47 protein-coding genes and 2 pseudogenes (2 of these 49 only partly in view) are annotated in these 57,490 nt (G+C 68.9%); 31 read left to right on the forward strand and 18 right to left on the reverse strand.

All coding sequences use genetic code 11. The features are described 5' to 3' along the window. A pseudogene (locus DZG09_RS16855) lies at positions 1-1,142 on the forward strand (polysaccharide lyase family 8 super-sandwich domain-containing protein) (its annotated part extends 1,747 nt beyond the left edge of the window); the annotation flags it as partial. A gap of 8 nt (positions 1,143-1,150) precedes the next feature. Then, entirely contained in the window at positions 1,151-2,800 is a 1,650-nt protein-coding gene (locus DZG09_RS04085) for a discoidin domain-containing protein (RefSeq protein WP_119696404.1), read from the forward strand. Between the two features lie 132 nt (positions 2,801-2,932). Here the strand turns inward: DZG09_RS04085 and DZG09_RS04090 are convergent, their stop codons facing one another. From DZG09_RS04090 to DZG09_RS04100, 3 genes are read right to left on the reverse strand one after another with little or no spacing between them, the layout of a single operon-like run. Further along, on the reverse strand, positions 2,933-4,015 hold the full coding sequence (locus tag DZG09_RS04090; protein WP_119696405.1) for a glycoside hydrolase family 130 protein: 1,083 nt from the start codon (positions 4,013-4,015) through the stop codon (positions 2,933-2,935). Positions 4,016-4,069: 54 nt separating this feature from the next. Then, positions 4,070-4,963 (reverse strand): carbohydrate ABC transporter permease, encoded by an 894-nt coding sequence (locus DZG09_RS04095; protein ID WP_119696406.1) that lies wholly within the window; start codon positions 4,961-4,963, stop codon positions 4,070-4,072. Then, the gene (locus DZG09_RS04100) at positions 4,960-5,805 is read right to left on the reverse strand and encodes a carbohydrate ABC transporter permease (RefSeq protein ID WP_240423677.1); all 846 of its coding nucleotides are present in this window, start codon (positions 5,803-5,805) and stop codon (positions 4,960-4,962) included. Before DZG09_RS04100 ends, DZG09_RS04095 begins: the two co-directional genes overlap by 4 nt. A 326-nt stretch (positions 5,806-6,131) precedes the next feature. Here DZG09_RS04100 and DZG09_RS04105 point away from each other — a divergent pair, with 326 nt between their 5' ends. Together DZG09_RS04105 and DZG09_RS04110 are read left to right on the forward strand one after the other, a co-directional pair. Continuing rightward, positions 6,132-7,229, forward strand: a complete 1,098-nt coding sequence (locus DZG09_RS04105) for a LacI family DNA-binding transcriptional regulator (RefSeq protein ID WP_119696408.1) — start codon at positions 6,132-6,134, stop codon at positions 7,227-7,229. Positions 7,230-7,260: 31 nt separating this feature from the next. Beyond that, positions 7,261-8,043 (forward strand): HAD-IIB family hydrolase, encoded by a 783-nt coding sequence (locus DZG09_RS04110; RefSeq protein ID WP_119696409.1) that lies wholly within the window; start codon positions 7,261-7,263, stop codon positions 8,041-8,043. Positions 8,044-8,276: 233 nt separating this feature from the next. On the opposite strand, the gene DZG09_RS04115 is transcribed toward DZG09_RS04110, so the two are convergent. Continuing rightward, complete coding sequence (locus tag DZG09_RS04115) at positions 8,277-9,557, reverse strand: glutamyl-tRNA reductase (RefSeq protein ID WP_119696410.1); 1,281 nt, start codon at positions 9,555-9,557, stop codon at positions 8,277-8,279. Between the two features lie 111 nt (positions 9,558-9,668). On the opposite strand from DZG09_RS04115, the gene hemE reads away from it, so the two are divergent. The 9 genes from hemE to hemB all read left to right on the forward strand — a co-directional run bounded on the left by hemE (position 9,669) and on the right by hemB (position 17,040). Beyond that, positions 9,669-10,700, forward strand: coding sequence for a uroporphyrinogen decarboxylase (hemE, locus tag DZG09_RS04120; RefSeq protein WP_119696411.1), 1,032 nt, complete (start codon positions 9,669-9,671; stop codon positions 10,698-10,700). Beyond that, on the forward strand, positions 10,700-12,259 hold the full coding sequence (locus DZG09_RS04125) for a protoporphyrinogen/coproporphyrinogen oxidase (RefSeq protein WP_119696412.1): 1,560 nt from the start codon (positions 10,700-10,702) through the stop codon (positions 12,257-12,259). The genes hemE and DZG09_RS04125 overlap by 1 nt, the downstream gene beginning before the upstream one ends. A 121-nt stretch (positions 12,260-12,380) precedes the next feature. Then, positions 12,381-12,701, forward strand: a complete 321-nt coding sequence (locus tag DZG09_RS04130; protein WP_119696413.1) for a hypothetical protein — start codon at positions 12,381-12,383, stop codon at positions 12,699-12,701. Next, complete coding sequence (locus DZG09_RS04135) at positions 12,701-13,126, forward strand: phage holin family protein (protein ID WP_119696414.1); 426 nt, start codon at positions 12,701-12,703, stop codon at positions 13,124-13,126. The genes DZG09_RS04130 and DZG09_RS04135 overlap by 1 nt, the downstream gene beginning before the upstream one ends. Then, complete coding sequence (locus DZG09_RS04140; RefSeq protein WP_119696415.1) at positions 13,116-13,382, forward strand: hypothetical protein; 267 nt, start codon at positions 13,116-13,118, stop codon at positions 13,380-13,382. The genes DZG09_RS04135 and DZG09_RS04140 overlap by 11 nt, the downstream gene beginning before the upstream one ends. 103 nt (positions 13,383-13,485) lie before the next feature. Then, entirely contained in the window at positions 13,486-14,175 is a 690-nt protein-coding gene (hemQ, locus tag DZG09_RS04145) for a hydrogen peroxide-dependent heme synthase (RefSeq protein ID WP_119696416.1), read from the forward strand. After that, positions 14,172-15,167 (forward strand): hydroxymethylbilane synthase, encoded by a 996-nt coding sequence (hemC, locus tag DZG09_RS04150; RefSeq protein ID WP_119696417.1) that lies wholly within the window; start codon positions 14,172-14,174, stop codon positions 15,165-15,167. Before hemQ ends, hemC begins: the two co-directional genes overlap by 4 nt. Before the next feature lie 5 nt (positions 15,168-15,172). Next, entirely contained in the window at positions 15,173-16,060 is an 888-nt protein-coding gene (locus DZG09_RS04155) for a uroporphyrinogen-III synthase (RefSeq protein WP_119696418.1), read from the forward strand. Continuing rightward, positions 16,057-17,040: a porphobilinogen synthase gene (gene hemB / locus DZG09_RS04160; protein WP_119696419.1), complete on the forward strand. Its 984-nt coding sequence runs from the start codon at positions 16,057-16,059 to the stop codon at positions 17,038-17,040. Before DZG09_RS04155 ends, hemB begins: the two co-directional genes overlap by 4 nt. A 223-nt stretch (positions 17,041-17,263) precedes the next feature. Here hemB and soxR read toward each other — a convergent pair whose 3' ends face one another. After that, the gene (gene soxR, locus DZG09_RS04165; RefSeq protein WP_119696420.1) at positions 17,264-17,713 is read right to left on the reverse strand and encodes a redox-sensitive transcriptional activator SoxR; all 450 of its coding nucleotides are present in this window, start codon (positions 17,711-17,713) and stop codon (positions 17,264-17,266) included. A 126-nt stretch (positions 17,714-17,839) separates the two neighbouring features. Here soxR and fdxA (DZG09_RS04170) point away from each other — a divergent pair, with 126 nt between their 5' ends. The 5 genes and pseudogenes from fdxA (DZG09_RS04170) to DZG09_RS04190 all read left to right on the forward strand — a co-directional run. After that, the gene (gene fdxA / locus DZG09_RS04170) at positions 17,840-18,166 is read left to right on the forward strand and encodes a ferredoxin (RefSeq protein WP_119696421.1); all 327 of its coding nucleotides are present in this window, start codon (positions 17,840-17,842) and stop codon (positions 18,164-18,166) included. Then, positions 18,163-19,521, forward strand: a complete 1,359-nt coding sequence (locus DZG09_RS04175; protein ID WP_119696422.1) for an FAD-dependent oxidoreductase — start codon at positions 18,163-18,165, stop codon at positions 19,519-19,521. The genes fdxA (DZG09_RS04170) and DZG09_RS04175 overlap by 4 nt, the downstream gene beginning before the upstream one ends. Continuing rightward, positions 19,518-20,027, forward strand: coding sequence for a flavin reductase family protein (locus tag DZG09_RS04180; RefSeq protein WP_119696423.1), 510 nt, complete (start codon positions 19,518-19,520; stop codon positions 20,025-20,027). Before DZG09_RS04175 ends, DZG09_RS04180 begins: the two co-directional genes overlap by 4 nt. A 23-nt stretch (positions 20,028-20,050) precedes the next feature. Then, positions 20,051-20,677, forward strand: a complete 627-nt coding sequence (locus DZG09_RS04185) for a superoxide dismutase (RefSeq protein WP_119696424.1) — start codon at positions 20,051-20,053, stop codon at positions 20,675-20,677. A gap of 246 nt (positions 20,678-20,923) precedes the next feature. Next, a pseudogene (locus tag DZG09_RS04190) lies at positions 20,924-21,169 on the forward strand (porphobilinogen synthase); the annotation flags it as partial. A 3-nt stretch (positions 21,170-21,172) separates the two neighbouring features. Here DZG09_RS04190 and DZG09_RS04195 read toward each other — a convergent pair. Continuing rightward, the gene (locus DZG09_RS04195; RefSeq protein ID WP_119696425.1) at positions 21,173-22,753 is read right to left on the reverse strand and encodes a molybdopterin-dependent oxidoreductase; all 1,581 of its coding nucleotides are present in this window, start codon (positions 22,751-22,753) and stop codon (positions 21,173-21,175) included. A 212-nt stretch (positions 22,754-22,965) separates the two neighbouring features. Here DZG09_RS04195 and DZG09_RS04200 point away from each other — a divergent pair, with 212 nt between their 5' ends. From DZG09_RS04200 to DZG09_RS04230, 7 genes are all read left to right on the forward strand, one after another. Then, positions 22,966-25,491: a GcvT family protein gene (locus DZG09_RS04200; RefSeq protein ID WP_119697381.1), complete on the forward strand. Its 2,526-nt coding sequence runs from the start codon at positions 22,966-22,968 to the stop codon at positions 25,489-25,491. 104 nt (positions 25,492-25,595) lie between these two features. Beyond that, the gene (locus DZG09_RS04205; protein ID WP_119697382.1) at positions 25,596-26,795 is read left to right on the forward strand and encodes a glycine cleavage T C-terminal barrel domain-containing protein; all 1,200 of its coding nucleotides are present in this window, start codon (positions 25,596-25,598) and stop codon (positions 26,793-26,795) included. A gap of 25 nt (positions 26,796-26,820) precedes the next feature. Continuing rightward, positions 26,821-28,518 carry a formate--tetrahydrofolate ligase gene (locus DZG09_RS04210; protein WP_119696426.1) on the forward strand — a complete coding sequence of 566 codons (1,698 nt, stop codon included), beginning with the start codon at positions 26,821-26,823 and terminating at the stop codon, positions 28,516-28,518. A gap of 47 nt (positions 28,519-28,565) precedes the next feature. Continuing rightward, positions 28,566-28,874 carry a BrnT family toxin gene (locus tag DZG09_RS04215; protein WP_119696427.1) on the forward strand — a complete coding sequence of 103 codons (309 nt, stop codon included), beginning with the start codon at positions 28,566-28,568 and terminating at the stop codon, positions 28,872-28,874. Next, the gene (locus DZG09_RS04220) at positions 28,861-29,148 is read left to right on the forward strand and encodes a hypothetical protein (RefSeq protein WP_205529052.1); all 288 of its coding nucleotides are present in this window, start codon (positions 28,861-28,863) and stop codon (positions 29,146-29,148) included. Before DZG09_RS04215 ends, DZG09_RS04220 begins: the two co-directional genes overlap by 14 nt. Positions 29,149-29,228: 80 nt before the next feature. Beyond that, positions 29,229-30,551, forward strand: coding sequence for a glutamate-1-semialdehyde 2,1-aminomutase (hemL, locus tag DZG09_RS04225; RefSeq protein ID WP_119696429.1), 1,323 nt, complete (start codon positions 29,229-29,231; stop codon positions 30,549-30,551). A gap of 44 nt (positions 30,552-30,595) precedes the next feature. Further along, positions 30,596-31,462: an LLM class flavin-dependent oxidoreductase gene (locus DZG09_RS04230; protein WP_119696430.1), complete on the forward strand. Its 867-nt coding sequence runs from the start codon at positions 30,596-30,598 to the stop codon at positions 31,460-31,462. A gap of 8 nt (positions 31,463-31,470) precedes the next feature. On the opposite strand, the gene DZG09_RS04235 is transcribed toward DZG09_RS04230, so the two are convergent. The 4 genes from DZG09_RS04235 to cofG all read right to left on the reverse strand — a co-directional run bounded on the left by DZG09_RS04235 (position 31,471) and on the right by cofG (position 37,395). After that, positions 31,471-32,190, reverse strand: coding sequence for a glycosyltransferase family protein (locus DZG09_RS04235; RefSeq protein ID WP_119696431.1), 720 nt, complete (start codon positions 32,188-32,190; stop codon positions 31,471-31,473). Further along, positions 32,187-33,200, reverse strand: coding sequence for a glucose-6-phosphate dehydrogenase (coenzyme-F420) (gene fgd, locus DZG09_RS04240; RefSeq protein WP_119696432.1), 1,014 nt, complete (start codon positions 33,198-33,200; stop codon positions 32,187-32,189). Before fgd ends, DZG09_RS04235 begins: the two co-directional genes overlap by 4 nt. A gap of 101 nt (positions 33,201-33,301) precedes the next feature. Further along, positions 33,302-34,861, reverse strand: coding sequence for a flavin-containing monooxygenase (locus DZG09_RS04245; RefSeq protein ID WP_119696433.1), 1,560 nt, complete (start codon positions 34,859-34,861; stop codon positions 33,302-33,304). Then, positions 34,858-37,395, reverse strand: coding sequence for a 7,8-didemethyl-8-hydroxy-5-deazariboflavin synthase CofG (gene cofG, locus DZG09_RS04250; protein WP_119696434.1), 2,538 nt, complete (start codon positions 37,393-37,395; stop codon positions 34,858-34,860). Before cofG ends, DZG09_RS04245 begins: the two co-directional genes overlap by 4 nt. Positions 37,396-37,504: 109 nt before the next feature. On the opposite strand from cofG, the gene DZG09_RS04255 reads away from it, so the two are divergent. Beyond that, complete coding sequence (locus tag DZG09_RS04255) at positions 37,505-37,906, forward strand: hypothetical protein (RefSeq protein WP_119696435.1); 402 nt, start codon at positions 37,505-37,507, stop codon at positions 37,904-37,906. Here DZG09_RS04255 and DZG09_RS16505 read toward each other — a convergent pair whose 3' ends face one another. From DZG09_RS16505 to DZG09_RS04285, 7 genes are all read right to left on the reverse strand, one after another. Then, a complete protein-coding gene (locus DZG09_RS16505; protein ID WP_162893145.1) occupies positions 37,907-38,044 on the reverse strand; it encodes a hypothetical protein in 138 nt (45 codons plus the stop codon). Positions 38,045-38,051: 7 nt separating this feature from the next. Beyond that, positions 38,052-40,025, reverse strand: a complete 1,974-nt coding sequence (locus DZG09_RS16730; protein ID WP_205529053.1) for an ATP-binding cassette domain-containing protein — start codon at positions 40,023-40,025, stop codon at positions 38,052-38,054. Positions 40,026-40,227: 202 nt separating this feature from the next. Beyond that, positions 40,228-40,545 (reverse strand): ferredoxin, encoded by a 318-nt coding sequence (gene fdxA, locus DZG09_RS04265; protein ID WP_119696436.1) that lies wholly within the window; start codon positions 40,543-40,545, stop codon positions 40,228-40,230. Next, positions 40,542-41,912: an FAD-dependent oxidoreductase gene (locus DZG09_RS04270; RefSeq protein WP_119696437.1), complete on the reverse strand. Its 1,371-nt coding sequence runs from the start codon at positions 41,910-41,912 to the stop codon at positions 40,542-40,544. The genes fdxA (DZG09_RS04265) and DZG09_RS04270 overlap by 4 nt, the downstream gene beginning before the upstream one ends. 15 nt (positions 41,913-41,927) lie before the next feature. Beyond that, positions 41,928-42,785 carry a uroporphyrinogen-III C-methyltransferase gene (cobA, locus tag DZG09_RS04275; RefSeq protein ID WP_119696438.1) on the reverse strand — a complete coding sequence of 286 codons (858 nt, stop codon included), beginning with the start codon at positions 42,783-42,785 and terminating at the stop codon, positions 41,928-41,930. Further along, positions 42,782-43,522, reverse strand: coding sequence for a phosphoadenylyl-sulfate reductase (locus tag DZG09_RS04280; RefSeq protein ID WP_240423680.1), 741 nt, complete (start codon positions 43,520-43,522; stop codon positions 42,782-42,784). Before DZG09_RS04280 ends, cobA begins: the two co-directional genes overlap by 4 nt. After that, the gene (locus tag DZG09_RS04285) at positions 43,519-45,240 is read right to left on the reverse strand and encodes a nitrite/sulfite reductase (protein ID WP_162893146.1); all 1,722 of its coding nucleotides are present in this window, start codon (positions 45,238-45,240) and stop codon (positions 43,519-43,521) included. Before DZG09_RS04285 ends, DZG09_RS04280 begins: the two co-directional genes overlap by 4 nt. 163 nt (positions 45,241-45,403) lie before the next feature. On the opposite strand from DZG09_RS04285, the gene DZG09_RS04290 reads away from it, so the two are divergent. The 3 genes from DZG09_RS04290 to DZG09_RS04300 all read left to right on the forward strand — a co-directional run bounded on the left by DZG09_RS04290 (position 45,404) and on the right by DZG09_RS04300 (position 47,764). Then, positions 45,404-46,465 carry an enoyl-CoA hydratase/isomerase family protein gene (locus DZG09_RS04290; RefSeq protein WP_240423682.1) on the forward strand — a complete coding sequence of 354 codons (1,062 nt, stop codon included), beginning with the start codon at positions 45,404-45,406 and terminating at the stop codon, positions 46,463-46,465. Between the two features lie 83 nt (positions 46,466-46,548). Continuing rightward, positions 46,549-47,376, forward strand: coding sequence for a TIGR03620 family F420-dependent LLM class oxidoreductase (locus DZG09_RS04295; protein ID WP_119696441.1), 828 nt, complete (start codon positions 46,549-46,551; stop codon positions 47,374-47,376). A gap of 130 nt (positions 47,377-47,506) precedes the next feature. Continuing rightward, positions 47,507-47,764 carry a hypothetical protein gene (locus DZG09_RS04300; protein WP_205529054.1) on the forward strand — a complete coding sequence of 86 codons (258 nt, stop codon included), beginning with the start codon at positions 47,507-47,509 and terminating at the stop codon, positions 47,762-47,764. 3 nt (positions 47,765-47,767) lie between these two features. Here the strand turns inward: DZG09_RS04300 and DZG09_RS04305 are convergent, their stop codons facing one another. Next, positions 47,768-50,323: a LuxR C-terminal-related transcriptional regulator gene (locus DZG09_RS04305; protein WP_119696443.1), complete on the reverse strand. Its 2,556-nt coding sequence runs from the start codon at positions 50,321-50,323 to the stop codon at positions 47,768-47,770. A gap of 271 nt (positions 50,324-50,594) precedes the next feature. Here DZG09_RS04305 and DZG09_RS04310 point away from each other — a divergent pair, with 271 nt between their 5' ends. Next, positions 50,595-55,574: a DUF7927 domain-containing protein gene (locus tag DZG09_RS04310; RefSeq protein ID WP_119696444.1), complete on the forward strand. Its 4,980-nt coding sequence runs from the start codon at positions 50,595-50,597 to the stop codon at positions 55,572-55,574. A gap of 362 nt (positions 55,575-55,936) precedes the next feature. Continuing rightward, positions 55,937-57,490, forward strand: partial view of an ABC transporter ATP-binding protein gene (locus tag DZG09_RS04315; protein WP_119696445.1) — the 5' portion only. 183 nt of this gene lie beyond the right edge of the window; only the first 1,554 of its 1,737 coding nucleotides appear in the window; it begins with the start codon at positions 55,937-55,939; its stop codon lies off the right edge, out of view.

The raw sequence follows: 57,490 nt of genomic DNA on the forward strand, positions 1-57,490 counted from the left end.
ACATCGACCACGGTGAGAAGCCGACCTCCGGTTCTTACGAGTACACGGTGCTCCCCGCGGCTGAGCCCGAGCAGGTCGAAGCGTACGTCGCGGCGCCCGCGGTGCGCACGCTGAGCAACGACTCCGACGTGCAGGCCGTGCGACACGACGATCTCGCACTCACGATGGCGACCTTCTACGGCGCGGGTTCGGTCGATCTCGGCGGTGGGCGTGCGCTCACCGTGGATGAGCCGGCTCTCGTCCTCGTCGACGAGAGCGGGGCCCGTCCTGTCGTCAGCGTCGCCAACCCCGACCGACCGGGCTTGTCGGTGTCCGTCTCTCTCGAGGGGGCCGGCGACGACTGGTCGGGTGTCTTCGGTCTCGGATCCGGTGCGAACGTCGGCAAGACGGTGACCGCTCCTCTCGTCGAGGACGCTCCGGCTGAAGCGTCGGATCACTCCGCCAGCACGACCGCCGACGGCAGTTCGGTGCAGGCTCTTGGCGACGGCGACCGGGACACGGTCTGGAGCGCGGGCGCGCCCGCTCCCGCCTGGGTCGCCACCCGTCTCGAGCGCGGCTCATGGGTGACGAAGGTCACGATCGACTGGGCGGATGCCTTCGCCACCGACTTCCTCGTGCAGACCTCGAACGACGGCGAGGAATGGACGGATCATGCGCGCGTCTCGGACGCCGAGGGCGGCACCAGCGAGGTGGAGATCACGCCGACCCCCGCGGAACACGTGCGGGTGGTCATGCTCGATGGTGAGCAGGAGGATGTCGCTGTTCGAGAGCTCCGAGTGGACTCCGGCGTCAATCTGGCGATCGACGCCGAGACGCGTGCGTCCGGGTATGCGGGGTACAACCTCGTGCACCTCATGAACGACGGCGACGGGGAGACGCGGTGGCGAGGGAACAACTCCGACAGCGCCTGGGCACAGGTGGACCTGGGCAGCAGCCAGCCCGTGTCGACCGTGCGGTTGCATTGGGAGGCGGCGTTCGCCAAGGCGTACCGGATCCAGCTCTCGGACGACGGCGCGAGCTGGCGGGACGCGTACACCACGCCTTCGGGCGGAAGCGACGGCGGCACGGACGTCATCGACCTCGGAGACGAGAGCGCTCGGTTCGTGCGTATGCAGACCGACATGCGCGCGCTCAACTATGGTCCGTCGCTGTGGGAGTTCGAGGTCTTCGCCGACAGCTCGGTCGCGGATGCACCGGTCATCGCCGCCGAGCAGGACAACCTGGCTCTCGGCAAGCCGACGACGGCGGACAGTGTGCACAACGACAATGCGACCATCGTCGCATCGAAGGCCACCGACGGTCGGAGTCGACCAAGTGGTCCTCGGCCCGCGCACGCGAGGAGCACTGGATCCAGGTCGATCTGGAGCGCGTCCAGCCGATCTCCCGCGCGATCGTCAGGTGGGAGGCGGGAACGTCGAACGAGTACCGGATCGAAGGGTCCGTCGACGGCGAGACGTGGAGCCCGATCGTCGAGGTGGACGAAACGCAGTCCTCGTTGACGCATGTCCACGACTTCGCCTTCACCGAGGTGCGCTATGTGCGGCTGACCGGAATGCCGGCCACGCAGTACGGACTGAACATTTGGGAGCTGGAGTTGTACGGATACACGCTCGACTGCGAGGGAGCGGTGGAGGCGGGACGCGACGGTTCCGCGACGGTGGCGGCCACGTTGGCTCCGGCCGACGCGGAGACATCGTTCTCGGTGGCCTCGATGGACGAGTCAGTCGTGACGATCGCGGGCGAAGCTCGCGTCGATGCGGATGGCCGGGTGGAGGCCGACCTCGATACGCACGAGCCGGGAGCGACGCAGGTGCTGCTGCACCATTCGCGCGGCGACGAGGTCGCCTCGTGCGATGTGGTCGTCTCCGCGGACACGGCGCGGATCGATGAACTCGTGGAGCGCGCGAACGGCTTGGACAGCACCCTCTACACGTCCGACAGCTGGCGTCCCGTGCTCCCCGCGCTCGAGGCGGCGAAGATCGTCCTCGCGACACCGGGTGCTGCTCAGCAGAGCGTGGACGACGCGGCCGAGCGGCTCGCGGCTGCCCTCGACGGACTTGCGAAGCGCGACGACGAGCCGGGCGCCGAGGCGCCGTCAGCACCGCGCGATGTGACCGCGTCGGCGACGGCGGGTGCAGTTCACGTCGAATGGTCCGCTCCCGAAGACGACGGTGGCGCGACGGTGACGGCCTACGAGGTCACGGCCGGTGACCGTGTCGTCGAGGTCGATGGCGGAGTTCTCTCCGCGGACGCTGCCGGATTCGAGCCGGGAACGTATGCGGTGAGTGTGCGAGCGCGCAATGCCGCTGGCTGGTCGGATCCCTCCGAGGAGGTCACAGTGGACGTCTCCGAGGACGGGCAGGTCGCACCGACCATCACGGTCAAAGGATCGCTGCGCGTTGGCGGTGCGATCGTCGTGACGGGCGCGGGGTTCGAACCGGACACCGAGTACACGCTGGAGCTGCGGTCCACACCGCAGCGCCTCGGCGCCGTCGCGACGGACGGCGAAGGTCGTTTCGCTCTCTCGACGACCATCGCTGACGGCGCCGAACCCGGCGAGCACACAATCGTGGCGATCCTCGATGGTGAGGACATCGCGTCTGCTCGGATCCAGATCGCCGCGGCGCAGCCCGGTGATGGCTCCGGCGACGGGGATGGCGGCGACGCGGGCGGCGACGGATGGCTGCCGTCCACCGGTGGCGACACCGCGTGGGTTCCGTGGGCGGTCGGGGGAGCAGTGCTGTTGCTGCTCGCCGGAACCGCGGCCATGTTGATCCGACGCCGACGCGCGACGGACTGACCCTTCCGCGAAGGGCGGGTGGATGAGCACATCCACCCGCCCTTCTGCTGCGCGGAGCTCGGCACGAGGAAACGGGTATGCCCACCGCCTGGAGCGGTGGGCATACCCGTTTCGGACGCGCCGGAAGCGGACTCAGTCGGTTCGCTCGAGTTCGGCGACGCCGATGGAGGAATCGGCCATGCCGTAGAAGACGAAGTGGCGCCCGCCGATCTCCTCGATCGCGGTCGGGAAGACGACGTTACCGAGAGTCCCCTGCAACTCCTCGGCGGTCTCAGGCTCCAGGAGAGGCTCGGCGGTGCGTCCGATGACGCGACGCGGGTCCTGCGCATCGAGCAGGATGGCCCCGGCCGAGTACCGCGACCCGTAGGCGAGTTCGAACCCCTTCGGCGTCGGGCCCGAAACGCCGTGATGCAGGACGAGCCAGCCCTCCGGGACGCGCAGTGGCGCGGGGCCGGCTCCGATCTTGGCGCTCTCGTACTCCAACTCCGGGCTCGCGATCATGGCTGAGTCGTCGACGAGCGTCAGCGCGGAGAGATCCGCGCGAGCGGCCTCCAGATCCACATACCCGATCCAGATGGAGGGACGGTCGTCGGTGATGCCCGCGGGGGGGCGCGAGCCCTCGCCGGGACGCAACCAGTCCAGGTCCCACATCGGACGGTGCAGCAAAGCGATGCGGGGGCTACCGTCGGGCCCGGCAACGGCTTCGGGGAAGAAGACGATGTCCTTGTTCGGGAACAGATTGAGGTCGGTGTCGAGCTCCGACTGGTACGCGAAGCGGAGAGGTCCGAGACGCCGCCAGGCGACGGTGTCCTGGGAGACGGCGAGAGCGGGCCTGGGACCGAGAGGGCCGTACGCCACGTAGGTCATGACGTGGAGCCCGAGAGGCTCGAGGAACGTGATGCGAGGGTCCTCCACGCCGGCGTTCTGACGGCCGTGTTCCCAGCCCTCGTCGGGGGAGAGCACCACGTCCAGACGCTCGACGCCCACCGGGACGTCGTCCACGACGATGCGCGCGCGACCGACGCGAGAGACGTTGCCTTCGGCGACCATACGCGGGTAGAGATAGAGCTCGCCGTCGGCTGCGCGGGCCGTGCCGGGATTCAGCACGCCCTCCACCTCCAGCGGATTGCCCGGTTCGGGGGACATGAGCGTCCCGAGGCGACGAAGGGTGTAGGGGATCGTGACGCGCGTGGGTGAGTTGCCGAGAGTAGTCATTGCCTTGCCTTGTGTCTGGTCGCCGTCGGGCGGTGGGTGATGCGCGGGTTTCGGTCAGCCTTTGATGGCCGAGCCGAGGTTCGCGGATGTGAAATGGCGCTGGAACAGCAGGAACAGCACGACGACCGGGATCGCCAGAACGCAGGCGCCGGCGAGGACCGCGCCCATGGGGTTGTCCACGAACGTCCCGTTCGACTGTGAGAAGTTGGCCAGGCTCACGGCGAGCGGCTGCATCGCCGCCTCCTTGGTGACGAGGAAGGGCCACAGGAACTCGTTCCACGGGCCGATGAAGGTCACGAGCATCGCGGTCAGGATCGCCGGGCGCACGAGCGGGACGGCGATGGACACGAGGATGCGGAACTCGCTCGCACCGTCGATGCGTGCCGCGTCGAAGACATCGCGCGGGATCTGCAGGAAGTACTGCCGGAAGATCAGCACGGCGACGGAGTTGATCGCGAACGGCAGGATCATGCCGAGGAAGTTGTCGGCGAGGTTCAGATAGCGCACGGCCATCACGTAGAGCGGGATCATGAGCAGTTGGAACGGGATGGCCTGGACGAGCAGCACCAGGCCGAACACAACTCCGCGACCACGGAACGACAGTGCAGCCAGCGCGTAACCGACCAGCAGGCCGAATACGAGTGTGCAGGCCATGACGCCCGCCGTGAAGATCAGCGAGTTCAGCAGCGAACGCAGGAGGTCGATGGAAGCGTTGACCTCTAGGAAGTTGTTCAGCGTCAGGTTGTTCGGCAGGGGGAGCAGACCGAACAGGGTCGTGTCGCGCGTCTCCTGCAGGGCGCCGACGATCATGTAATAGAACGGGATCAGCGCCGCCAGGGCGCCGATGAGCAGCGCGAGGAAGCGCAACCCGGTCAGAGCACGCACGCTCAGGGGAGCGCGTCGCCGGCGCTCAGCCGGGCGGGCGCGGGCGGAGGCCGGAGCGGTCATCGGTTCTTCCCCTCGGTGAGGCGTCGGGAGACGAGTGACAGGATCATCACGGCGAGCACGAGGATCATCCCGATCGCCGCGGCGATGTCGGGCTGTCCCTGCTGGATGCCCTTCTGGTACATCAGCAGTGCCGGGGTCATCGAGGCGCCGTTGGGGCCGCCGCCGGAGAGCAGATAAGGCTCTGTGAAGATCTGTCCGGTGATGATGATCGACAGCAGGATGACCAGTGACGTCACCGGACGTACGGCGGGCAGCGTCACGGAGCGGAACCGCTGCCAACGGCCGGCGCCGTCCAGCTGCGCGGCCTCGTGGAGTTCCTTGGGCACATTCTGGAGAGCGGCGAGATAGAGCAGGATGTAGAAACCGAGGTTCTTCCACGTCACGTAGACCGCGATCAGCGGCATGATCAGACCCTGGTTGGCCAGCCATGACGGGTCGGGTGCGAGGCCCCCGAGGAGCGTGTTCACGACTCCGCCGCCGTTGAACAGGAAGATCCACACGGCGATTGTCGCGACGGAGGCGGTGACGTAGGGGATGTAGTACGAGACCCGAAAGAAGCCCTTCCAATGCACGACCGCGTCGAGCCCGGACGACAGCAGGAGCCCAAGCACGACGGTGAGGGGCACGTTGATGACGAGGAAGATCAGCAGGTTCAGGAACGCCTGTCCCACGGCCGGGTCGGTCAGGACCTCCTGGAAATTCGCGAGACCGACGAAGGGATGCTCGACCTGAACACTGGGGGCGGTGAAGAAGAAGTCGTGAAAGGACATCCACACGCCGAATCCGAACGGGATGAGGAAGACGACGACGACGAAGAGCGTGTAGGGGGCGCTCAGAAGCATCCCGAGCGGGTTCTCCCCGAGCCACCGCTGCAACCGGGCTCGGGCGCTGGTCCGCGGCCGTCGGGATGTTGTGGCTGCGGGAGGGGCTTTGCCTCTTGTCGTCATGTCGACTCGCTCCATTGCGACTGCTCCTCACTGATCTCTTCACGTGGTGTTCCAGTGCTGTTCGCGTCGGGATCGCGAGCGCTCGTGAGTACTTAGTAAACCGGTTTTGCGATCAGAGGTCAATCCGCGTGAACGGTGAGTGATGTCTCCTTATTGTGGTGCGGATCGAGGGGCACACTCTGGAAGCTAAATGGGGCTAAACATCAGGCTATGATCAAGAGATGAGCGCGGATGAGACGGCTGGCGATTCGGCGGTGCCCCCGGGGGTGACCGCATCCGATGCGGTGGGAGCGCGAGAGCGCCGCGTCACGATCGGCGACGTCGCCGCCAAGGCACAGGTTTCCAAGAGCGCCGTCTCGTTCGTGTTCAACGGCCGGGCCGGTGTGGGTGAAGCCGCCAGGGAGCGGATACTCGAGGCGGCGCAGGAGCTCGGGTGGCGACCCGATGCGCGAGCCAGGGCGCTCTCGCGCAGTCGCGCGCAGTCCGTCGGGCTTGTGGTCCGCCGGGAACCGGAGCTGCTGAGCACTGACCCGTTCTTCCCGCAGTTCGTCGCTGGAGTGGAGAGCGGACTATCGGAGGTGAAGTACGCGCTTGTCCTCCAGGTCGTCGATGGTGAGGAGACCGAGACTGAGGCCTACATTCGCTTCGCCCACGAGTCGCGTGTCGACGGGGTGTTCCTCACGGACCTGCGTACGAGCGACGACCGTCCGGCCGAACTCGTGCGGCTCGGTCTGCCGTGCGTCCTCGTCGGACCGGCCGCTCCTGGGCAGAGCGACGAGGAACCGATCGGTCTCGATGACGCCGCAGGCATTCGCCGCGCCGTTCGCCATCTGTTTGCGCTCGGGCATCGACGCATCGCGCACGTAGCGGGAGCCGCTCGTTACATCCACTCCGATGTCCGTCGGCGGGCCTGGAGCGAGGAGATCGCCGAGCTTGGCCTCGACCCCGGACCCATCATCGACGCGGACTTCACCGGTGCGGCGGGCGCTCGGGCGACGCACGAGTTGCTGGATCTGGCTCGACCTCCGAGCGCGATCGTGTTCGCCAATGACCTGATGGCGATTGCCGGTATGTCTGCCGCCACCGAGCGCGGGATCCGCGTTCCCCACGATCTGTCGATCGTTGGTTTCGACGACATCCCGCTCGCGCCGTACATCGTCCCGCCGCTCACCACGGTTCGCCAGGATGTGTTCGAGTGGGGTCGTGCGTGCGCGCGCACCCTCGTCGACATCGTCGAGGGGCGGGAGCCGACGCCGGCGCGGCTGCCGCCGGTCGAGTTCATCGTCCGGAGCAGCACCGGTCCGGCACGCGAGCGCTAGCCGCTCCCCATCCGACTCGAATGGAGCATGCATGTCCTTTCCCCGTCTCGTCGCGTTCGACCTTGATGACACGCTGGCGCCGTCCAAGAGCGTGATGGACCCACTTATGGGGGAGTTGCTTCTTGCCCTCGCTGGGCGGGCCGAGGTCGCGATCATCTCCGGCGGGCAACTCTCGCAGTTCATGATGCAGGTGGTGGACAGGCTCCCGGACACCGGTGCCGATGAGCTGTCGCACTTTCACCTCCTCCCCGCGTGCGGAACCCAGTACTACCGTCTCTCCGGACACAGCGTCGAGATGGTGTACGCGCGCGCTCTGACGGAGGACCAGAAGCGCCGCGCCCTCTCCGTGCTCGAAGAGGAAGCGCGTCGCCTCGGTCTTTGGGAGAGCGAGACGTGGGGCGAGATCCTAGAGGACCGAGATTCGCAGATCACGTTCTCCGCTCTCGGGCAGCAGGCGCCTGTCGACAAGAAGTCCGCATGGGATCCGACAGGTGAGCGCAAGAGTTCTCTGCGTGCGGCCGTCGCGGCCCGCCTTCCCGACCTTGAGGTCCGCTCCGGAGGTTCGACCTCGGTCGACGTGACCGAACAGGGCATCGACAAGGCCTACGGGATGCAACGGCTCGTCGAGCAGACGGGCATCGCTCTGGACGACATGCTCTTCGTGGGCGACCGCTTGGACCAGCACGGGAACGACTACCCGGTGCTCGCGATGGGCGTCGCCTGCCACGCAGTCGGGGGCTGGGAGGAAGCGGCGCGCTTCGTCGATGCCCTCCTGCGCGAGGCTGCACCGAGACCGGTGACCCGTGCACTGTAGGCTACCCGCTCGTGCTTGTCGCGCGCGTGGGTGAAGCGTGCCGGTGACGTGCGTGTCGCAGCTGCCGCAATCGGGACGGCCGGAGACATCTTTCGCCTCGGTTTCTGGCAGTTCCTCCGTATGCACCGGGTTTCGACCTATGAGATCGCACCAACCCTGCATCTATGATGCGATTCGGCGTACGGAAGCAGGTGCCAGGCGCTGAGCCGGAGCCCAGTGCTGCCCGGGGCCGCTCAGGCCGACGCTGAGTGGCCGAACGGGCACTCTTCCGGGCGCTCGACCTCGGCTGCGGGACGGGCGTCGATGCCGAAGAGCGTCTCGAGCGCGTCGAAGACCTCGTCGGCCCTCCCGGATGCCGCCAGATCCCTGGCGCGCGAGGTCGGCTCGTGCAGCAGCACGCCGACCATGTGGCGCAGGGCCTGCTCGGTGCGTTCGGTGTCGCCGCGGCCCTTCCCGCGTGCGATCTCCGACTCCATCAGCGAGAAGACGTGCTTTCGCAGCGCCACGATCGCCGGCGACGCGCTCTGCTCGCGCCCGACGACGCCGAACTTCGTGGCGGCGTCGCGCACCATGCGGCGGGCGTCGTCATGCGCCTGCAGCTCCTCGAGCGGGGCGTGCAGTCGGATCGTCTCGAGGTCGAGCAGCGTCAGCGAATCGATCTCTGCGACATCCGGAGCGACGTTGCGCGGCAGGCCGAGGTCGATCACGAAACCGCCCGACGTGCGGCCGCCGCGGCGCAGCAGTTCGGCAGTGATCACGGGCTGCTCCCGCGAGGTGCAGGTGACGACGAGGTCGGCATCGGCGGCGGCAGCGGCGAGCCCCGAGTCGTCGACCCAGTCGATGTCGTACTTCAGCGCGAAGCGTTCGCCGCGGCCGGTGGGAGAGTGCACAGTGATGTCGGTGACGCCCTGATCGCGCAGTGCGGCAACCGTTGCTGCGGCATAGGCGCCGGTGCCGACGAGCAGGGTGCGCTGAGCGGTCCAGTCGCTCACGCGGCTGTCGGCGAGCTCGAGGGCGAGCCGCACGAGTGAGCGACCCGCGCGGCCGATCGCTGTGGCGTTCTTGACGCCCTTCTGGGTCTCGGTGGCGCGCTGGAACAGCCGCTCCAGCTCCGGCGAGGTCGCGCCCGCCTCGTTCGCCTCATCGCGGGCGCGGCGGACCTGGCCGGCGATCTCCACTTCGCCGATGACCACTGATTCGAGGCCGGAGGCGACGGAGAAGAGGTGCTCGGCGACGCGGCCGGCCGAGAGCACCTCGTAGGAATCGGCGAGGGCGTCTGCGCTCACTCCTGTGCCCTGCTCGATGGCGTCGAGCGTCGCGTCGATCCCGCCGCTCGCCTTGGAATCTGCGACGTCGAGGTAGGCCTCGAAGCGGTTGCAGGTGGCGAGCACGATCGCGCCGTTGACGCCGTCAGCCTCGACGATGCGGGCAGAGATGGGGTCGCCTGGTGCAGACAGCCTCTCGAGCAGGTCGAAGGGGGCGGTCTTGTGACTCGCAGTCAGGCACAGCAGCACGGTGAAGATTCTACAATGCATCGAACCGTAGTTCTGAACGATTCCAGAGAAGGAAGGGTGGCCTAAGCCGGGCACAGCGATCTTGGGGGCGCCGGCTGGGAGAATGGCGCCATGGCTCCTTCCGATGCTTCCCTGCTGCGCGCGCTGAACGGTGATCGACCCGAGCGGACCCCGGTGTGGTTCATGCGGCAGGCGGGTCGATCGCTGCCCGAGTATCGGGAGCTGCGCGTCGGCACGCGCATGCTCGACGCGTGCCTCACCCCCGACCTCGCCGCCGAGATCACGCTTCAGCCCGTGCGCCGTCACGGCGTCGATGCCGGCATCTTCTTCAGCGACATCGTGGTGCCGCTGCGCCTTGCAGGCGTCGAGGTCGAGATCGAGCCGGGCCGTGGCCCCGTCTTCGCCTCTCCCGTGCGCACGGCGGCCGACGTCGACCGGCTCACCTCGATCGATCCGGATGTCGTCGCCCAGTCGGCAGGACCCATCAGAGAGGCCGTCGCCGCCGTCACCCGGGAACTCGGCGACGTGCCGCTGATCGGCTTCGCCGGCGCACCGTTCACACTCGCGGCCTACCTCGTCGAGGGCGGCCCGTCGAAGGAGCACATGCGCGCTCGCGCCATGATGGCAGGCGACCCCGCATCGTGGAACCGGCTGGCCGGATGGCTCGCGCAGGTCTCGCACGCCTTCCTCGGCGCACAGATCGACGCCGGCGCATCAGCCGTGCAGCTGTTCGACTCGTGGGCCGGGTCGCTCTCGCCCGCGGCGTACCGCGAGTTCATCGCCCCGCACTCGACAGCAGCGCTGGTCGGCCACGACGTTCCCGTGATCCACTTCGGCGTCGGGACAGGGCCGTTCCTCGATGACATGCGCCTCGGCGGCGTCGCCGACGCGGTCGGCGTCGACTGGCGCATGCCGCTCGACGAGGCGGCAGCCATCGTCGGAGGCGACGTGACGCTGCAGGGCAACATCGATCCGGCGATGCTGCAGGCACCGTGGCCGATGCTCGAGGCGCACGTGCGCGACGTGCTGGGCCGCGGCGAATCCGCCCGCGCCCATATCGTGAACCTGGGCCACGGCGTTCCGCCGGAGACGGACCCGGAAGTTCTGACCCGCATCGTCGAGCTGGTGCACGAGGAGCAGTGATGGCGGAGCGCACGGCACCCGCCGGTGAGACCGACCTCGCAGAGCTCCGTCGGCGCGCGGCAGGTATCCGGGTCGCGGTGATCGGCGCCGGCGCGGCAGGTCTCGTCGCCGCCCGCGAGTTCGCCGGCCTCGGCTTCTCGGTCGACGTGTACGAAGCGGCGGAATCCCCTGGCGGCGCAGTGCGCTCCGCCGAAGTCGCCGGCGTCCGCCTCGACCTCGGCGCCGAGAGCTTCGCCACCCGCGGCGGACACGTGCGCGCACTCATCGACGAGCTCGGGCTGGGCGAGGACGTCGTCGAACCGGGTACGGGCGCCGGCGGCGCGTGGCTGGCCGGGCTCCCCGACGGCAGGACGGCTCCGCTCCCGAAGGGCGGCCTGCTGGGCATCCCCGCGACGCCCTTCGCCGCAGATGTGCGTCGCATCATCGGCTGGGGCGGCGCCTGGCGGGCATACCTCGCCGACACGTTCAAGCCCGTCCTCACGATCGGCCATGCCGCCAGCCTCGGAAAGCTGGTGCGTTCGCGCCTCGGCAACACGATCGCCGACCGGCTGGTCGCTCCCGTCACCAGCGGGGTGTACTCCGCGGACCCCGACGACATCGATCCGGATGTCGCCGCTCCCGGCCTCGGCGCGGCCATCACGAAGACGGGCAGGCTGTTCAGCGCGGTCGACCGGCTCCAGCGCGAGCGGCGCGACGCCGTCAAGGCTCCGGGCTCGGCGGTGCAGGGAATCGCAGGCGGGATGGGGCGCCTCATCGACGCGCTCATCGAGGACCTCGCCACCCACGGCGTCACCTTCTGCACCGCGACGGAGGTCGAACGACTCGAACACGATGGCGCGTGGCGGGTCGTGACGAGCGGGACGGCGCCCGAACATCCGGATGCGGTCGATTCCGAAGGCTCGGAAAGCACCGACGACAGAGACGACGAACCGGATGCTCCTGCGTACGACGCCGTGTTCGTCGCGACCGACGAGGGCATGGCGCGGCGGCTGCTCTCCCCGCACACCGAGGGCCTCGCGCCCGCAGCGTCGCACGACGGCCCGGCTGTCGCGGTCGCGACGCTTGTGCTCGACGCGCCGCAGCTCGACACGGCGCCGCGCGGCACCGGAGTGCTGACGGTGCCCGGTTCGTTCCGTGCCAAGGCGCTCACCCACGTCACCGCGAAGTGGGCATGGGTCGGTGACACGCTCGAGTCCGGCCGTCACGTGGTCCGAGTGTCGTTCGGCGCGCAGGGCGACGCGCCCGCCACAGACGGGCTCTCCGAGGACGAGGCGGCGCAGCTCGCACTGGAGCAGGCCTCGGCCATGCTCGGAGTGGAGCTCGCACTGGAGCAGCTCGTCGACATCCGGATCCAGCGCTTCGCGCAGTCGCAGCCTGCCGCCGCGATCGGGCGTCGCGAGGCCGTCGAGGCGGCTCGCAACCGCGTCATCGCGGTCGAGGGTCTCGGCGTCGCCGGCGCGTGGATCGCGGGCACGGGGCTGGCGCAGGTCGTTCCGGATGCCGTGGCAGAGGCGGATCGCCTCCGTCACGCCGTGCTGTGGCGTGCAGGCGAGTCGTAGGGCGCACGTGCGGAGGTCTGTGCACCGTCCGGTGCGGGAGATATTCCGCCGAAGGAATGCGGCGCCAGCGCTGTGCGGCTATCGTGGGACCAGACTCGACCGGACGACGTGAGGAGACCCCATGCGGGGGAAAGTGGGACTCGTGATCGGCCTCGGCGTGGGGTACGTGCTGGGCACACGTGCTGGGCGTCAGCGCTACGAGCAGATCAAGACAGGCGCCCAGAAGGTGTGGAACCTCGATCCTGTCCAGGAGCAGGTGAGCAAGGCCAAGGACTTGGCGGCGTCCAGCGCCATGAAGCTTCCGCGCGTCGCGTGGGACGCCGTCGCGAAGGTCGCGAAGACTGCAGCGAACCAAGGATCGACGCCGGGCGAGAAGCTCGACGCCACGATCGACACAACCAAGGAGTCCGTCCGCGATATCAAGAAAGCCGCGACTGACTGATGACCCGCGAGAAGAAGAAGGGTTCGCCGGTCCGCGATCGCAACGATGATGGGCTCTTCACCCTCATCGGCGACGTGCCCGGCCTGGTCAGGAACCTGCTGGTCGCCGAGTGGAACGCGCTGAAGGTCTATCTCGGCAAGCTGATCAAGCACGGCAGCTGGACGGCCATCCTGGCCATCGCCGCGCTGTTCTTCCTGTTCTGGACGATCCCGGCGTTCCTCACGTTCCTGATCATTCTGCTGGATCTCTGGCTGCCGCTGTGGGCTGCAGCGCTCATCGTGCTCGGCATCGGGGTGGTCTTCATTGCGATCTGCGGCCTGTGGGCCTGGATAGGGCACATCAGGAAGATCCAGAAACTGGAGAGCCCCGGCCAGGCGGCGAAGACCGACGCCGGAATCGTGAAGGAGTTCGCGGATGAGTTCTGAGTCGAAGACGGTCGTCCCGAGCGGCATCACCGACCCCGTCGAGCGCGCGCGCGTCGAGCTGACGGCCGCGCTCGCCGCAATCGAGAGCAAGGCGAACTTCCCGGCTCGCGCGGCCGAGGCCGCGGGGCGCAGAGCCGACGAGGCGCGCAGGTTCGCCCGCCGTGAGCCCGTGGCCGCTGCGATCGTCGCCGCAGGCGTCGCGGCGGGCATCGGCACGGCGGTGTGGGGAGTCGCGAAACTCATCGCCAAGAGATGACCGATGTGTCGGCGCATGCGCCGATGATGAAGAGATCCGGATGGGCCGTTGCGGTTCATCCGGATCTTTTCGTGTGAGCGGGTGTCGGTGGGACAATGAAGCCATGGCCGAGACTTCCTCCGAATCCCCCGCGACGAGCAGCGACAACTACAGCCTGTTCGTCGTGTGGCGTCGCAACCCCGATCAGCCCGTTCGGGAGACCGACGAGACCGAGCTCGAGAACATCGTCACGTTCCTCGGAGAACGGGGCGTCACGGTGCGCGGCTTCTACGATGTGTCTGGTCTGCGCGCCGACGCCGATCTGATGGTGTGGCTGCACGGCCCCATCGCCGAAGATCTGCAGCGCGCCGTGCGCCGTCTGCGCCGCACCGAGCTGCTGCGACCGCTGCTGCCGACGTGGAATGCGATGTCGGTGCACCGCGACGCCGAGTTCAACAAGGCCCACGTTCCAGGCTATCTGCGCGGCATCGCGCCGAAGGGCTGGCTGACCGTCTACCCGTTCGTGCGCAGCCACGAGTGGTACCTGCTGCCGGACGACGAGCGTCGCGGCATGCTCGCGGACCACGGTCGCAAGGGCGCGGCCTTCAAGGGCGTCACGGCCAACACGATGGCGGCCTTCGCGCTCGGCGACTACGAGTGGATGCTGCCGATGGAGGCCGACGAGCTCACCGACCTGGTCGACATGATGCGCGACCTGCGCTACACCGACGCCCGCCGGCATGTGAGGGAGGAGACGCCGTTCTACACGGGGCGGCGGATTCCGATCGCAGAGATTCCGGAAATCCTGCAGTGACCGACGCCATCCGACTCGGCACGCGCCGCAGCAACCTCGCGATGGCCCAGTCCGGCATCGTGGCGAGGGAGTTGGAGCGCACGGCGGGGAGGGCCGTCGAACTGGTGCCGATCACCAGCGAGGGCGATACGAATCGCGCGTCGCTGGCGAGCATGGGCGGCACGGGAGTGTTCGCGACCCGCCTGCGCGAGGCCCTGCTCGCCGATCGCTGCGACGTGCTCGTGCACTCGCTGAAGGATCTTCCGACGACGCAGCCGCCTGGTCTGGTCGTGGCCGCGACGCCGAAGCGCGTCGATCCCCGTGACGTGATCATCACCCGCGACGGCACCCCCCTCGAGGATCTGCCTGAGGGCAGCACCGTCGGGACCGGGTCGCCGCGGAGGATGGCGCAGGTGCGCAGAGCCAACCCGGGTGCGGAGGTCCGCGACCTGCGGGGCAACGTCGACTCGCGCATGGCGCGCGTGCGCGACGGCGAGCTCGACGCGATCGTGCTCGCCGCGGCGGGGCTCGGCCGTCTCGGAGCGGAGATCGATCTGCACGTCGCTGCGCGTGATCTCGCCGTGTGGCCGACGGCTGCAGGTCAGGGCGTGCTCGCGGTGGAGATCCGAGACGACGCGGCGGAGACGCTCCGCGAAGCGGTCGAGCCGCTCACAGACCCGGTCACCGCGTTCGGGCAGGCCGTCGAGCGTCACGCGCTCGGCGGGATCGAGGCGGGCTGCCATGCACCGGTCGGCATCCATGCGTTCGTCGCGGGGGGCGAGGTGCGCGTCCGTGCCGACGTGTACGCGTCGCATTCCGGCGACGACGTCACTCTCGACGATGCCTGGACGCTCTCGCCTGGCGTTTTTTCAGGTGAGGGGTATAGTCGGGGTTCAGGCAGCGACGCAGCTACCGCTGGCGCGTCCGAGCGCGCACGCGACATCGGAATCGATGTCGCACGTCGGCTGCTCATTGCAGGGGCGGCCGGCCTGGTAGCCGACAACCCCTCCTGAATCACATGAGCAACAAGAATCCCTCCAAGCCCTCGAAACCGCTCACCGGCTGGCGCGTTCTGGTTCCCAGAGGCGGCCCGTGGGGCGACAGCGTCGCAGCGACTCTGCGCAGCAAAGGCGCAGTGCCCGTGGTCGCGCCGCTGATCAACTTCGCCTCCACCGACGACACCGACACGCTCGAGCAGTCGCTCCGCGATCTCGCCGCGGGCGAATTCGATTGGCTCACCGTCACGAGCGCGACGACGGTCGACGTGCTGTACTCGTATCAAGCCACCATCCCGCCGTCGACCAAGGTGGCGGCGGTCGGCGAGACGACGGCCGCGGCGCTCAAGGCCGTCGGCTATCCGGTCGATCTCGTTCCCGATCGTGACAACTCCGCCGCAGGGATGGCGCGTCAGCTGAATGACCTCGAGCCGTCGCCTCGCAGGATCCTCTCGCTGCGCAGCGAGATCGCCAAGCCCGTGCTCTCGACGTCGCTGCGGAAGGCGGGCCACGACGTGCGCAGCGTCATCGCCTACCGCACCGTCGGCGTTCCAGTGACCGACAAGGTCGTCAGGGACGTGACGAGCGGGCGCATCAACGCCATTCTCGTCACGAGCGGATCCGTTGCGGAGCAGGTGCGCGAGCAGTTCGCCACCATCGCAGACACCACGCTGCTCGCGGCGATCGGCCCTCGCACGGCGCGCGATGCCGAACGCGTTGGCCTTCCGATCCGTGTCGTCGCCCCGGCGCAGACGATCGACTCGCTGATCGAGACGCTCAGCGGCATCGAGGTTCCCGAGCCGTCGGCGGAGGCGCTCGCGGTCCCACCGACCGAAGAGGTCGCAGTCACAGTGCAGGAGACCCAGTCGCTGCCGATCGCGCATCTCGGGAAGGCGAGGGGAGCGCGGTGAGCTTCCCCACTCATCGCCTTCGTCGCGGGCGACAGTCGTCGGCCGTGCGCCGGTTGATGCGTGAGACGCACCTCGTGCCGTCGCAGCTCGTGCTGCCCATGTTCGTGCGGGAGGGCATCGACGAGCCGAGCCGGATCTCGTCCATGCCAGGCGTGCAGCAGCACACGATGGACTCGCTGCGCCGCGCCGTGAACGAGGCGGCGGAAGCAGGCGTGAGCGGCGTGATGCTGTTCGGCGTGCCGGCCGTGCGCGACGCGACCGGTTCGGCGGCGGACGATCCGGATGGCATCCTCAACGCGGCGACCAGGGCCGTCGCCGCGGAGGTGGGCGACGAGCTCGTGGTGCAGACCGATCTGTGCCTCGACGAGTTCACCGACCACGGCCACTGCGGCGTGCTCACGCCATCCGGTGCCGTTGACAACGACGCAACGCTGGAGCGCTACGCATCGACGGCGCTCGCACAGGCCAGAGCGGGCTCGCAGCTGCTCGGGCTCAGCGGCATGATGGACGGCCAGACCCGAGTCGTGCGTGACGCGCTCGACGAGGCGGGGTTCACCGACACGATGATCATGGCCTATTCGGCCAAGTACGCCGGCGCCTTCTATGGGCCGTTCCGTGAGGCGGTCGATTCGCAGCTGACCGGCGACCGCAAGACGTACCAGATGGACCCGGCCAACGCGCGCGAGGGCGTGCGCGAGGCGATCCTCGACGTCGAAGAAGGCGCGGACGCCGTCATGGTCAAGCCCGGCCTGCCGTATCTCGACGTGCTCGCCGAGGTGCGTGCCTGTGTCGACGTGCCGGTGTGGAGCTATCAGGTCTCCGGCGAGTACTCGATGATCGAGGCCGCAGCGGCCAACGGATGGCTCGACCGGCGGGCGACGATCCTGGATTCGCTCACGGCGTTCCGCCGTGCCGGGGCTGACACGATCCTCAGCTACTGGGCCGTCGAGGCCGCCCGCTGGATCCGCGAGGGGCTGTAGCGAGCGGCTCCGCGCGCACCATGCGCCAGCTCGGCATCAGCGGGCTCGTGCGGGGCCGACGCCTGCTGACGACGATCCCGGATCGAAACGGCGAGCGCACCGGACCTGTGGGAGCGGGGCATCGCCGCCTCGTTCAGGAGCATCGCCGACGCGTATGACACTGACCTCGCCGAGTCGACGATCGGGCTGGTCGAGAACGAGGCGATCCGTGAGGGGCGATCCGTCAGCTGCTCAGGCGCTGCGGCCCGGCACCCTGCGTACCAAGGGCGTCGTCGGGGTTGAGCAGGCCGCAGGCCTTCATGGACAGGCAGCCGCAGCCGATGCAACCGGTGAGCTCGCGTTCGAGGCGTTCGATACCCTCGCGGCGAGTCTTGAGCTCGCGTTTCCAACGTCGCGAGGCCCGTTGCCAGTCGGCGTGACTCGGGGTCTCGGTGAGCGGCACGTCGGCGAAGGCCGACTGCACGTCGGAGAGCGGGATGCCGAGACGCTTGGCGACCGTGATGAGCGAGACCCGGCGCAGCATGTGTCTGGCGTAGCGACGCTGGTTGCCTGGTGTGCGGGTCGAGGCGATGAGGCCGAGTCTCTCGTAGAAGTGCAGGGCGGATGCGGCGACCCCGGTGCGCCGGGTCATCTCGCCGATCGTCAGTGACTCGTCGGGTGCGTGCTGGCTCATCGGGCTGCCTTCCCATCTCCTCGATTTGACCTCAAGTCTACTTGAGGTTTTACGGTTGTCGAGTGGCCCCGATGCGGACCCGATCGACCCGAACGAGGACAGAGTGACCCGAATGAAGACCCACCGATGACCTATGTGATCGCCTTGCCGTGCGTCGATGTGAAGGACAAGGCCTGCATCGATGAATGCCCCGTCGACTGCATCTACGAGGGCGAACGGTCGCTGTACATCCACCCGGACGAGTGCGTGGACTGCGGTGCCTGTGAGCCCGTGTGCCCTGTCGAGGCGATCTACTACGAAGACGATCTGCCCGATGAGTGGCAGGACTACTACAAGGCGAACGTCGAGTTCTTCGACGAGATCGGCTCGCCCGGCGGCGCAGCCAAGACCGGGGTGTATCCGTTCGATTACCCGATCATCGCCGCGCTCGCGCCCCAGGGGGAACACACATGATCAACACCGAACCGCGCATCGCCGTCGTCGGGGCAGGGCCGGCCGGGATCTACGCCGCCGACATCCTCCTCGGCCTCGCACCGACCGCCTCGATCGACCTGTTCGAGAAGCTGCCGGCGCCCTACGGCCTGGTCCGGTACGGCGTCGCCCCGGATCATCCGCGCATCCGCAAGATCACCGACGCCCTGCACGACGTACTCGTGAATCCGCGCATCCGCCTCCGCTGCAACGTGGAGATCGGGGTCGACATCGAGATCGATGACCTCCGTGCGGTGTACGACGGTGTGATCGTGGCGACCGGCGCCGACCTCGATGCCAGTCTTGACATCCCCGGCATCGACCTGCCCGGATCCTTCGGTGCCGCGACGTTCGTGGCCTGGTACGACGGGCATCCCGATGTATCGCGAGCCTGGCCGCTCGAGGCGGAATCGGTCGCGGTGCTCGGTGCGGGAAACGTGGCCCTCGACGTCGCTCGGATCCTCGCCAAGCACGCCGTGGCGCTGACGGGTACCGACACGCCGGACTCCGTGCTCGATCAGCTCGCCGCCAGCCCAGTGCGTGATGTGCACCTGTTCGCCCGGCGGGGCCCGGCCGACGTGCGCTTCTCCCCGCTGGAGCTGCGCGAGCTCGCCGAGCAGAACGATGTCGACGTGATCGTCGACCCGGAGGAACTCGTCCTGGACGAGCACGCAGAACGGATGATCGCGCAGTTCTCGCAGCGCCGCATCATCGTGCGCACCATGAGCGAGTGGGCCGCGCTCGACCCCGCGACCCGGACGGCCTCGCGCCGCATCCACCTGCACCTGCGGCAGCGGCCTGTCCGCCTGCTCGGCACCGACCGAGTGACCGGTATCGAGATGGAACGCACCGCATCCGACGAACGGGGCCGCATGGTCGGAACCGGCGAGCTGCTGCGCTACGACGTCGGGGCGGTCTACCGCGCGGTGGGCTACCGCTCGACCGCTGTTCCCGGAGTGCCGTTCGACGCAGATCTCGGAGCCGTTCCGCACGCCGAGGGGCGAGTCCTGGATGCGGCGGGCGTGCCGATCTCGCGGTTGTACGCCACCGGCTGGGTCAAGCGAGGCCCGGTCGGGCTCATCGGCTCGACGAAGTCCGACGCGGCGCAGACCGTCCGCCACCTCGTAGACGATCTCGCCGCCGCCCCGCGTGCCCCGCGCGAAGGCGATCCGACCGCGGATCTCGGTCACGCGGTCGACCTCGACGGCTGGCTGCGCATCGATGCCGCCGAGCGCCTGGCCGGTGCAGAACGCGGACGCGAGCGGACGAAGATCGTGGACCGCGAGGAGATGCTCGCGCATGCGCAGCAGGAGCAGATGACGGAGGTTGTCCGATGACAGCGGCACCCGTACCCACGACGGTCGGCGAGGGGCTCAAGGCGGCATTCCGCACGCACCCCGCCGGCATCGCGATCATCACGGCATCCGCGCGTGACGGAGCCGTCGGCCTGACGGCGTCGAGCGTCGCCTCGGTGGCGGTCGATCCGGCCGCGATCGTCTTCTCAGTCACCAGGGCCACCGGTTCGGCGGGCGCGATCCTCGGTGCTGACACCTTCGTCGTGCACCTCATCGACGACGAGCACTCCGCTCTGGCGCAGAGCTTCGCGACGAGCGGGGCCGAGCGGTTCACCGCCGATCAGGGGTGGTCGCAGCTCGACACGGGTGAGCCGCACCTCTCGTCGGCTCGCGCAGCCCTGCACTGCCGCGCCATGCAGACCGTTGCCGTCGGCTCGTCGACGGTCGTCGTCGCCGAGGTCCTCGAAGTGCTGCCAGGGCCCCAAGGCCGCCCAGTCGTCTACCTCGACCGTCGTTTCCACGCACTTCCGCACGACACCCTCCACTGAAAGATCATCGAAAGGAAGACACGATGTCCACTCTCTACACCCTCCCCGAGCTGCCCTACGACTACTCGGCGCTCGAGCCGCACATCTCCGGCAAGGTCATGGAGCTCCACCATTCCAAGCACCACCAGGCGTACGTGACGGGCGCGAACACCGCCCTCGAGCAGCTCGCCACGGCGCGCAGCGCAAGCGACCTCGCGAACGTCAACAAGCTCGAGAAAGACCTCGCGTTCAATCTCGGCGGACACATCAATCATTCGGTGTTCTGGCAGAACATGTCGCCTGATGGAGGCGGCGCCCCAGAGGGCGAACTCGCCGCAGCGCTGCAGGGTTCTTTCGGCTCGGTCGATGCCTTCCGCGCGCACTTCACCGCGACGGCGCTGGGCGTGCAGGGATCAGGCTGGGCCGTTCTTGCATGGGACAGTGTGGGGGCGCGCCCGGTCATCTTCCAGCTGTTCGACCAGCAGGGCAACGCGCCCCTCGGTGTCACGCCGCTGCTGCAGCTCGACGTGTGGGAGCACGCGTACTACCTCGACTACCTCAACGTGCGCGCTGACTACGTGAAGGCATTCTGGAACCTCGTGAACTGGCCCGACGTGCAGCATCGCTTCGAGGCCGCGCGCTCTGCGACCCAGCTCATCGTCGCGGGCTGACCCTGCCGACCCTGCCTCTTGTGAGCGACCCGGCCCTCGCGAATGTCCGCAGAGGGCCGGGTCGCACGTATGGGGCGGATCGACCCCGCGCGCCACGGGCGAGCACGGCGCGGGGGACGCCCTCGCGCCGTGCTCGCCCGTACGCCGCCGACACTCTCAGAGAACACGCATGATCCGACTCTTCCGTAGCGACTGTTCGCGGGGGCAGAGTCGCCGGATCAGGAACGTTGATCACTGTCGAGGGAGATGGTCAAACCCGGCCTGCCGTATCTCGACGTGCTCGCCGAGGTGCGCGCCTCGGTCGACGTGCCGGTGTGGACCTACCAGGTCTCCGGCGAGTACTCGATGGTCGAGGCCGCAGCGGCCAACGGATGGCTCGACCGGCGCGCGACGATCCTGGATTCGCTCACGGCGTTCCGCCGTGCCGGGGCCGACACGATCCTCAGCTACTGGGCCGTCGAGGCCGCCCGCTGGATCCGCGAGGGGCTGTAGGCCTCAGTCGTCGGCGACCGTGACGAGCAGACGCTGCCAGCCGGATGAGCCGTTCGGGTAGATCGGGGCCTTCTCCTCGATCTGTCTGCGCCCGTCTTTGTCGACGGCTCGCACTGCGACGTAGTGGGTTCCGGGTGTCGCGTCCCATGCGAGAGTCCACTGCACCCACGTATCCCGATTGATCGGATTCGACAGGGTCGCGCTCTGCCACGCGCCGTCGTCGATCGAGACCTCGACCCGGTCGATCCCGACGGTCTGCGCCCACGCCATGCCGGCGATGGGTACGCGGCCAGGCGCGACCGGGGTGCCCGGACGCGGTGTGTCGATGCGGGAGGAGAGCTTGATCGGAGCCTTCGCGCTGTAGCCTCGCGGCGTCCAGTACGCCTCGTCCTCGGCGAACGTCGTGACTTTCAGCTCCGTCAGCCATTTGGTCGCCGATACGTAGCCGTACAGCCCCGGCACGACCATGCGCACGGGGAAGCCGTGCTCCAGCGGGAGGGGCTCGCCGTTCATGCCGACGGCGATGATGGCATCGAGTGCGGTGTCTGTGAGAGATTCCAGCGGAGTCGACGCCGTGAAGCCGTCCACGCTGCGCGAGAGCACCATGTCGGCTCCCTCCTGCGGGCGAGCCTTCGCGAGCACGTCGCGCACCGGCACGCCGAGCCAGACCGCGTTGCCGACGAGATCTCCTCCGACTTCGTTGGACACGCAGGTGAGGGTGATGGCGTACTCGTCGAGGCCCATGTCGAAGAGATCGCGGAGATCGAGCTGCACGGGTTCGTCGACCATTCCCGTGATCGAAAGGGTCCACGTGGACGAATCGACCTCTGGTACGACGAGAGCTGTGTCGACGCGGTAGAAGTCATCGTTCGCGGTGACGATGGGGGAGAGACCATCGATGTCGAGATCCGCGCCGCCCGGGATCGCGACTCTCCGGCCGGGTGTCGGCAGGCGCAGCTCCTCGCGCAGCGCCGACACTGAGGACGTGGCTGCGCTGACGATGCGGGCGCTGACCCCGACGATCACAGCCGAGGCGCCGACGATCGCTGTCGCGCGGAAGAAGGAGCGTCGATCGATGAATGCCCTCGCACGAGGCTCGGCTGGATTCTCGGGAGCCGCGGCGGAGGCATCCGAATCGGCCCATGCACGCAGTCGTGAGATCAGCAGCATGAGGACGACGGCTCCGACGACGGCGCCGGCCGCGGACGGGAGCCAGGCGAGGCTCGACGCGCCGGGCCGGGTCACGGAGGCAGCCAGGGTCAGCGTGCCTGCTGCTGTGAGCACTGCCACGCCGAGTGGGCGACGCCGGTACTGCAGGAGACCTGCCAGTGCGGCGGACACAAGGGCCGCGAGCCCGAGCCCGACGAGGAGTGCGATCTTGTCGAACTCTCCGAACACGCTGATCGCGATCTCCTTGAGCGGGCGTGGGATCACATCGATGACGACGCCGCCGACGGCGACGAACGGTCCTCCGCCTGGCGATGCGACGAGCGCGACGACCTCTGCGACGGCGAAGAAGGCGGCGGCGGCGATCACGCCGCCCACCATGCTCCACAGCCATGCCCTCGGTTCGTGCCTGTTCATCAAGATCGCCCTCACATATCCGCCCCGTTACAGGTTGTTCGGCGTGCGCAGGCCAGCGGATTGGTCCTGCGCGGCGGGCGCGCGACGGGATCGTCGGAGCCGCACAGACGCTTCCGGAGAACACGCATGATCCGGCTCTTCCGTACGAACGATCCGCGGGGGTAGAGTCGCCGGATCAGGCACGTTGATCACTGTCGAGGGAGATGGTGGCGATGGTTTCAATCCCCGGGCGGAGCGAGATCGTGGTGATCGGCGCGGGCATCGTGGGAAGCGCCCTCGTCAAGCACCTCGCAGCCCTCGGCGGGCGCGACATCCTGCTGATCGACAAGGGCCCGCTCCCCGACCCCGGCGGGTCCACCGGGCACGCGTCGAACTTCGTCTTCCCCGTCGACCACTCGCGTGAGATCACCGACCTCACCACCGACTCGATGCGGCAGTACTCCGATCTCGGCGTGCTCATCGAGTGCGGCGGGATCGAGGCCGCTCGCACCCCGGAACGCCTGCAGGAGTTCACGCGCCGGATGTCGTCGGCTGAGGCTTGGGGCATCGAGGCCGAGCTGATCTCTCCGCAGCGGATCCGGGAACTGGTGCCGTTCATCCGGGAGGACCTGCTGCTCGGGGGCTTCCACACCCCGTCCGGTGCGATCGTCGATGCGGTGCGTGCGGGAGAGATGCTCCGGCAGGAGGCGATCGATGCCGGGGCGCTGACGGTCTCCGACGAGACCGAGGTGACGGGCCTCGACAGCGTTTCCAGCGCCGACGGCCCGCGCATCACCAAGGTGCGCACCGACCGCGGTGACGTCGAGGCCGACATAGTCGTGATCGCCTGCGGCGTGTGGAGCCCGCGCATCGCCGAGATGGCGGGCGCGACGATTCCGCTCACGCCCGCCGTGCACCAGATGGCCGACTTCGGGCCCATCCCGCAGCTCGAAGCCACAGGCGAGGTGATCTCGATGCCGCTGCTGCGCGACATGGATGCGAAGATGTACGAGCGCCAGCGCGGAGCCGACCTCGAGGTCGGCTCCTACGCGCACCGACCTCTGCTGCACGCACCCAGCGACATCCCACCACTCGGTCACGGCCCGCAGACCTCTCCCACCCGGATGCCGTTCAGCGGTGCCGACTTCGTGCCGCAGCTCGGCCACGCGCGCGAGCTGTTCGGCGAACTGCTGAACCAGCCGGGTGTGAAGCGGCAGGACGCGATCGACGGACTGCTCTCGATCACACCCGACGGCTCCCCCGTCCTCGGCGAGACGGCGGAGGTGCGGGGCCTGTGGTCGGCGGCCGCCGTGTGGATCAAGGAGGGCCCGGCGGTCGGGCGCGCGCTGGCGGAGCGCATCGTCGCAGGCCACAGTGAGATCGACATCGACGGCGCGGACGTCGCACGCTTCCCCGCGCACGCCAGGTCGCGCTCTTTCGTCGAGCGCCGCTCCGCCGAGGGCTTCCCGAAGATCTACGGCATCAGCCACCCGCGCGAGCAGTACCTGTCCGAGCGCCCGATGCGCACCTCGCCGCTGCACACCCGCACGGCGGCGCTCGGCGCGGAGTACTATGAGGCATCAGGCTGGGAGCGCCCGCAGTGGTACGCGTCGAACGCCGCGCTCGTCGGCGACTATGCGAGCCGGATCGGCGATCGCACCCACGAGTGGGACCAGCGCTGGTGGTCTTCGATCATCGAGGCCGAGCACCTCGCGATGCGCGACCGCGCGGCGATGTTCGACCTGTCGTCGTTCGCGGTACTCGAGGTGGCGGGCCCCGGTGCGCTCGCTCTGCTGGAGCGGCTCACGGTCAACCGCATCGACCGCCCGGTCGGCAGCGTGGTCTACACGCCGATGCTCGATCCGGCAGGCGGATTCCGATCCGACCTCACCATCATCCGGATGGACGAAGAGCGGTTCGAGGTGATCACCGGCTCCTCCGACGGGCCGCGCGACGGAGCATGGCTGCGGCGCAATCTGCCGGGGGACGGCACGGTGCACCTGAGCGATGTGACATCCGCTCGATCGGCGATCGGTCTGTGGGGCCCGCGCGCCCGCGACATCGCCCAGCGCGTCGTCGACGCCGACCTCTCCGACGAGGCGTTCGGCTTCGCCACGGCGCAGCGCGTGAGCGTCGGCGGGGTGCCGGCCACCATGGCGCGGATCTCGTACGTCGGCGAGCTCGGCTGGGAGATCCACCTGCCGAGTGAGTACGCCGCTGCCGCGTGGGACAGGCTCTGGCAGGCGGGCGGCGACGACGGCGTGATCGCTGCCGGTGCCGGCGTCTACGGCACGACGGGTCGCATCGAGAAGGCGTTCCGCCTGATGGGCGCAGAGCTGACCGCCGACCGCGGCCCCGTCGAGGCGGGACTCGCCCTGTCGCGCGTGAAGGACGTCGACTTCATCGGGCGCGATGCGTACCTCGCCGAGCGCGAGGCCGACCCGGTCGCCGAGCTGGTGACCCTGGCGATGGTCGAGCCGCTCGCACCCGCCGCACACTTCCCCACGGGCTCAGAACCCGTGCTGGAACCGGACGGCGCACCCATCACCGATGCGCGCGGTCTTCGCAGCTATGTCACGAGTGCGGGCCCCGCGCCCTCGCTCGGCAGGTACGTCATGCTGGCGTATCTGCCGCCGGAGCGTGCCGCCATGGGCGCTCAGCTGTGCGTCGACTATCTCGGTCGTCGCCACCCCGTCGAGGTCGTCTCGCACGGCCGCGCCGGGGCGTTCGATCCGGATGGTTCGCGCATGCGATCCTGACGGATCCGGACTCCCGCTCACAAGGGGCGAGACCCGCCTCTTGCGCAGGAAAACCCCCGGTGATACACCGGAATGAGAAGGATGTGCCGGACGAGGAGGTCCTCATGTCTGTGAACCCCGATCCACGGATTCTGCTCTACCCGAGGCTGCGGAAGTCGCCTTTCTTCCACGCCTCTCGACAGCACGGTGTGGCGATGTACAGCGTCTACAACCACACATACCACCCCCGTCACTACGGCGACCCGGTCGAGGAGTACTGGGCGCTCGTGAACGGCGTCACACTCTGGGACGTCGGCGTCGAACGCCAGATCGAGATCACCGGCCCCGACGCATTCGAGTTCACGAACATGCTCGTGCCGCGCGATCTGTCCAAGTGCGCCGTCGGTCAGTGCAAGTACGTGTTCCTCACCGCAGAGGACGGCGGCATCATCAACGACCCCGTGCTGCTGCGGCTCGGTGAGAATCACTTCTGGCTCTCGCTCGCCGACAGCGACGTGCTGCTGTGGGCGCGCGGTCTTGCGCTGAACTCCGGTCTCGACGTCACGATCCGCGAGGCCGACGTCGGCCCCGTGCAGGTGCAGGGCCCGCTCGCCGGCGCACTGATGAGCGAGGTGTTCGGCGCAGACGTGCTCGATGTCGGGTACTACTGGTTGCGCGAATACGAGCTCGACGGCATGCAGGTCGTCGTCTCGCGCACCGGATACACGGCGGAGCTCGGCTTCGAGATCTACGTGCGCAATGCCAGCCGCGACGGCGAACAGCTGTGGAACAAGATCTGGGAGGTCGGCCGCCCGTTCGACCTCAAGGTCATCGGGCCGTGCCACATCCGGCGCATCGAAGCGGGCATCCTGTCGTACGGGTGCGACATCACCCTCGACACGAACCCCTTCGAGGTCGGCATGGGCTACGACTGGATGGTCGACGTCGACCAGGAGCCCGACTTCATCGGCAAGGAGGCCCTCCGCCGCGTCAAGCAGGAGGGCGTCTCGCGTCGAATGGTCGGTCTCGAGATCGGCGGCGATCGGCTCGGCACGTTCAATGACGGTTCGATGATCGAGGCGTTCACGGTGCTCGACGGTGAGATGCCCGTCGGCGAGGTGACGTCTGCGTGCTTCTCGCCACGGCTCGAACGCAACATCGGCCTGGCGATGGTGCCGGTGTCGCTCAGCGAGATCGGCACCGACGTGCAGGTCGCGACCCCCGCGGGGATCGTGCCGGCGACCGTGGTGCCCAAGCCCTTCGTCGACCCGACGAAGGAACGACCGAAGCAGTCGATGCGATCGGACGAGGCGGCCGCTTCGTGAGCCTGGCTGACGAGGAGGAGACCGGATGAGCGGCGGGCGGCTGAACAGTCTCGAGATCGCAGCACAGGCAGAGATCCGACCGATCGAGCAGATCGCCGAGGCGATGGGGCTGCCGAGCGAGTTCGCCGAGCCGTACGGATCCGGTGTCGCCAAAATCGACCTCGCGGCGATCGACGCGCTGCGGGACAGGCCTAGGGCGAAGTACGTGCTCGTCACCGCCGTCACGCCGACGCCGCTCGGGGAGGGGAAGACCACCACGACCGTCGGTCTCGGGCAGGGGCTGCAGCACATCGGACGCCGCGCTGTGCTCGCACTGCGGCAGCCGTCTCTGGGGCCGACCATGGGCATCAAGGGTGGAGGCGCGGGCGCCGGCCGCAGCCAGGTCGTGCCGATGGAGCGGCTCAATCTGCACCTCACCGGCGACATCCACGCCGTCGCCGCGGCGCACAACCAGCTCGCCGCGCAGGTCGACAACCACCTGATGCGCGGCGCGCCATCCGGACTCGATCCTGCGCGCACGACATGGCGCAGGACGGTCGACATCGACGACCGTCCGCTGCGCCGCGTCGTGACGGGTCTCGGCGGCAACGGCCCCGTTCGCGAGACGGGGTTCGACATCACGGCGGCGTCGGAGGTGATGGCGGCGCTGTCGCTGTCGCGTTCGCTGGCGGATCTGCGCGAGCGGATGGGCCGCATCGTCGTCGGCTGGACGCGCGACGGCGACCCTGTCACCGCGGAGGACATCCGGGCGGCCGGTGCGATGACCGTGCTGCTGAAGCAGGCGCTGCGGCCGAACCTGATGCAGACGATCGAGCACACGCCGGTGCTCGTGCACTGCGGACCGTTCGGGAACATCGCCACGGGGAACTCATCGGTGGTGGCCGACCTCATCGGCCAGCGCTGCGGCGAGTTCCTCGTCACCGAAGCGGGCTTCGCCTCCGACATGGGGGCCGAGCGGTTCTTCAACATCAAGTGCCGGGTATCGGGGCTGACGCCGGATGCTGCCGTCGTGGTCACGACGGTGCGGGCGCTCAAAGCGCATTCGGGCAGGCACAGGGTCGTGGCAGGCCGGCCGCTTCCGGATGAGATGCTCGCGGAGAACCCGGATGAGGTGCGCGAGGGCGCAGACAACCTGCGCCACCACATCGGCATCGTGCGCAGGCACGGTGTGCCGGTCGTCGTCGCCGTGAACGCCTTCGCGTCGGATCACGCGAGTGAGCACGACGCGATCCGGCGCGTGGCGGCGGAGGAGGGCGTGGCCTGCGCCGTGTCGACGCACGTCGCCGACGGCGGCGAGGGCGCGGCGGAGCTCGCGGAGCTGGTGGACCGGGCGACGCAGGAGCCGACGCAGTTCGAGTTCCTCTATCCGGAGAGCGCCGGCCTCGAGGAGAAGATCACCGCTATCGCGACTCAGGTGTACGGTGCAGACGGCGTCGACATCAGCCCCGGTGCTCGGCGCGACCTCGACGAGTTCACGCGCCGCGGCTACGGGGCGCTGCCCGTATGCGTGGCGAAGACGCACCTGTCGCTGTCAGCCGATCCGTCGCTGCGAGGCGCACCGACCGGCTGGCGCCTGCCCGTGCGCGAGGTGCGCCTGTCGGCCGGTGCCGGATTCGTGTACCTCATCTGCGGCGACATGCAGACGATGCCCGGCCTCGGTTCCGCGCCGGCCGCCGAGCAGATCGACATCGATGAGAACGGGGAGACGGTGGGGCTGTACTGAACCAGCAGGATGATGACAAAAGGCAGACATCGCCGTAGAATAGACCCGTGAAGCCGATGCGATGGAGTGCGGAGAAGAACAGGCTCCTCGCGGTGGAACGCGGTATCACATTCGAACGTGTGGTCGTCGCGGTCGAGATGGGCCGTCTTCTCGACACGATGGAGCATCCGAACCGCCAGCGGTATCCGAACCAGAGGATTCTCATCGTCGAGATCGATGGATATGCCTTCGTCGTGCCTTACGTCGAAGAGGAGGAACAGATCTTTTTGAAGACGGTGATCCCGAGTCGCAAAGCGACCAGAGACTACCTCGGTTCGAAGACAGGCAGCGAAGGAGCAGATGATGAGCGAGCTTGATCAAGAGGAAGTCGATGTTCTCGAGTCATTCGAGCGCGGCGAGTGGCGGTCCGTGCTCACGGACGAGGAACGCGCCAGGCTGCAGGCGGCTGCTCGCTCGGCGGGAGTCAAAGACCGCCGAGTGAACATCCGATTCTCGTCAGGCGATCTGCTCGACATCCAGGCGCGCGCTCTTGCAGAGGGGATGCCGTATCAGACGCTCATCTCGAGTGTGATGCACAAGTACGTGACAGGACGCCTGGTCGAGCAGGGGGACCAAGAACGAGCGGCCTGACAGCTGAGCGTGCATGATGGTCAATGCTGATGCGACCCCGCCTCGTTTCGTGCTCATCCGCCATCCGGGAGAATGGAACCATGGCGGATCGCAACGAGGAACTGTTCACCCAGGCACGTGAGGTCATTCCGGGGGGCGTGAACTCCCCCGTGCGCGCATACGGATCGGTCGGCGGCACGCCGCGGTTCCTCGCCAGTGCGAAGGGCGCGTATGTCACCGACGCGGCAGGGCGCGAGTACGTCGACCTGATCGCGTCGTGGGGGCCCGCGCTGCTGGGTCACGCGCATCCGGATGTCGTGGCCGCCGTCACGCAGGCGGCCCAGCGAGGGCTGTCGTTCGGTGCTCCGACCGAGGCAGAGAGCCGCCTGGCCGAGCTGATCGCCTCCCGCGTGAGCGCTGGCGGGCTGAGCCCCGTCGACGAGGTGCGGTTGGTCTCCACGGGAACCGAGGCGACGATGACCGCGATCCGGCTCGCGCGCGGCGCGACCGGGCGCGACCTGCTGGTGAAGTTCGACGGCAACTATCACGGCCACTCCGACGGGCTGCTCGCCGCCGCCGGTTCCGGCGTGGCGACGCTCGCGCTGCCGGGCACTGCCGGCGTGCCCGAGGCCGTCGCCGCGCAGACGCTCGTCGTTCCCTACGGCGACGTCGACGCCGTGCGCGCGGTGTTCGCAGAGCACGGTGACCGCATCGCCGCGATCATCGTCGAAGCGGCACCGGCGAACATGGGCGTGATCGAGCCGCCCGCAGGCTTCAACGCGTCGCTCGCTGCCATCGCGCATGCTTCTGGCGCACTGCTGATCGTCGACGAGGTGCTCACCGGCTTCCGCGTGCACCCCGCGGGCAACTGGGGGCGGCAGGTCGCCTCGGGCGAGGCGTATGAGCCGGATCTGTTCACCTTCGGCAAGGTCGTCGGCGGCGGCATGCCGCTGGCCGCGCTGGGCGGCAGGCGTTCCGTGATGGAGCAGCTAGCGCCGACCGGTCCGGTCTACCAAGCGGGCACCCTCTCCGGGAACCCGCTGTCGGTGGCGGCGGGCATCGCGACGCTCGAGCTCGCGACGGACGATGTCTACCGCCGGCTCGACGCGGCGGCCGACGTCGTGACGGAGGCACTGACCGACGCGCTCGCCGCAGAGGGCGTCGCGCACTCGATCTCGCGGGTGGGCTCGTTGTTCGGCGTCGCGTTCTCCGAGGCGAAGCCCGGCTCGTACGCCGAGGCGAAGGCGCAGGACGCATTCCGCTTCACGCCGTTCTTCCACTCCATGCTGGAGCAGGGCGTGCACCTGCCGCCGAGCGTGTTCGAGGCGTGGTTCGTCACGGCCGCGCACGACGAGGCGGCGCTGGCGAGGATCACCCACGCGCTTCCCGCGGCGGCGAAGGCGGCCGCAGCGGCGACGATCTGAGCCGAAGCGGGGGAATGTCCGAGGGGCCGGGTAGCGTTCCGAGCATGAGATACGGATTCATCGGAAGCTACGGCAGCCCGCAGCAGCAGGTGCGGTTGGCGCGCGAATGCGAGGACAGCGGTTGGGACGGCTTCTTCACATGGGACGGCATGAGTCTCGACGCCGGGGAGTTCGACGCGGGCCCCACGTGGGATCCGTTCGCCCTCCTCGGCTCGGTCGCGTCGGTCACTGAGCGCATCACGCTGGGTGCGATGGTGTTCGCTGTGCCGCGGCGCAGGCCGTGGGAGTTCGCGCAGCAGGCGCTCACGGTCGATCACCTCTCGGAGGGGCGACTGGTGCTTCCTGTCGGCATGGGGGTCTCGATCGACAGGGCGTTCACGTCGGTTCCCGAGCAGCGCGAGCCGCTGCGCGAACGAGCGCGGCTGCTCGACGAGCACCTCGCGTGGCTGGAGCGGTCATGGAGCACCGACACCTTCGAATTCGATGGCGAGTTCGTGCGCACGGGTGAGTTCCAGTTCCCGCAGGCGCCGGTGAACGGTCGCATCCCGGTGTGGCCGGTCGGCGTGTGGGACGCGGTCACGCCGCCGCGCCGCAGCCTCGATCGCGCACTGCGCTGGGACGGCATCGTCCCTCAGGTGCGCGGCGGCGACTCACCTGAGGACGCCGAGCCGACGCCCGCAGACATCGCGGCACTCGCCGGTTGGATCGACACGCACCGCGACGGCGGCTGTGGGCCGTACGACATCGTCTTCCAAGGGCGGCTCGACGACGAGCCGGCCGTCGCGGCCGAGCAGGCGAAGGCAGCGGCCGACGCCGGTGCGACCTGGTGGATCGAATCTTGGTGGGATCCGGCGACGGTCACACCCGAGCGACTGCTGGAGCGAGCGAAGAAGGGGCCGCCGAAGGCGTGACGCGACGTTCAGGCAAGCAGCGCTGCGGTGCGCGGGCCGAGCCCGAGCCCGCGGGCGGCGGTCAGGTGCGCGGCGGTATCGACATCCTGACGCAGAGTCGATGACGTCGGCACGTCGAGCGGCGCGGCGCCCGCGGCGAGGTGGCGGGCGTATGAGTCGGCGCCGAAGCGCAGCAGCTCCGGATGCGCATGTGCCAGCAGCGTCGTGCCGGTGCCGTCCGCATCCGCGACGACGAGCGCTCGGCCGTTCGTCTGTGCCGAACGAGGCGGATCACGGTCGAAACGCGGCGAACGGCGCAGATGAACAGGGTCGACCGCATGCGCCAGCGCACCGTCGAGATCGGCGGGGCGCAGAGCGGGCAGATCGCCCAGCATCGCGGCGCTGCGGCGCGCACTCGCAGTGGCGAGACCCGCGGCGATCGCGGCGTTGAGGCCGTTCGCAGGGTCGGCGACCACGGTGACCCGCGCTGCGGCACCGTGCACGGTCGACGGGTGCGTGCGCCCCAGTTCCTCGCGCACGCCGGCGTCATCGGTGACGACGATCAGTTCGGCGACCAGGTTCGCACCTGCGGCGGCCGCGATCGTGTCCAGGGCGATGGCGCGCGCTATCGCCTCGCGCTCGACACCGGGAACCGCGAGTCGGGATTTGCCCACCGAAGCGGGCTTCACCGGCACGATCAGCGCCCACGTCCGCCTGCCCCGGTCATCCGGGGCGTCTGCCGAGCTCACGCGCCGTGGCGCTCCCGCAGGCGCGGCAGCACTTCCTCACCGTACAGGCGCAGGAACGCCTCCTGGTCGTGGCCCGGATCGTGGAACACCAGGTGCTTGAAGCCGAGGTCGATGTAGCGCTCGATCTGACTGATGTGCTCTTCGACGTCGTCCGAGACGATGAACCGGCTCGCGGCACGCTCCGTCGGCAGCTCCTGCGCGAGACGCTGCATCTCCTGCGGGTCGTGCACGCCCATCTTCTCCTCAGGGCTGAGCGCGAGCGGCGCCCAGAAGCGCGTGTTCTCCAGCGCCTTCTCGCGGTCGGTGCGGAACGAGACCTTCACCTCCATCAGGGTGTCGACCTCGTCGCGGGTCTGCGAGCCCTTGGCGAGCCCGTCCTCGAAGGCGGGGATGAGCTTGTCGGTGTACAGCTCGCTCGCCTTGCCGCTCGTCGTGATCCAACCGTCGGCCATCCGGCCGGCCAGGCGCGTCGCGGCGGGTCCGGATGCGCCGATGTAGATCGGCACGGGCTGCGACGGCCGGTCGTAGATCGTCGCGTTGTTCACGGAGTAGTAGGTGCCCTCGAAGGTGACGCGATCGGACTCCCAGAGCTTGCGGATCAGGATGATCGATTCCTTCATCCGCTGGAAGCGCTCCGGCGGCTCCGGCCAGTCGAGGCCGAGGGTGACCTCGTTGAGAGCCTCTCCCGTGCCGACGCCGAGGATCATCCGGCCGGGGTACATCGCACCCAGCGTGCCGAACGCCTGAGCGATCACGCCGGGGTGATAGCGGAACGTCGGCGTCAGCACCGACGTGCCCAGCAGCACCCGTGAGGTGCGCTCGCCGACGGCGCCGAGCCATGGAAGCGCGGCAGGAGCATGGCCGCCCTCGTGCATCCACGGCTGCAGGTGGTCGCTGAGGAACACCGAGTCGAAGCCGACCTCCTCGGCGAGCACCGCGTAGTCCAGCAGCTCTCGCGGGCCGAACTGCTCGCTCGACGCCTTGTATCCGAAGCGGATGGGAACGGTCATGGTGCTCCTTCGTGAGTGCGGTGCCTATCGATTCTCGCGTGTTCGTGTCACCTTGGCGCGCCGGGCGCGCGAGAGTTCACCGACGCGAAACGCAAGGCGCATCATGCGGGGGACGTTCCGGATGGGGCAGGCACGGCGGAGAACGCGGTGCGCACGCGGTCGAGCCGTTCGCGGAACGCCGAGACGGTGCTCGGCCAGATCAGCGTGAGGCGGCCGCTGCGCTCGTCGACGTACCAGTTGCGGCAGCCTCCGGTGAGCCACGGCGTGCCGGCGGCGAGGGCATCGACCTCGCGCGCGGCCTCCTCTTCGGCGGCGGCGGATACGCGGATCGGGGCGCCGCCGCGTGAGACGAGCTCGGCCGTCAGTGCCGCCTGTGCCTCGAGCAGCAGCACGGCCGAGTTGTGGCCGAGCGTGGCATTGGGCCCGCCGAGCACGAACAGATTGGGGAAGCCGTGCACCAGCGTCGACGCCACCGCAGTGAACCCGCCCGACCAGTGCTCGTCGAGCGTGCTGCCGTGCTCGCCCGTGATCCGCGACGCGTAGGGCTGGCGGGTGGCGTGGAAGCCGGTGGCGAGCACCACCGCGTCGGCGCTGTGCCGCTCACCGCTCGCCGCGACGAGTTCGCCATCGTCGACGGCCGCGAGGGCGCTGGGCTCGAGACGCACGGCACCATCGGCGATCGACGGGTAGAACTCGTCGCTGAGCAGCACGCGCTTGCATCCGAACGCGTAGTCGGGGGTGAGTGCGGCGCGCAGATGCGGGTCGGAGACGTGGGCGTGCAGGTGCGCGAGCGCCGATCGGCTGGCGGCCTCGGCTGCTGCGGCATCGCCCGAGCGCGAGGCGAATCGCGCCTCTCCCTCCGCGTACAGCTCGGCTCGCGTCTCGGTGAGCGCACCGGCGGAGCCGCGCCAGGCGGTGCGCTCGGCGCGCGTGTGCTCGCGATCGCCCCGGGGCATGATCCACGCCGGGGTGCGCTGGAACACCGTCACAGCAGCCCCGAGCCGCGCCAGTGCGGGAGCGAGCTGAACAGCGCTTGCGCCCGTGCCGACGACGGCGATGCGCCTGCCGGCCACGTCGAGGTGATCCGGCCAGCGTGCGGAGTGGAACACCGGTCCGTCGAAGGTCTCGACGCCGGGCAGCTGCGGGGTGCGGGGCTCGGTGAGCCGCCCGCATGCGATGACCAGGTGTTCGCTGCGGATGGCGGCGTGCGCATGCGCCTGCGGCGAAGCAGCGCTCTCGTCGCCCCGGTGGTCGGTGTGTGCGGGGCTCGACGCGGTGATCGCCCAACCATCGCCGTCCCAATGCGCATCGATCAACTCGTGGGAGAACCGGATGTGCCGCCGCAGTCCCTCGGCGTCGATCACGTGATCGAGATACGTGCGGATCTCGTCGCCCGGCGCGAACGTGCGAGACCAATCGGGCCACGGGTGCGATTCCAGCGCGTACAGGTGTGCAGGCACGTCGCACGCGACGCCCGGATAGCGGTTGTCGCGCCACGTGCCGCCGGCGGAGGCGGCGCGCTCGAGGATCGCGAAGTCGTCGTCCCCAGCGCGCTTCAGCGCGATCGCAGCGGCGATGCCGGCGAACCCGGCGCCGACGATCACAGTGCGGGTACGGATCTCCTCGCGTGGGGAGCTCCCTTCCGCAGCGCGGACCTTCATGACGCACTCCCCACGGGTGCCGGTTCGGCGGTTTCGGCGCCGGAGGCGTTCGCGGCCGCCGCGGTGCCGTCGGCTCCGTGCTCGGCCGCGGCCTTCCGTTCCGCGCTGGGCTCGCCGTATGCCGTGGTGCGCAGACGCAGCGGCCGGAACAGACGCTGCGCCATGCGGCGGGCCGCGTTCAGAGGCAGCTCGGTGCCCGTCTCTATGCCGGATGCCGGCAGCACGCGCCCGTCGAGCAGAGTGCCGCCGAGGTCGTCTCCGCCGCTGGCGAGCAGTTCAGCGGTGGTCACCGCATCGTGACGGGTCCAGGGGATCTGGATGTGGTTGATGTGCTCGGACAGCATCAGCCGGGAGACGGCGACCATGGCGCGGTGCTCATCGATCGCGGACCGTTCCCCGACGAGTGCGACGCCCCCGGACGGCCCCGGCAGCGCAATCGGCACGAACTCGGTGAACCCGCCCGTGCGCTGCTGGATGCCGATCAGGGTGCGCAGGTGCGCGATGCGCTCCGCCGCGGTCTCGACGTGGCCGTAGAACATCACCGACGTCGACGAGAACCCTGCCTCGTGCGCGGCCGTGATCGTCTCGATCCAGCGCTCGACGGGAAGGTCATCGGGGGCGATCGCCTCTCGCACCCGTTCCGATGCGATCTTGATGCCGGTACCAGGCATCGAACCGACGCCGGCATCGCGCAGAGCGGCCAGCGCTGCGTCGAGGCCGAGTCCGGCACGATCGGCGAGGTCGCAGACGTCCTGCGGGCGGAACGCGTGCAGGTGTATGCCGTCTGCGGCATGCGCGATCGTGCGCGCGATGTCGAGGTAGGCGGTGGCCGGCTCATTCGGATGCACCAGGCCCTGCACGCAGATCTCTCCGAGCCCGAGGTCCCACGCGTCGCGGGCGGCGTCGGCGAGGGCCGCGAGATCGTACGGCTCGCCGTCGGTATGCAGGCCGGCCGCACGAAGCGCGGCGGTGCCGGTGCCGGATGATCGGAAGGCGGATGAGGCGATGTTGCGGTTGTTCGCAATGCTGATCGCCTCGCCGACCGTGTAGCGGCGCATGTCGTCGGCTGTGCGGACGAGAGCTTCGAGGTCGTCTCCCGTGGCGGTGAGCAGTCGTTCCCACTCGGCGTCGTCGAGCGAAGCCGGGTCCTGGGCTGCGCGATCGATGACCGCGGCGATGAGGCCCGTGGAGCGGCTGGAGACCAGGACGGCGTTCGCCGCGGTCTCTCCGTTCGCGGTTTCAGGGGCCGCCTCGTCGCGGCCCACATTCCGCGCCGACGAGCGCTGAGCAGGATTCGCGCCCGTCGGGTTGGCGCCTTCTCGGGCGAGGTGCGATCCGGTCTCCGACAGGGCGCGCAGCGGCTCGCGCATCTCCGGTGCGATCCAGGCGTCGTCGCGCACGTACTCCGGGTGTGCGGTGAGCCGTTCGCGAAGCGTGAAGCCCAGCTCCGACGTGCGGCGCGTGAGGTCGTCGAGGTGCGGCCACGGGCGCTCGGGGTTGACGTGGTCTGCGGTGAGGGGGGAGACGCCGCCCCAGTCGTCGGCGCCTGCGCGCACGAGCAGCTCGAACTCGGCCTGATCCTGCAGGTTCGGCGGCACCTGCACGCGCATCCTGGGGCCGAAGACCAGCCTTGTCACGGCGACGGCCGCCGCGTACTCGAGCAGCTGTGCATCCGGCGCGCCCTGCATCGCCGTTCGCGGCTTGGCGCGGAAGTTCTGCACTATCACTTCCTGGATATGCCCGTGCCGCTCGCTGGCATCGCGCAGCGCGATCATCGACTCCGCGCGATCGCGCACGGTCTCGCCGATGCCGACGAGGATGCCCGTGGTGAACGGGATCTTCGCACGGCCGGCGTCGTCGATCAGCTTCAGTCGCACATCCGGGTCCTTGTCGGGGGAGCCGTAGTGCACCTCGCCAGGGGCCTCGTAGACGTGCTTCGACGTGCTCTCGAGCATCACGCCCATCGACGGGGCGACGGGGCGCAGCGCGGCGAGCTCATCCGGACGCATCACGCCGGGGTTCAGGTGCGCGAGCAGTCCCGTCTCCTCGGTGATCAGGCGCGCCATGGCGCCGACGTAGTCGAGGGTGGAAGCGTAGCCGTGCGCATCCAGCCAGGCGCGGGCCTCCGGCCACCGGTCCTCCGGACGGTCGCCGAGCGTGAGCAGCGCCTCCTTGCAGCCCATCGCGGCGCCGCGGCGGGCGACCGAGAGCACCTGCTGCGGCGACATGTACGACGGCTTGTGCTTCTTCGCGAGCTGGCCGGGGGTGTCGACGAACACGCAGTAGTGGCAGCGGTCCCGGCACAGGGTCGTCAGCGGGATGAACACCTTGCGCGAGTAGGTGATGATGCGCTCGCGACCCGCGGCGATGAGCCCCTCGTCACGGTCGCGGGAGGCGAGGGCGAGCACACGCTCGAACTCCGCGTCGCGCGCACCCAGCAGCGCTTCGGCATCGTCGACGGTGAGGCGCGCACGTTCCTCCGCTTTCCGCAGCGCGTCCGCGACGGCTGGCGATCCCTGGTCGATCGAAGTCACCGCTCCAGTCTCTCACCGCCCCGGGCCACCGGGCCCGAGTCCGGCCCAGGTCGATACAGGGAGGAGCGAGGATCGGCGCCGTCGCCGGAAGGCATGCCAAGATGGACGCATGGTGAGGTTGCTGCTGGATCAGGCGCAGCTCGAGATCGAGCTCTCGGGAGTCGAGCGCCTGCTGACCTTCCGCAAGGAGAGCGTTCGGGTGCCGCGCGCGGCCATCCGGAGCGTACAGCTCACCGACGACCCGTGGACCTGGCTGCGCGGAGTGCGGCGCCCGGGGACGCACATCGTCGGGCGGCTCGCCGCCGGAAGCTGGCAGCGCACCGCGGGGCGCGACTTCGTGATGCTGCGCGGGCGGGGGCGCGACGGCGTCGTGATCACCCTCGACGGCGAGCAGGAGTTCCAGCGCGTGCTGCTGACGACCTCGCACGCGCGGGACCTGGTCGCGGCGCTTCGGCTCGACGATGTCGAGAAGGCCGCGGACGTGACCGATCTCGCCGGTCGCGGCGACTGATCAGCCGCGCACGAGCGCGAGGTCTCGGAGGTCGTGCGTGCGCAGCTGGGACACCGGTGCGGCGACTGCGCATGTGAGGGCGATCAGGAACGCGACCGCCCAGGCGACGTCGACGGGAATCGATACGAGCGGGCCCATCGCCGCCCTACTGCTGCTCGGAGTCGTCCTCGTGGAACTCTGAGACGAACGACTCGAACGAGATCTCCTGCGTGGCGGGTGCGGACTCCGCACCGCCGTCGACGGGTTCGTCGCCCTCGGCCGCTTCGCCGTGCTGCTCGCCGTCGCCCAGGTCGCTGCGGTCCGAATGGCTGATCGGTTCGGTCTCGCCGAGCGCGACGAAATCCGGATCGCTGAGGTCGTCCTGCGACAGGCGCGAACTGTTCTCGTCCTCGGGCGCCGGCGCGTCGGAGCCCGAAGCGTCGCTCGATGCCTCGTCGTCGCCTGCCGTCGAACCGAGGCGGTCGGCGAAGCTGGGGCCCGCTGACCAGGGGCTCCCGTGCTGGTCGGCGTCGCTCGAGGTCTCGTCCTGGCCGTCGTCGCTCGTGGGTGCGCCCAGGAGCGGGAAGGTCGGGATCTCGCGGGTCGAGTCTTCGTTGTCGTTGAGCAGATGAGCGAGTCGGTCGGCTCCGGGCAGCGGACGCGAATCCGGATGTGCTTCGTCCACCTCTTCCGACGGTGCGGCGTGCGAGTGGTCGGGTTCCGCCGAGTCGGTGGTCCCCTCCTCGGTCCCCTCCGCATCGACGTCCGTGCCCTCGTGGACGTCCTCAGAAGCCCCGTCGTGCTCGTCGAAGCCGGGCCGTGAATCCGCGGGACCGAAGCCGTCGTCTTCGTCGTCTGCATGAGTCTCACCGGCGAAGCCGTCGTCGTCCGCGGCTGCTTCTGCGGCTGCGTCCTCGTCGTGTGCGCGGTCCGCAAGAGCCGCGTCGTCGCTCTGCGCATCGTTGTCGCCGAACGGCGCGGCGCCCGCGATGCCTACGGCGGCCGCTCCTGCGGCTGCGCCGGCGACGCCGGTTGCGGCGCCGGCGACGGCAGCGCCCATGCCGCTGCCGCGTTCGTGGTCGGTGTTGTAGTCGTTCTCCTCAGCGCCGGATAGGACGTCAGCGCCATTCGGTGCCTCGCCTGCGACGGCAGCCCCGGCGTCAGAAGCCTCGCCCTGCACAGCGGCAGCCGCCCCCACCGCTCCCGTGGTGTCAGCTTTCCGTGACGGCAGCGCGGCGGTCTGGCGGGTGGGGCGGCCGTTGACGAGGTCGAGGAAGACGTCCTCGAGACTGGCGCCGCGCTGATGCAGCACGGACAGGGCGATCCCCGCTTCGGCGGCGCTCTTGCCCAGGTCGCGCGCTCGTGCGTCGCGCACGTTCACGCCGCTGCGCAGCACCTCGAACTCGTAGCCGCCCTCGCGCAGCACGCGCGACAGCTTCTCACGGTCGGGGGAGTCGACCACGACGATCGGATCGACGTCGGCGAGGTCCTCGATGTCGCCGGAGAAGACGAGCTTGCCGTTCGAGACGATCAGGATGCGGTCGGCGATCTGCTGCACTTCGCTGAGCAGATGCGACGACATCAGCACGGTACGGCCCTCGTCAGCGAGGCGGCGCATCAGCAGGCGCATCCACCTGATGCCCTCGGGGTCCATGCCGTTGACCGGTTCATCGAAGATCAGCACACCGGGATCGCCCAGCAGCGACTGCGCGATGCTGAGGCGCTGGCGCATGCCGAGCGAGTAGCTGGCGATGCGCATGTCCGCCACGTCGCTCAGGCCGACCAGGTCGAGCACCTCGCGCACGCGGGGCAGGGGGATCCCGTTCGACTTCGCGACCGACGTGAGCTGGCGCGTGGCGGTGCGACGCTGCTTGAACGTGGGCGTCTCGAGCACGGCTCCGACGGTGCGCGCCGGGTGCGAGATCGACGAGTACGTCGCCCCGCCGATCGTGGCTTTGCCGGACGACGGCCGGATCTCGCCGAGCAGGATTCGCAGCGACGTCGTCTTGCCGGCGCCGTTCGGGCCGAGAACGGCGGTCACCACACCTGGCTCCACTCTCGCCGTCAGGTCGGACACAGCCGAAACGTCGCCGAAGACCTTCGTCACACCCGAGAACTCGAGCACCTTGCCGTCGGCCATACGGCCTCCTTCGCGTCGTCTATCCTCTCCATCTTGGCGGATGGGCGGGAAAAGTCACGAACCCGGCGCACATCGGATGCCGTGGCGCCTCGAATCCCAACCGCAGAATCTCGGAGAATGCGCGGAGCCTCGGAGGAGGATTTCGCCGGGAAGCTCCGAGAAGACGCTGATTCTCCGAGGCTCCGCTCTCACCCGCCGGCGCTCAGTTCTGCGGAGGCAGGGCGGAGATCACGGGGTGGTCCTTCGCGATCACGCCGACCTTTGCCGCGCCTCCCGGCGAGCCCACGTCGTCGAAGAACTCCACGTTCGCGGTGTAGTAGTCCTGCCACTCATCCGGCAGGTCGTCTTCGTAGTAGATCGCCTCGACCGGGCACACCGGCTCGCAGGCACCGCAGTCGACGCACTCATCCGGATGGATGTACAGGCTGCGTTCACCCTCGTAGATGCAGTCGACCGGGCACTCATCGATGCACGCGCGGTCTTTGACATCCACGCAGGGAAGGGCGATCACGTAGGTCACGGCACCAGCGCTCCGCTCCGCGACACGGCGACCTGCTCGTCGCGCGGCACGAGCTTGACCCGTTCGCGCGCGTGCTCGTGGCCCTCGCCGAGCGCACGCTCGTGGGCGTCGAGCGCCAGCCAGCCGTCCCAAGTGGTGTACTCGGTCTCGCGCTCTCCGAGCAGCTCGAGCACGTCGCCGTTCACGGCGGGGTCGCTCAGAGCGCCCGACTCTGCGTCGGCCAACAGGTGACCGATCGTCTCGAGCGCGTCGGACTTGGTGTGGCCGATCAGGCCGACGGGGCCGCGCTTGATCCATCCGGTCGCGTACAGACCGTTCTCGCCCTCGACGCGCCCCTCCTCGTTCGGCACCACGCCGCGGCTGGCGTCGAAGTCGGCTCCCTCGACGCGCGTGCCGTAGTAGCCGACGGCCCGGTACACGGCCTGCACCTCGTACTCGCGCTCCTCGCCGGTCGGCACGACGGCGCCGTCCGGGCCGGGTGCGGTACGGGCGAACCGGATGGCCTCGACCCGGTCGGATCCTGAGATCTGCACGGGCGAGTGCCAGAAGTGCAGGTGCAGCCGTCGAGAGGCCTTGCCCGCCGGCTGCTCGCGCCACTTGTTCAGGGTGCGCAGCATGATCTTGACCTGGTTGTTGGGAGCTGCGGCCGGGTCGACTCCGTCGAAGTCCTCCTCATGCAGCACGATGTCGACATCGCGCAGTTCGCCCAGCTCCCGCAGTTCGATCGGTGTGAACTTGATGCCAGCAGGTCCGCGACGACCGAACACGTGCACATCGGTGACCGATGACGCCTCGAGGCCCGCCAGCACATTGTCCGGCACCTCGGTCGAGCGGAGATCCTCGGCGTGCTTGGCGAGCATGCGCGCCACGTCCAGCGCGACGTTGCCGTTGCCGATCACCGCGACCGACTGCGCTTCGAGCGGCCACGTGTCGGGGACATCCGGATGCCCGTCGTACCAGGAGACGAAGTCCGCCGCCCCGTATGAGCCGGACAGCTCGACGCCCGGCACGTCGAGCGCCGCATCGCGCAGGGCACCCGTTGCCAGGATCACCGCATGGTAGCGCTCGCGCAGCTCGTCGAGCGCGATGTCGCGACCGACCTCGACGTTGCCGATGAACCGGATCACGCTGTCTGCGTCGTCGTCGCCGTTCAGCATCTCGTGCAGAGAGCTGACGATCCCCTTGATGCGCGGGTGGTCGGGCGCGACCCCGTACCGGATCAGGCCGTAGGGCGCGGGGAGCGACTCGAACAGGTCGATCTCGACATCGCCGCCGCGGTCCGCGACTGCGCCGGTCAGCAGGTTGCCGGCGTAGATTCCGGCGGGGCCTGCGCCGACGATCGCGACGCTGAGGGACAGAGAGGGCATGGCGTTGTCGGCCTTTCAGGAGACGAGCGAAGGAAGCGAGGAGGCGGCAGGGACCGCAGCGACGGCGTGCGGGCTGAGCGAGACGACGTCGCCGACCACGACGACAGCGGGAGAGCGCACCGACTGGGCGGCGGCGAGGTGCGCGATGGTTCCGAGAGTGCCGATCGTCACGCGTTCGCCGGGTCCGAATCCGTCCTCGATGATGGCGACGGGGCAGTCCGCTCCGCGGTCGCCTGCGGCCAGCACGTGCGCGGAATGGGCGAGCGTGCCGATGCCCATCAGCAGCACGACGGTGTGGTCGGTGCCGCCCGGCACCTCGTCGACCTGATCGTGCGCGCTGACCACGGTGAACCCCGCGGCGACGCCGCGATGGGTGAGCGGGATGCCCGCGACGGCCGGTACGGAGACAGCGCTGGTCACACCGGCGACCACGTCGACGTCGACGCCCGCTGCCTCGCAGAACAGCTGCTCCTCGCGGCCGCGGCCGAACACGAACGGATCGCCGCCCTTGAGGCGCACGACATTCCGCCCGGCGGACGCGAGCTCGACGAGCAGGGCGTTGATGTCGTCCTGCGGCACCCGGTGCAGGCCAGGCAGCTTGCCGACGTCGATGATCTCCGCGGCGAGGACGATGCCTTCTGCGGCGAGCTGGGCGAGCACGGCACGTGCCCCGAGCCGGTCAGCGACGATCACGTCGGCGCGCTCCAGGGCGCGCAGCCCGCGGAGCGTGAGCAGGCCCGCGTCCCCGGGGCCCGCGCCGACGAGCGCGACCCGGCCGGGTGCGCGCGATGCATCCGGTCCCTGTTGCGGCTCCGAGACATCCGGGCCCGTTGCGACGAGCTCCGCTGCGGTGAGATCCGCTGCGGTGCTCATATGTGCAGCCCGCACTCGGTCTTGGCCAGACCGGCCCAGCGGCCGGAGCGGGGGTCGTCGCCCGGAGCGACCGGCTTCGTGCACGGAGCGCAGCCGATCGACGGGTATCCGTTCGCGATGAGCGGGTTGACCGGCACATCGTGCGCTGTCGCGTACTCGATGAGGTCGTCGAAGGTCCAGCCGACGATCGGATGCACCTTCACCAGCTGATCGCGTTCGTCCCAGCTGATCAGCGGCGTGTGCGTGCGTTGGTCGGTCTCCTCGCGGCGGACGCCGGCGAGCCACACTTCGTAGCCGCCGAGCGCGAGGCGCATGGGCTCGACCTTGCGCAGCGCGCAGCACCGGCCAGGGTCGCGGGCGAACAGCTCGGCGCCGTGCTCGGCATCCTGCTCGGCGACCGTCTGGGCCGCGGTGACGTCGATCACGTTCACATCGACGCTGCGGGCGACCTCGTCGCGGGTGAAGAGCGTCTCGGCGAAGTGGTAGCCGGTCTCCAGGAACAGCACGTCGACGCCGGGCAGCTGCTGCGAGGCGAGGTGTGCGAGAGCGCCGTTGGCCATCGAACTGGCCACGGCGACATCGCGGGTGCGGAAGTTCTCTGCGACCCAGGTGAGGATCTCATCCGGTGCTGCCTCGTCGTCTCTGCCGCAGCGCAGCTCCTTCGTGCCGCGGGCCGCGAGGTCGCGCAGTTCGTCGGCCGAGCGACGTGCGGTGCCGATCGTGACGGGAACGCTCACTGCAGCGCCTCCTCTTCTGCGTCGTGCGCCCACTGCGCGAACGTCTCGCCGTCCGCGCGGTCGTCGAGGTAGCGCCGGATGACGCGCTCGGCGTAGTCGGCGATGCCGGAAGCCTCGACCTTCAGACCGCGCACGGTGCGGCCGAGGCCGGCCTCCGGGCGATCCGGTGAGGCCAGGCCGCCGCCGAGGTGCACCTGGAAGCCCGGCACCTGCTCGCCTGCGACGTTGGTGATCAGCTGACCCTTCAGGCCGATGTCGGCGATCTGGATGCGCGCACAGGAGTTGGGGCATCCGTTCACGTGCAGCGTGATCGGCTGGCCGATCTCGGGTTCGAGCTCGCCGAGCCGCTCCTCGAGCTGCGCGATGGCCTCTGCGGCGTTGACCTTCGTCTCGACGATGGCGAGCTTGCAGTACTCGATGCCCGTGCATGCGATGGTGCCGCGGCGGAACAGGCTGGGCCTGGCCGACAGACCGAGTCCGTCCAGACCCGCGACCAGGGACTCCACCTCGTCCTCTGCGACGTCGAGCACGAGCAGTTTCTGGTACGGCGTGGTGCGCACACGGTGCGAGCCGTGCGCCTCGGCGAGATCGGCCAGCGCGGTGAGCGTCTCGCCGGAGACGCGACCGACCGTGGGGGCCGCGCCGACGAAGAAGCGGCCGTCCTTCTGCCTGTGCACGCCGACGTGGTCGCCGAGGCCGCTGGGGCGCGGTGCGGCCGGACCGTCGGGCAACGGCGCGTCGAGGTACTCGGTCTCGAGCACCTCGCGGAAGCGCTCGACGCCCCAATCGGCGAGCAGGAACTTCAGCCGAGCCTTGTTGCGCAGCCTCCGATAGCCGTAGTCGCGGAACACGCGGGTGACGCCGTGCCACACCTCGGCGACGCGCTCCGGGGCGACGAAGGTGCCGACCCGCTCGCCCAGGCGCGGCACGGTCGACAGGGCACCGGCGACCCAGAGGTCGTATCCGATGCCGAGCTCCGGATGCTCGACGGCGACGAATGCGCAGTCGTTGATCTCGTGCACGACGTCCTGGCTGGGGTGGCCGGTGATCGCGGTCTTGTACTTGCGGGGCAGGTTCGACAGCGACTCGTCGCCGATGAACCGTTCGGCGATCTCATCGATCTGCGGTGTCGGGTCGATCAGCTCGTCGGCGGCGATGCCCGCGACGGGGGATCCGAGGATGACGCGCGGCACGTCACCGCAGGCCTCGGTGGTGCTCAGTCCCACGGCCTCCAGCCGTCGCCAGATCTCCGGCACGTCTTCGACGCGCACCCAGTGCAGCTGCACGTTCTGCCGGTCGGTCAGATCGGCGGAGCCGCGGGCGAACTCGGTGGAGATCTCCCCGATCACCCGCAGCTGCTCGGTGCTGAGCCGGCCGCCGTCGATGCGGATCCTGAGCATGAAGTACTCGTCCTCGAGCTCGTGCGGCTCGAGCTGGGCCGTGCGACCGCCGTCGATGCCGGGCTTGCGCTGCGTGTACAGGCCCCACCAGCGGAACCGGCCGTGCAGGTCGGTCGGATCGATCGACGCGAAGCCGCCTTCGGCGTACTCGTTCTCGATGCGCTCGCGCACGTTGAGACCGTCGTCCTCGAGCTTGAACTCCTCGTTGCCGTTCAGAGGCTCTGTGCCGTCGACCTTCCACTGCCCGTGCGGCTTGGTCGGTCTGCGCGCTGTGCGCGTACGAGCGCCGCGAACGGTCGTCGGCTGCTGGGTGGTCATAGCGCCCCCTCGATGAATGGCTCTGTGCCAAGGTACGGCCGGTCGGCGCAAGGGCCGCACTCTCTTGCGAAATGTGAAGTCACGCGGCGAAACACTTCCGTCACGAAGGAGCGGTTCCGACGGGGGCGGCTCAGCCTCGTCCGGACGCACTAACGTGGCAGGCGTGACAGCATCCGAGCCCGGCGACCAGGTACTGCTCTCCTCGTCAGGTGGGCTGGGGCGCATCATCCTGAACCGACCGAGGGCGATCAACGCGCTCACCCCGGCCATGATCGAGCAGCTGAGCGGAGCGCTGGGTGCGTGGCGGACGGATCCGGATGTCGAGCTCGTCCTGCTCACGGGCGAGGGCGAGCGAGGGCTGTGCTCGGGCGCCGACGTGCGCGCACTGCACCAGGCGCTCGTCGACGGGGACACCGGTGCGGCCGACGCGTTCTTCCGCGCCGAGTACGCGACCAACGCGCTCATCGGTGAGTCCGTCACGCCGATCATCGCCGTGATGCACGGGGTCACGATGGGCGGCGGCATCGGTGTGTCCGGTCACGCGGCCGTGCGCGTCGTCACCGAGACCTCGCAGCTGGCCATGCCGGAGACGCGTCTCGGATTCACTCCGGATGCCGGTGGGTCATGGCTGCTGTCCCGCGCGCCAGGCCGGCTCGGCGAGTATCTGGCACTCACGAGCGACACGATGGACGCCGCGGACGCGCTGCACTGCGGCTTCGCCGACTTCTTCGTGCCGTCCGAGCGCGTCGGCGACCTCGTGGACGCCTTCGAGACCCGCGCCGACCCGCAGACGCCGGCCGAGCTGATCATGCTGTTCGACGAGACGCCGGAGCCGTCGCGGCTGGAGAAGGCCCGCGAGTGGGTCGACGACGCGTTCTCCCGCGACAGCGTCGAGGCGATCGTAGAGCGCCTGAGAGGGCTCGGCGGACCGGGGCCGGAAGCAGCCCTCGAGGCGCTTTCGGCACGCGCGCCGCTCGCGCTGAAGGTGACGCTCGAGGCCATCAGGAGGGCCCGTGCGATGCCGACTCTGCGCGACGCGCTCACGCAGGAGTACGGCCTGGTGTCGTGGTTCGTGGACAGCCGGTCCGACCTGGCCGAGGGCATCAGAGCCCAGGTCGTCGACAAGGACTTCCGGCCCGCCTGGATGCCGACGACGCTCGCCGACGTGCCGCAGGAGCTCGTGACGGAGGCCTTCGCATACCGTCCGGCCGCGCCGTTGTGGTGAGCGCCGTTTCGCAGGAGCAGGAATAGCGGCCCTTTCGTCGCGTTGACGTCGATGGGAGGACCGGTGACATGAGGGAGCGACGGATGACGACCACGCAGGATTTCGGAACGTACGGCGTGTGGCGCTGGGTCACCGGCATCGACGACGCCTTCGCGCAGGCGACGGAGCGGCTCGGCTTCGGCGCGCTGTGGGTCGGCGGCTCGCCGGCCGGCGATCTGGAAGCGGTTGAGCGCATCCTGGACGCGACGGAGACCCTCACCGTCGCTACGGGGATCGTGAACATCTGGAAGGACGCCGCGACCGACGTCGCCGCATCGTTCCGCCGCATCGAGGAGCGGCATCCTGGGCGCTTCGTGCTCGGCATCGGGTCAGGCCATCGGGAGGCGACGCCCGAGCGGGTGAAGCCGCTGTCGGCGATGCGCGAGTACGTCGGGGTGCTCGAGGCGGAGGGGCTGCGCAAGGAGCAGATGCTGCTGGCGGCGCTCGGCGACAAGACCCTCGCGTTCTCCGCGGAGCGCACGCTCGGAGCGCATCCGTACCTCACGGTGCCCGAACACACCGCGCACGCGCGCACCGTGCTCGGCGACGCGCTGCTCGCGCCCGAGCTGAAGGTCGTCGTGAACCCCGACCGCGACGAGGCACGCGCGATCGCGCGCGACTATCTCAAGCGCTACTTCGGTCTGCGCAACTATGTCGGCGCGCTGGTGCGCTTCGGGATCGATCCGGATGACATCGCCTCAGGCGGATCGGACGCCGTCATCGACAGGGTGGCGGCGAATCCGACGGCTGCCGCCGCGGTGGCAGGCGCCCGCGAGCACCTCGACGCCGGAGCCGACCATGTCTCATTCCAGGCACTCGGCGACGACCCGATCGGATCGCTCGAGCAGATCGCGGAGGAGATCGCGCGCTGACGGCGGCGGGCATCGTGTCACTCACAGGGCGCTGATCGGCGCTTCCGGGACGATCGAGCTGTGGACAGTGCCCCTCGCGCCTGCGATGCGTGACATTCTCGTGCCACCGGAGGAGAATGGAGGCATGATTATGAGCGAGCCGCAGGTGTGGGTGCTGGTGGGCGCCTTCATCGCCGCGATCGCGACGATGATCACCGTCACGCTGACCTCGTTCAATCGTCAGCTGACGAGTTTCCGGAACGAGATGAGTGCGCGCTTCGACGCTGTGGACACGCGCTTCGATGCCATGCAGGGCGTGATGGACCTTCGTTTCGCGCAGCTCGACAACAAGGTGGAGGACATCGACCGCGACGTTGCCGCACTGAGCCGACGCGTCATGGGTGACTGAGCGTCAGAGCAGGCCCCTGCGCCTGGCCTCGTCGAGCGCCTCCTTGCGGCTGCTCACGTCGAGCTTGCGGTAGAGCGAGCGGCGCTGAGTCTTCACGGTGTTGGCTGACACGGACAGGGACGCGGCAGTGTCGGAAACGGAGCTCCCCTCAGCGATCGCTTCCAGGATCAGCTGCTCCCGGGCGGTGAGCTCCACGCCCGCAGGTGCGGCGTGGAACGGCGAGACCCGCGCGACCATCCTGAGCACGTCAGGTGCGCTGCGCAGCAGCCGGCGAACGTCGCCCGGCGGCACGACGGTGAACGGCGTGACCAGGTCGTGCTCCCTCGCGATCAACAGCGGAAGGGCGAGCCTGTGGGCCGTCTCGTCGTCGCTGTCGCCCATGTGCATTCCTGCGGCGGCCGCGACGACTGCCAGCGCGGATGCATCCCGCGGGAGAGCCGTCGACTGCAGCGCCGCGAGAGCCACGGAAGCGGCCCCGCGCGGATCGCCCAGGTGAAGCCGGATCCGCGCCCGCGCGAGGGTGAGCCGTCGCGACCGGCGGTGCGCTGATGCCGAGAGGAACGCCTGCGCCTCGGAGCCCCGACCGGCGGCGAGAAGGAGGTCGCACTTCAGCATCGTGAGCATGACCGACATCGCGCTGCTGGGCGATGTCGCGCTGGCCTTCTCCTGCATGCCGAGGTCGAGTGCCCGCAGAGCGGCGGCCGTGCCTGATGCCAGCCAGAGCGCGCGGACTCTGGTGTGCAGGATCAGCGGCCACAGCTCGGTCGTCGCCCAGTGCGAATCCGTGACGGAGAGCACACGCTCGGCACCTGCGCCGTCGCCGTGCTCGATCATGACCCTGGCACGGGCGATGGCGGCGGGCACGGCGAGGTAGGAACGCTCGAGGCCGTCGGGAGCGTCGAGGGCGGACAGGGCGTCGAGGTGCTCTGCGGCCAGGCGGATCTCGCCCCGTTGTGTGTGCACCAGGGCGAAGATGCCGTGGATCCGCACCCGATCGAGGACGGGCTGCTCCGCCAGGAAGTCGATGCCTGCCTCACCCAGGACGCGCATCGCCCCATCGAGGTCGTCGGCGAACATCAGCGAGACGGCCGATTGACTCAGCAGGAGCGACATCGCGTCGTCGAACTCGTTCTCCGGGTCGTCGGTGCGTTCGAGCATGGAGTGCACGCGACGGATCGATGCGGCCGACATGTCGTAGCGGCCGAGCAGCCGTAGAGCGAGGGCGATGATCCCCTGGGCCCACACATCGTCGACCGTGAACGAACGCCGCGTCACACGTTGCCTGCCCTGTGTCACAAGCAGGAGGCCCGTCAGTCGCCGGATCGCCCGTGCGCGACGGCCGGAGGCGAAGTCGTCGAGGGCGGCGGCGAACATCAGAATGGGCTGGGTGCGCAGCGCATCGTTCGGGATGCGGCGGATCGCCGCCGTCGTCGACGATCGCCTGATGGTCGCTCTCGTGATTCCGCGACGATACAGGCGGGCCGCCAACGGCCAATCGGCCGCGGCGACCGCAGCGGCGAAGGCAGCAGAGTTCTCTCCGCGGTCCAGATGCAGCTTCGCGAGCACCAGGTGCGCCCTGGCCGCCTCATCCGGGCTCTTCGTGACGAGCTCTTCGCGGAGAGCCCGTCTGAGGGGCGGCAGCATCCGGAAGCTCCTGGGGCTGCTGTCGTCCCACCAGCCGAGACCGAGTTCCTCCCCGCGGTTCACCATGGCACGCGCGTGCTCGTCGATTCCGATCCTCTCCAGCATCTCGTCATCGATCGACGCCGTCACGGACAGCGCTCTCAGCCCGCGGTAGCCGGGTGTCCTGCTCAGATCGTCGGCGATCGCGTCTCCCGCCGAGATCCCAGCGGAACGCGCGGAGTCTCGCCCCAGCTCAGCGATCACCGCGAGGGCCCAGCCGCCCGTCTCCTCTGCGATCCTCATGATGTCGTGGTCGGAGACAACCGCGTTCGTCGCCTCGGCGATCGCTGCGATCTCCTCCGGCGTCAGCAGCAGGAGCGCAGGTGGGCTCACGGCGAGGGTCGTCGGCATCCGGGACTCGATCTCGGTCGTGCCTGGGTGCCGACGAGTCGTGAAGACGATCCGTACGGAGGATTCGTGCTGGGCGAGGCGGACGAGGTCATCCCAGAGGCCCGCGTCGACACAGGCGTCTCCACTGCTGTCGACGATCAGGGTGACCGGTCGCGCTGTGGGAGAGAACTGCCGCGTCAGCAGCGCAGGCAATGAGTGCTCACCGCCGCTGCCGAGCCGCTCGAGCGCGACGGTGAGCCCTTCATCGACAGGAAGACCGGCATCTCGGAACCTGTGCAGCGCTGTCATCCAGAAGGTGGCCCGATGGAGCAGCGCGGAATCGAGGGTGAGCCAGACCAGGGTCTCGCCGTTCAGCGCACGCGCATTCGCCCACGCCAGCAGCGCAGAGGTCTTGCCGCAGCCTGCTCCGCCGCAGACCATCACGGCGCCGAAGCGCTCGTGTCTGCTCATCCAGTCGGCGAAGCCGGCCCGCTCCACGAGCGCGTGCGGAGCGCGGGGCGCGCCATGGACTCCGCCCTCTTGCATTGTTCTTCGTGCTCCTCACCGGGTCTCGTTCGGCCGACCGTCAGCCGAGTCGTCGGACGACACATTAGGGCGCGTCGGTGCCGAGTCGGAAAACGGGTGAACGCGCGGGTGAATTCGGTGTCGACGTTTGTGGCGGGACGCGACACGCCGGAATGCTGGCACAGGCTCATCCTGTCAGCCGCTGAGTGCGCGGGGCGGGCCGCCGTTGACAAAGATTGGGGAATCGTTCATGTTCGCGAGAGAACCGTATGGCGGAGGATCATCCGCGGGGGTGATCAGACGTTCGACCGCGAGCCTGGCCGCCGTGTGCCTGCTCGCCGCAGGCCTGATCACGGCGGGCGCAGTCACCGCACCCCAGCCCGCATCGGCTGAACCGGGGAGCCCCGGCGTCACCGAGGATCCCACCGTCGTCTTCGAGGAGGGCTTCGAGAACCGCCAGGACGACGAGGTGCAGCTGCTCGGCGACTACGTCGGTGCAGAGGGGCAGACCTACTCCGCCGACGTCGAGTGGTCGTCGCTCGAGTTCTGCAACGGGTTCGTGCTCTCCCCCGATTCCCCGAATCCGGGGGAATGCCCGGCGTGGAACGGCGTGGTGAGCGCCGCGACCGCGATGCAGGCGTACAACGGCTCCGACAGCTCGCTCGCCGCCTACACCGCGGGCGATCCGGGAGTCGACCGTGTGCAGCTGGCCACGGATGCCCCCATCCAACTCGACGCAGCAGGCAGGTTCCTGACGTTCTCCGTCGACGCGGTCGCAGTCAACTGCGGAGTCTCCGCCCCACTGCTCCGCTTCTATCTGGGCGGCGTCGACGGCGGCGAGACCCCGGTGTCGGACGCGGCGATCAACCCCTGTGCGGAAGGGGGCGCCGCGGGCACCTTCGCCTCAGCCGGCTCGTTCCTCAGCGACGGTGACGAGATCGACATCGTGCTGCGCAACGAGAACGGCAGCGGCGCAGGCAACGACCACGCGATCGACAACATCCGGATCCTCGACGCGACGCCCAAGCTCGACAAGGAGTTCGGCGTCGCCGAGGCGAGCTCAGACGAGGCGTTCCCGCTCACCTTCACGGTGACGAACACATCGGAGCTCGCCGCCAAGGACGGCTGGTCGTTCAGCGACGAGCTGAGCGACGGCCTGGTCGTCGCGGGTGACCCCGCGATCAGCAGCAGCTGCACGGCAGATGTCGCGGCGGAGCCTGGCAGCAGCGTCATCGAGGTGACGAACGGCGTGCTCGCCGCGGGGGAGACCTCGTGCGACATCACGGTCGATGTGGTCGCCGCCGACCCGGGTGAGTTCACGAACGACGAGAGCAACATCACCACCCTCGTCGGGCTCGACCCGCCGGGCGACAGCACCGTCGTCGTGACCGACCCCGAGCCGCTCGTGTGCGAGGCCAACGGGCCCGGCCTCCTGAACCAGGACACCGCCCCGAACGTCGCCTATGAGGTGGACCTCGTGACCGGCGGTGTGACGACGCTCAACGAGAACGTCTACGACAGCGGCAATGTGAACGCAACCGGATACAACGTCCTCGACGGGTACGTCTACGGCTGGTACCACCAGGGTGACGACGGCAGCGGCATCGCCCGCATCGACTCGGCGGGAGATGCGACCCTGCTCGGCCGGCCCGACGGGATGACCGACGACACCAGGCACGTCGGCGATGTCGACGCCTCCGGGCACTACTGGGTGACCGGATGGGGGATCTACACGAACCCGGATCAGCTCTGGTACCAGGTGGATCTCGATCCGGACTCGGCGACGTACCTCGAGGTGCTCGACAGCGACGAGATGGCCGGAGACATCGAAGACGTCTACTTCGCCGACTGGGCGTATGTCCCGGGTGCGGGGGACTACCTGTGGACCATGGCCAGAATCCCCAGCGAGGATGTCAATGCGCTGTACCGGTTCGACACGGCAACCGGTGAACTCGAGCGAGCGATGACCGGTGACTTCGGTGACCTCGGCAGGTTCGGCGCCGTCTACGCGGACCCCGACGGCTTCCTCTACGCCTCCGACAACGGCACCGGCGACATCTACCGCGTCGATGTGACAGCCGATGAGCCGGTGGCCGAGCTGTTCACGCAGGGACCAGCATCGAACCAGAACGACGGAGCGCGCTGCGCGCTGTCGCCGATCTGGACCGACTACGGCGACGCGCCGGAGTCATACGCCACGCTGCTGGCCGACGACGGCCCCCGTCACGGTCTGAAGGCGCTCGACCCCGCAACCGGTGCCGCCCCGCTGATGCTCGGCGGCTCCGTCGACCACGAGACCGATGGCCAGCCGACAGGCGCGGCAGACGGCGACACCGCTGACGACGGCGTGGCCGACCCGATCGTGATCTCGATCGATGCGGGCAGCACCGTGGCGGTGACCGCGGTGAACGACACCGCGGAAGCCGCGGTGCTCGCCGGCTGGATCGACCTCGATCGCAGCGGGAGCTTCGACGAGGGCGAGCTGGTCACGGTCGACGTGCCGGCGAACTCGGGGTCTGACGAATACGAGCTGTCCTTCGGTCCAGCGGCGACGGTCGCAGACACCTTCGCGCGGTTCCGTCTGATCCCCGCAGGCGAGGAGATCGCCCCGACCGGGCCGGTCAGCGCCGGCGAGGTCGAGGACTACGCGGTCGCGGTGGTGCTGCAGCCTGAGCTGGAGATCGACAAGTCAGCAGACGTCGATGGGCTCGTGCAGGCCGGTGACGTGGTCGAGTACACCGTGACGCTCAGCAACACGGGCGACGGTGACTTCACTGCGGAGGATCCGGCCGGCGTGACCGACGACATGTCGGATGTGCTGGACGATGCCGCCTACAACGGCGACGTCACGGCGACCGCCTCGGACGGGTCCGAGGTGCCGGAGCCCGTGGTGGACGGTGCGGATCTGTCGTGGTCGGGCCCGATCGCGGCGGGTGAGACGGTGACGATCACCTACTCGGTGACGGTGACCAACTCCGGCGACCATGACCTGGTGAACGCTGCGGTGCCGCAGTGCACCGACGAAATCGAGTGCCCCGACCCGACGCCGCCGGTGGAGATCCCGCTGCCGCACGTGACCCCGGAGAAGTCGTCCGACCCTGCGTCGGGCGAGAACGTGCTCGCGGGTGACGTGATCACCTACACCGTGTCCTTCGTCAACGACGGCCAGGCTACCGGCCCTGTCGACGCGACGGATGACCTGTCGGGTGTGCTGGACGACGCGGATGTCACGAGCGACCCTGTGGTCGACGAGGCGCATGCCGAGACGGTCACAGCCGTGTTCGATCCGGAGGACGAGACCATCCGCACCACGGGTGAACTCGCCGCAGGCGAGACGGCCACGGTCACCTATCAGGTGACGGTGCGCGATGACGGCGATCGTGGCGACAATGTCGTGGGTAACGTGGTGGTACCAGACGTGCCGCCGTTCGTTCCCGAGCCCGGCTGTGACGACTGCGATCCGTTCGTGCCGCCGTCGACCGATCACCCGGTCGGAGAGCTGGACGACTGGAAGACGGTCGACCCCGCATCGGGCTCGGCGGTGCAGACCGGCGAAGAGCTGACCTACACGCTGCACTTCGAGAACATCGGCGAGGCTCCGGTCGACGTGAACCGAGAGGACGCACTGAGCGGCGTGCTCGACGACGCGACGGTCACCGCGCAGCCGGAGTCCTCTGACGAGGCGCTGACGGTCACCGAGATCACGGATGGACGCTTCGGCGTGACCGGGACCCTCGAGGTGGGGCAGCACGTGACCGTGTCGTACACGGTCACCGTGAACGCACCAGCCGAGCAGGGCGACGGCCAGCTGCTGAACGCGATCGTCGATCCGGGCGAAGAGCCGCCGACCGATCCCGGTGTCATCTGCGTGCCGGCCGAGGGCGAGCGTGCCGACTGCACCACGAACGACGTCGACCTGCCAGCGCTGGACGTGACGAAGTCTGCCACGCCCGCCGAGGGCGTGGGTGCCGGCGACACCGTGAAGTACACGGTGACGCTCACGAACACAGGCGACGGCGACTTCACCGCTGAGCTGCCAGCTGGTGTGTTCGACGACATGTCGGATGTGCTGGACGATGCGGCCTACAACGGCGATGTCGCGGCGGCCTCCTCGGATGAGTCCGAGGTGCCTGAGCCCATCGTCGACGGCGCGGAGCTGTCGTGGTCGGGTGCTCTGGCCGCAGGTGAGACGGTGACGATCACCTACTCGGTGACCGTGACCAACGCCGGTGACCATGACCTGGTCAACCTCGCCTTGCCGCAGTGCGTGGAGGGACTGGAGTGCCCGCCGCCACCGGCATCGGAGATCCTGCTGCCGCATGTGACCCCGGCGAAGTCGTCCGACCCGGCGACGGGTGAGGCCGTCGTGGCCGGTGACACGATCACCTACACGCTGTCGTTCGTGAACGACGGTCAGGCCGCCGGTCCGGTGGATGCCACCGATGACCTGTCGGGTGTGCTGGACGACGCCGACCTGGTCTCAGAGCCGGTGGTCGACGAGGCGCATGCCGAGACGATCACGACTGTGTTCGATCCGGAGGACGAGACCATCCGCACCACGGGTGAACTCGCCGCAGGCGACACGGTCACGGTCACCTATCAGGTGACGGTGCGCGATGCCGCTGATCGCGGCGACGACGTCGTGGGCAACGTCGTCGTTCCCGACCGCCCGCCGTTCGTGCCCGATCCGGACTGCGAGGACTGTGCGCCGTTCGAGCCGCCGACGACCCGCCACCCCGTTGGCGCTCTCGACGACTGGAAGACGGTCGACCCTGCATCGGGCGAGACGGTGGAACCGGGTGACGAGGTGACGTACACGCTGCACTTCGAGAACGTCGGCGAGGGCTCGATCGACGTGGACCGTGAGGACGTCCTCGACGGCGTGCTCGATGACGCCACGGTCACCGATCGGCCCGTCGTCTCGGACGAGGCGCTGACGGTCACGGAGATCACGGAAGGCCGGCTCGGCATCACGGGAACGCTCGAGGCGGGTCAGCTCGTCACGGTGAGCTACACGGTCGCAGTCGGCACCGGTGGGGACGGCAGTCTGTACAACGTGATCGTGGATCCGGGAGAGGAGCCGCCAGGTGCCGGTGAGTGCCCGACCGCCGGCGAGCGTCTCGACTGCACGGTCAACCCGGTCGCCGGGTCGGACGAGCCGTTGGCCGTCACCGGTGGTCAGGCGGCGTGGGGCATCCTCGCCGGAGGGCTGACGCTGCTGCTCGCGGGAGGGGCGCTGATGGCTGTGAGGAGGCAGCGCCGACTGAGTTGACGAAGACTCCGGGTTCTGAGATCCCCCAGAGACGAACCCGGATGCGTGCGGAAGCCCGATTCGTTCCGTAACGCGAGGGCGGCCCGTCTGAGCCGTTGAGGCAAGGACGGGCCGCCCCATGCTGTGATCTGTGCGCAATCCTGCGCCGGCGTCGACGGGGACGTCGCGCTACGCGCGGTCCTCACCGCAGCTCCGCACCTCCCGCACCGAGTGCGGAGAAGGTCCAGGATCTCGCCTCTGATCCGGGAATCCTCTTCGCCCTGAGCGTACAAGCGTTCGGTCGGCTCCCGAATGTCGGAGGTTCGTGCCAAGGTGATTTCGGCGGCCATCGCTGGGGTCGCGCTCACCATCGGGGAACATCCGTGCTCATCAAACTGCTTGCCCGCTATCTCGGGCGCTACTGGCCGCTGCTGGTCGGTGTCCTTCTGTTCCAGTTCGCGTCGGCGCTCGCTGCGCTCTTCCTGCCGACCCTCAACGCCGACATCATCGACCACGGGGTCGCCGTGGGCGACACCGGGTACATCCTGCGCAGAGGGTCGCTCATGCTGCTCGTGGCGCTCGGGCAGATCCTGGCGGCGATCGTCGCGACGTTCTGTGCGGCGAAGTCCGCCATGAGCCTGGGGCGCGACATCCGCGACGACGTCTTCCAGCGGGTCTCGACGTTCAGCGAGCGCGAGGTGTCGCGCTTCGGCTCCGGATCGCTGATCACCCGCAACACGAACGACGTGCAGCAGGTGCAGATGCTCGGAGTGATGAGCGCGACGATGCTCGTCATGGCGCCGATGATGGCGATCGGCGGCATCATCATGGCGCTGCGCCAGGACGTCGGCCTGAGCTGGATCCTCGGTGTCTCCATCCCCGTCCTGCTCGTGCTGGCGGCCGCCGTGATCGCACGCATGGTCCCGCTGTTCCGGCGCTACCAGACCAGGATCGACGCGGTGAACCGCGTCATGCGCGAGCAGCTCACCGGCGTGCGTGTCGTACGAGCGTTCGTGCGCGAGACGATCGAGGAGGAGCGGTTCCGCAAGGCGAACACGGACATCTACGTGGTCGGCCGCAACGTCGGGTCGATGTTCGTGCTGCTGTTCCCGCTCGTCATGCTCGTGATGAACCTCACGATCGTCGCCGTCGTCTGGTTCGGCGGCATCGAGGTCAACGAGGGCAACGCCCAGATCGGCACGATCTTCGCCTTCATGCAGTACGTGGGGATGATCCTCGGCGGAGTCATGATGGCGAGCTTCATGGCGATCATGATTCCGCGAGCCGCCGTCTCCGCGGATCGCATCGGCGAAGTGCTCGATGCCGAGACGACGCTCGTGCCGCCGCAGAGCCCCGTGACCGAGATGACCAGGCCTGGCCAGGTCGTCTTCGACGACGTCGAGTTCACCTACCCCGGTGCCGACCAGCCCGTTCTCTCCGGCATCTCCTTCCGCGCCGAGCCGGGCGAGACGGTTGCGATCATCGGTTCGACCGGAGCAGGTAAGACCACGCTGATCTCCCTCATTCCTCGTCTGTTCGACGCAACGGGCGGCACCGTCTCGGTGCACGGCGTCGACGTGCGCGAGGCCGATCTCGACACGCTGTGGAGCGGGATCGGGCTCGTGCCGCAGCGGCCGTTCCTGTTCTCAGGAACAGTGAGGTCGAATCTGCGCTTCGGGCGCGACGGCGCCACGGACGACGAGTTGTGGGAGGCGCTCGAGATCGCTCAGGCCGCCGATTTCGTGCGGGAGAAGCCCGAAGGGCTGGACACCCCGATCTCGCAGGGCGGAACGAATGTCTCGGGCGGCCAGAGGCAGCGCCTTGCGATCGCCCGAGCGATTGTGCGCAGACCGGACATGCTCGTGTTCGACGACTCCTTCTCAGCCCTCGACCTGACCACAGACGCCCGTCTGCGGCAGGCGCTGTGGCGGGAACTG

It is taken from the genome of Microbacterium halotolerans (genome assembly GCF_003569805.1).
Lineage (GTDB): Bacteria > Actinomycetota > Actinomycetes > Actinomycetales > Microbacteriaceae > Microbacterium > Microbacterium halotolerans.

What these genes read in the sequence shown, in the direction of transcription:
- DZG09_RS04090 (WP_119696405.1), bottom strand. Translation starts at nt 4,015, where the DNA reads ATGACTACTCTCGGCAACTCACCCACGCGCGTCACGATCCCCTACACC.
- DZG09_RS04095 (WP_119696406.1), bottom strand. Translation starts at nt 4,963, where the DNA reads ATGACCGCTCCGGCCTCCGCCCGCGCCCGCCCGGCTGAGCGCCGGCGA.
- DZG09_RS04100 (WP_240423677.1), bottom strand. Translation starts at nt 5,805, where the DNA reads ATGCTTCTGAGCGCCCCCTACACGCTCTTCGTCGTCGTCGTCTTCCTC.
- DZG09_RS04105 (WP_119696408.1), top strand. Translation starts at nt 6,132, where the DNA reads ATGAGCGCGGATGAGACGGCTGGCGATTCGGCGGTGCCCCCGGGGGTG.
- DZG09_RS04110 (WP_119696409.1), top strand. Translation starts at nt 7,261, where the DNA reads ATGTCCTTTCCCCGTCTCGTCGCGTTCGACCTTGATGACACGCTGGCG.
- hemE (WP_119696411.1), top strand. Translation starts at nt 9,669, where the DNA reads ATGGCTCCTTCCGATGCTTCCCTGCTGCGCGCGCTGAACGGTGATCGA.
- DZG09_RS04125 (WP_119696412.1), top strand. Translation starts at nt 10,700, where the DNA reads ATGGCGGAGCGCACGGCACCCGCCGGTGAGACCGACCTCGCAGAGCTC.
- DZG09_RS04130 (WP_119696413.1), top strand. Translation starts at nt 12,381, where the DNA reads ATGCGGGGGAAAGTGGGACTCGTGATCGGCCTCGGCGTGGGGTACGTG.
- DZG09_RS04135 (WP_119696414.1), top strand. Translation starts at nt 12,701, where the DNA reads ATGACCCGCGAGAAGAAGAAGGGTTCGCCGGTCCGCGATCGCAACGAT.
- DZG09_RS04140 (WP_119696415.1), top strand. Translation starts at nt 13,116, where the DNA reads ATGAGTTCTGAGTCGAAGACGGTCGTCCCGAGCGGCATCACCGACCCC.
- hemQ (WP_119696416.1), top strand. Translation starts at nt 13,486, where the DNA reads ATGGCCGAGACTTCCTCCGAATCCCCCGCGACGAGCAGCGACAACTAC.
- DZG09_RS04155 (WP_119696418.1), top strand. Translation starts at nt 15,173, where the DNA reads ATGAGCAACAAGAATCCCTCCAAGCCCTCGAAACCGCTCACCGGCTGG.
- soxR (WP_119696420.1), bottom strand. Translation starts at nt 17,713, where the DNA reads ATGAGCCAGCACGCACCCGACGAGTCACTGACGATCGGCGAGATGACC.
- fdxA (WP_119696421.1), top strand. Translation starts at nt 17,840, where the DNA reads ATGACCTATGTGATCGCCTTGCCGTGCGTCGATGTGAAGGACAAGGCC.
- DZG09_RS04175 (WP_119696422.1), top strand. Translation starts at nt 18,163, where the DNA reads ATGATCAACACCGAACCGCGCATCGCCGTCGTCGGGGCAGGGCCGGCC.
- DZG09_RS04180 (WP_119696423.1), top strand. Translation starts at nt 19,518, where the DNA reads ATGACAGCGGCACCCGTACCCACGACGGTCGGCGAGGGGCTCAAGGCG.
- DZG09_RS04185 (WP_119696424.1), top strand. Translation starts at nt 20,051, where the DNA reads ATGTCCACTCTCTACACCCTCCCCGAGCTGCCCTACGACTACTCGGCG.
- DZG09_RS04195 (WP_119696425.1), bottom strand. Translation starts at nt 22,753, where the DNA reads ATGAACAGGCACGAACCGAGGGCATGGCTGTGGAGCATGGTGGGCGGC.
- DZG09_RS04200 (WP_119697381.1), top strand. Translation starts at nt 22,966, where the DNA reads ATGGTTTCAATCCCCGGGCGGAGCGAGATCGTGGTGATCGGCGCGGGC.
- DZG09_RS04205 (WP_119697382.1), top strand. Translation starts at nt 25,596, where the DNA reads ATGTCTGTGAACCCCGATCCACGGATTCTGCTCTACCCGAGGCTGCGG.
- DZG09_RS04210 (WP_119696426.1), top strand. Translation starts at nt 26,821, where the DNA reads ATGAGCGGCGGGCGGCTGAACAGTCTCGAGATCGCAGCACAGGCAGAG.
- DZG09_RS04220 (WP_205529052.1), top strand. Translation starts at nt 28,861, where the DNA reads ATGAGCGAGCTTGATCAAGAGGAAGTCGATGTTCTCGAGTCATTCGAG.
- hemL (WP_119696429.1), top strand. Translation starts at nt 29,229, where the DNA reads ATGGCGGATCGCAACGAGGAACTGTTCACCCAGGCACGTGAGGTCATT.
- DZG09_RS04230 (WP_119696430.1), top strand. Translation starts at nt 30,596, where the DNA reads ATGAGATACGGATTCATCGGAAGCTACGGCAGCCCGCAGCAGCAGGTG.
- fgd (WP_119696432.1), bottom strand. Translation starts at nt 33,200, where the DNA reads ATGACCGTTCCCATCCGCTTCGGATACAAGGCGTCGAGCGAGCAGTTC.
- DZG09_RS04245 (WP_119696433.1), bottom strand. Translation starts at nt 34,861, where the DNA reads ATGAAGGTCCGCGCTGCGGAAGGGAGCTCCCCACGCGAGGAGATCCGT.
- DZG09_RS04255 (WP_119696435.1), top strand. Translation starts at nt 37,505, where the DNA reads ATGGTGAGGTTGCTGCTGGATCAGGCGCAGCTCGAGATCGAGCTCTCG.
- DZG09_RS16505 (WP_162893145.1), bottom strand. Translation starts at nt 38,044, where the DNA reads ATGGGCCCGCTCGTATCGATTCCCGTCGACGTCGCCTGGGCGGTCGCG.
- DZG09_RS16730 (WP_205529053.1), bottom strand. Translation starts at nt 40,025, where the DNA reads ATGGCCGACGGCAAGGTGCTCGAGTTCTCGGGTGTGACGAAGGTCTTC.
- DZG09_RS04270 (WP_119696437.1), bottom strand. Translation starts at nt 41,912, where the DNA reads ATGCCCTCTCTGTCCCTCAGCGTCGCGATCGTCGGCGCAGGCCCCGCC.
- cobA (WP_119696438.1), bottom strand. Translation starts at nt 42,785, where the DNA reads ATGAGCACCGCAGCGGATCTCACCGCAGCGGAGCTCGTCGCAACGGGC.
- DZG09_RS04285 (WP_162893146.1), bottom strand. Translation starts at nt 45,240, where the DNA reads ATGACCACCCAGCAGCCGACGACCGTTCGCGGCGCTCGTACGCGCACA.
- DZG09_RS04295 (WP_119696441.1), top strand. Translation starts at nt 46,549, where the DNA reads ATGACGACCACGCAGGATTTCGGAACGTACGGCGTGTGGCGCTGGGTC.
- DZG09_RS04300 (WP_205529054.1), top strand. Translation starts at nt 47,507, where the DNA reads ATGAGCGAGCCGCAGGTGTGGGTGCTGGTGGGCGCCTTCATCGCCGCG.
- DZG09_RS04305 (WP_119696443.1), bottom strand. Translation starts at nt 50,323, where the DNA reads ATGCAAGAGGGCGGAGTCCATGGCGCGCCCCGCGCTCCGCACGCGCTC.